At 73.2% G+C, this 57,671-nt stretch carries 46 protein-coding genes, 1 other RNA gene and 1 pseudogene (1 of these 48 running past the window's edge); 26 read left to right on the top strand and 22 right to left on the bottom strand.

Annotated features, from left to right (window positions below):
- From uxaC to LCD33_RS03930, 4 genes and pseudogenes are all read left to right on the top strand, one after another.
- A protein-coding gene (gene uxaC, locus LCD33_RS03945) for a glucuronate isomerase (protein WP_224977519.1) crosses the window boundary here: on the top strand, positions 1-348 show its final stretch. 1,080 nt of this gene lie to the left of the window's left edge; 348 of the gene's 1,428 nt are visible here — the last part of the coding sequence; its start codon lies beyond the left edge, outside the window; it ends in the stop codon at positions 346-348.
- Positions 345-956 (top strand): annotated as a pseudogene (locus LCD33_RS03940) (mannitol dehydrogenase family protein); the annotation flags it as partial. The gene uxaC and the pseudogene LCD33_RS03940, both read left to right, overlap by 4 nt.
- Before the next feature lie 280 nt (positions 957-1,236).
- A complete protein-coding gene (locus LCD33_RS03935) occupies positions 1,237-1,752 on the top strand; it encodes a hypothetical protein (RefSeq protein WP_374228411.1) in 516 nt (171 codons plus the stop codon).
- Between the two features lie 179 nt (positions 1,753-1,931).
- A complete protein-coding gene (locus LCD33_RS03930) occupies positions 1,932-3,419 on the top strand; it encodes a sodium:solute symporter family protein (protein WP_224965963.1) in 1,488 nt (495 codons plus the stop codon).
- Positions 3,420-3,601: 182 nt separating this feature from the next.
- Here the strand turns inward: LCD33_RS03930 and LCD33_RS03925 are convergent, their stop codons facing one another.
- Positions 3,602-4,816, bottom strand: a complete 1,215-nt coding sequence (locus LCD33_RS03925; protein WP_224956147.1) for an alpha/beta hydrolase — start codon at positions 4,814-4,816, stop codon at positions 3,602-3,604.
- 446 nt (positions 4,817-5,262) lie between these two features.
- Entirely contained in the window at positions 5,263-6,783 is a 1,521-nt protein-coding gene (locus LCD33_RS03920; protein WP_224956187.1) for a peptide deformylase, read from the bottom strand.
- A gap of 241 nt (positions 6,784-7,024) precedes the next feature.
- On the opposite strand from LCD33_RS03920, the gene LCD33_RS03915 reads away from it, so the two are divergent.
- A complete protein-coding gene (locus tag LCD33_RS03915; protein WP_224977517.1) occupies positions 7,025-8,281 on the top strand; it encodes an aminotransferase class I/II-fold pyridoxal phosphate-dependent enzyme in 1,257 nt (418 codons plus the stop codon).
- 122 nt (positions 8,282-8,403) lie between these two features.
- Here LCD33_RS03915 and LCD33_RS03910 read toward each other — a convergent pair whose 3' ends face one another.
- The 4 genes from LCD33_RS03910 to LCD33_RS03895 are packed head-to-tail and all read right to left on the bottom strand — an operon-like array spanning position 8,404 to position 16,739.
- A complete protein-coding gene (locus tag LCD33_RS03910; RefSeq protein WP_224956149.1) occupies positions 8,404-9,681 on the bottom strand; it encodes a DUF2399 domain-containing protein in 1,278 nt (425 codons plus the stop codon).
- Positions 9,674-13,855, bottom strand: a complete 4,182-nt coding sequence (locus tag LCD33_RS03905; RefSeq protein ID WP_224977516.1) for a TIGR02680 family protein — start codon at positions 13,853-13,855, stop codon at positions 9,674-9,676. Before LCD33_RS03905 ends, LCD33_RS03910 begins: the two co-directional genes overlap by 8 nt.
- Complete coding sequence (locus LCD33_RS03900) at positions 13,852-15,108, bottom strand: TIGR02678 family protein (RefSeq protein ID WP_224977515.1); 1,257 nt, start codon at positions 15,106-15,108, stop codon at positions 13,852-13,854. The genes LCD33_RS03905 and LCD33_RS03900 overlap by 4 nt, the downstream gene beginning before the upstream one ends.
- Positions 15,105-16,739, bottom strand: a complete 1,635-nt coding sequence (locus LCD33_RS03895; RefSeq protein WP_224977514.1) for a TIGR02677 family protein — start codon at positions 16,737-16,739, stop codon at positions 15,105-15,107. Before LCD33_RS03895 ends, LCD33_RS03900 begins: the two co-directional genes overlap by 4 nt.
- Positions 16,740-16,889: 150 nt before the next feature.
- Here LCD33_RS03895 and LCD33_RS03890 point away from each other — a divergent pair, with 150 nt between their 5' ends.
- Entirely contained in the window at positions 16,890-17,840 is a 951-nt protein-coding gene (locus LCD33_RS03890) for a cobalamin biosynthesis protein (RefSeq protein ID WP_224956153.1), read from the top strand.
- On the opposite strand, the gene LCD33_RS03885 is transcribed toward LCD33_RS03890, so the two are convergent.
- The 3 genes from LCD33_RS03885 to LCD33_RS03875 all read right to left on the bottom strand — a co-directional run bounded on the left by LCD33_RS03885 (position 17,841) and on the right by LCD33_RS03875 (position 20,205).
- Entirely contained in the window at positions 17,841-18,671 is an 831-nt protein-coding gene (locus tag LCD33_RS03885) for an SURF1 family protein (RefSeq protein ID WP_224956154.1), read from the bottom strand.
- Positions 18,672-18,769: 98 nt separating this feature from the next.
- A complete protein-coding gene (locus LCD33_RS03880) occupies positions 18,770-19,636 on the bottom strand; it encodes a fructosamine kinase family protein (RefSeq protein WP_224966698.1) in 867 nt (288 codons plus the stop codon).
- A 113-nt stretch (positions 19,637-19,749) separates the two neighbouring features.
- Positions 19,750-20,205: a low molecular weight protein-tyrosine-phosphatase gene (locus LCD33_RS03875; RefSeq protein WP_224966697.1), complete on the bottom strand. Its 456-nt coding sequence runs from the start codon at positions 20,203-20,205 to the stop codon at positions 19,750-19,752.
- 118 nt (positions 20,206-20,323) lie between these two features.
- Here LCD33_RS03875 and cobC point away from each other — a divergent pair, with 118 nt between their 5' ends.
- Genes cobC through LCD33_RS03855 form a run of 4 tightly spaced genes read left to right on the top strand, consistent with a single transcriptional unit; the run spans position 20,324 to position 24,105 of the window.
- Positions 20,324-21,358 (top strand): Rv2231c family pyridoxal phosphate-dependent protein CobC, encoded by a 1,035-nt coding sequence (cobC, locus tag LCD33_RS03870; RefSeq protein ID WP_224966696.1) that lies wholly within the window; start codon positions 20,324-20,326, stop codon positions 21,356-21,358.
- A 31-nt stretch (positions 21,359-21,389) separates the two neighbouring features.
- Positions 21,390-22,250, top strand: a complete 861-nt coding sequence (locus LCD33_RS03865) for a Nif3-like dinuclear metal center hexameric protein (protein ID WP_224966695.1) — start codon at positions 21,390-21,392, stop codon at positions 22,248-22,250.
- Positions 22,247-22,975: a zinc ribbon domain-containing protein gene (locus tag LCD33_RS03860; RefSeq protein WP_224956159.1), complete on the top strand. Its 729-nt coding sequence runs from the start codon at positions 22,247-22,249 to the stop codon at positions 22,973-22,975. The genes LCD33_RS03865 and LCD33_RS03860 overlap by 4 nt, the downstream gene beginning before the upstream one ends.
- Positions 22,975-24,105: a bifunctional RNase H/acid phosphatase gene (locus LCD33_RS03855; RefSeq protein WP_224956160.1), complete on the top strand. Its 1,131-nt coding sequence runs from the start codon at positions 22,975-22,977 to the stop codon at positions 24,103-24,105. The genes LCD33_RS03860 and LCD33_RS03855 overlap by 1 nt, the downstream gene beginning before the upstream one ends.
- A 31-nt stretch (positions 24,106-24,136) precedes the next feature.
- On the opposite strand, the gene LCD33_RS03850 is transcribed toward LCD33_RS03855, so the two are convergent.
- Together LCD33_RS03850 and rnpB are read right to left on the bottom strand one after the other, a co-directional pair.
- Entirely contained in the window at positions 24,137-24,673 is a 537-nt protein-coding gene (locus tag LCD33_RS03850; RefSeq protein ID WP_224966694.1) for an NAD(P)H-dependent oxidoreductase, read from the bottom strand.
- Positions 24,674-24,872: 199 nt separating this feature from the next.
- An RNA gene (rnpB, locus tag LCD33_RS03845) (RNase P RNA component class A) lies at positions 24,873-25,265 on the bottom strand.
- 548 nt (positions 25,266-25,813) lie between these two features.
- Here rnpB and LCD33_RS03840 point away from each other — a divergent pair.
- The 11 genes from LCD33_RS03840 (at position 25,814) to LCD33_RS03790 (ending at position 37,197) form a co-directional block, all read left to right on the top strand.
- Complete coding sequence (locus tag LCD33_RS03840) at positions 25,814-26,122, top strand: hypothetical protein (protein WP_224956162.1); 309 nt, start codon at positions 25,814-25,816, stop codon at positions 26,120-26,122.
- Between the two features lie 6 nt (positions 26,123-26,128).
- Entirely contained in the window at positions 26,129-26,719 is a 591-nt protein-coding gene (locus tag LCD33_RS03835; RefSeq protein ID WP_224956163.1) for a hypothetical protein, read from the top strand.
- Positions 26,694-29,597, top strand: a complete 2,904-nt coding sequence (locus LCD33_RS03830; protein WP_224956164.1) for an ATP-binding protein — start codon at positions 26,694-26,696, stop codon at positions 29,595-29,597. The genes LCD33_RS03835 and LCD33_RS03830 overlap by 26 nt, the downstream gene beginning before the upstream one ends.
- Entirely contained in the window at positions 29,594-31,573 is a 1,980-nt protein-coding gene (locus tag LCD33_RS03825) for a hypothetical protein (RefSeq protein ID WP_224977513.1), read from the top strand. The genes LCD33_RS03830 and LCD33_RS03825 overlap by 4 nt, the downstream gene beginning before the upstream one ends.
- Before the next feature lie 80 nt (positions 31,574-31,653).
- Positions 31,654-32,235 (top strand): hypothetical protein, encoded by a 582-nt coding sequence (locus tag LCD33_RS03820; RefSeq protein ID WP_224966693.1) that lies wholly within the window; start codon positions 31,654-31,656, stop codon positions 32,233-32,235.
- A gap of 1 nt (position 32,236) precedes the next feature.
- Positions 32,237-33,322 carry a C40 family peptidase gene (locus tag LCD33_RS03815; protein WP_224966692.1) on the top strand — a complete coding sequence of 362 codons (1,086 nt, stop codon included), beginning with the start codon at positions 32,237-32,239 and terminating at the stop codon, positions 33,320-33,322.
- A 237-nt stretch (positions 33,323-33,559) separates the two neighbouring features.
- A complete protein-coding gene (locus LCD33_RS03810; protein ID WP_224956168.1) occupies positions 33,560-34,033 on the top strand; it encodes a hypothetical protein in 474 nt (157 codons plus the stop codon).
- A 143-nt stretch (positions 34,034-34,176) separates the two neighbouring features.
- Positions 34,177-34,362 carry a hypothetical protein gene (locus LCD33_RS03805; RefSeq protein ID WP_224956169.1) on the top strand — a complete coding sequence of 62 codons (186 nt, stop codon included), beginning with the start codon at positions 34,177-34,179 and terminating at the stop codon, positions 34,360-34,362.
- A gap of 6 nt (positions 34,363-34,368) precedes the next feature.
- Complete coding sequence (locus tag LCD33_RS03800; protein ID WP_224966691.1) at positions 34,369-35,850, top strand: RNB domain-containing ribonuclease; 1,482 nt, start codon at positions 34,369-34,371, stop codon at positions 35,848-35,850.
- 232 nt (positions 35,851-36,082) lie between these two features.
- Positions 36,083-36,748 carry an NADPH-dependent F420 reductase gene (gene npdG, locus LCD33_RS03795; protein ID WP_224966690.1) on the top strand — a complete coding sequence of 222 codons (666 nt, stop codon included), beginning with the start codon at positions 36,083-36,085 and terminating at the stop codon, positions 36,746-36,748.
- A 44-nt stretch (positions 36,749-36,792) separates the two neighbouring features.
- Positions 36,793-37,197 carry a DUF4326 domain-containing protein gene (locus tag LCD33_RS03790; RefSeq protein WP_224977512.1) on the top strand — a complete coding sequence of 135 codons (405 nt, stop codon included), beginning with the start codon at positions 36,793-36,795 and terminating at the stop codon, positions 37,195-37,197.
- Between the two features lie 60 nt (positions 37,198-37,257).
- On the opposite strand, the gene panB is transcribed toward LCD33_RS03790, so the two are convergent.
- A complete protein-coding gene (gene panB / locus LCD33_RS03785) occupies positions 37,258-38,118 on the bottom strand; it encodes a 3-methyl-2-oxobutanoate hydroxymethyltransferase (protein WP_224956173.1) in 861 nt (286 codons plus the stop codon).
- Positions 38,119-38,533: 415 nt separating this feature from the next.
- Here panB and LCD33_RS03780 point away from each other — a divergent pair, with 415 nt between their 5' ends.
- The gene (locus tag LCD33_RS03780) at positions 38,534-39,748 is read left to right on the top strand and encodes a cytochrome P450 (RefSeq protein ID WP_224956174.1); all 1,215 of its coding nucleotides are present in this window, start codon (positions 38,534-38,536) and stop codon (positions 39,746-39,748) included.
- Positions 39,749-40,051: 303 nt separating this feature from the next.
- Here LCD33_RS03780 and LCD33_RS03775 read toward each other — a convergent pair whose 3' ends face one another.
- From LCD33_RS03775 to LCD33_RS03735, 9 genes are all read right to left on the bottom strand, one after another.
- Positions 40,052-41,314: a cytochrome P450 gene (locus tag LCD33_RS03775; RefSeq protein WP_374201640.1), complete on the bottom strand. Its 1,263-nt coding sequence runs from the start codon at positions 41,312-41,314 to the stop codon at positions 40,052-40,054.
- A gap of 217 nt (positions 41,315-41,531) precedes the next feature.
- Positions 41,532-42,788, bottom strand: coding sequence for a cytochrome P450 (locus LCD33_RS03770; RefSeq protein WP_224956175.1), 1,257 nt, complete (start codon positions 42,786-42,788; stop codon positions 41,532-41,534).
- On the bottom strand, positions 42,785-43,393 hold the full coding sequence (locus LCD33_RS03765; RefSeq protein WP_224956176.1) for an ATP/GTP-binding protein: 609 nt from the start codon (positions 43,391-43,393) through the stop codon (positions 42,785-42,787). The genes LCD33_RS03770 and LCD33_RS03765 overlap by 4 nt, the downstream gene beginning before the upstream one ends.
- Complete coding sequence (locus tag LCD33_RS03760; protein WP_224967311.1) at positions 43,374-43,742, bottom strand: DUF742 domain-containing protein; 369 nt, start codon at positions 43,740-43,742, stop codon at positions 43,374-43,376. The genes LCD33_RS03765 and LCD33_RS03760 overlap by 20 nt, the downstream gene beginning before the upstream one ends.
- Positions 43,739-44,197, bottom strand: a complete 459-nt coding sequence (locus LCD33_RS03755; protein WP_373689972.1) for a roadblock/LC7 domain-containing protein — start codon at positions 44,195-44,197, stop codon at positions 43,739-43,741. Before LCD33_RS03755 ends, LCD33_RS03760 begins: the two co-directional genes overlap by 4 nt.
- 23 nt (positions 44,198-44,220) lie before the next feature.
- Positions 44,221-45,675: a sensor histidine kinase KdpD gene (locus tag LCD33_RS03750; protein ID WP_224967310.1), complete on the bottom strand. Its 1,455-nt coding sequence runs from the start codon at positions 45,673-45,675 to the stop codon at positions 44,221-44,223.
- A gap of 305 nt (positions 45,676-45,980) precedes the next feature.
- Entirely contained in the window at positions 45,981-46,805 is an 825-nt protein-coding gene (locus LCD33_RS03745) for a transporter substrate-binding domain-containing protein (RefSeq protein ID WP_224956179.1), read from the bottom strand.
- 143 nt (positions 46,806-46,948) lie between these two features.
- Positions 46,949-47,134: a DUF397 domain-containing protein gene (locus LCD33_RS03740; protein WP_224956180.1), complete on the bottom strand. Its 186-nt coding sequence runs from the start codon at positions 47,132-47,134 to the stop codon at positions 46,949-46,951.
- Positions 47,124-47,999, bottom strand: a complete 876-nt coding sequence (locus LCD33_RS03735; RefSeq protein ID WP_224956181.1) for a helix-turn-helix transcriptional regulator — start codon at positions 47,997-47,999, stop codon at positions 47,124-47,126. The genes LCD33_RS03740 and LCD33_RS03735 overlap by 11 nt, the downstream gene beginning before the upstream one ends.
- Positions 48,000-48,134: 135 nt before the next feature.
- On the opposite strand from LCD33_RS03735, the gene LCD33_RS03730 reads away from it, so the two are divergent.
- The gene (locus LCD33_RS03730; RefSeq protein ID WP_224956182.1) at positions 48,135-48,545 is read left to right on the top strand and encodes a hypothetical protein; all 411 of its coding nucleotides are present in this window, start codon (positions 48,135-48,137) and stop codon (positions 48,543-48,545) included.
- Here LCD33_RS03730 and LCD33_RS03725 read toward each other — a convergent pair.
- Entirely contained in the window at positions 48,514-50,259 is a 1,746-nt protein-coding gene (locus LCD33_RS03725; RefSeq protein WP_224967309.1) for an NAD+ synthase, read from the bottom strand. The two genes, LCD33_RS03730 and LCD33_RS03725, sit on opposite strands and share 32 nt — an antisense overlap.
- Positions 50,260-50,342: 83 nt before the next feature.
- Here LCD33_RS03725 and LCD33_RS03720 point away from each other — a divergent pair, with 83 nt between their 5' ends.
- From LCD33_RS03720 to LCD33_RS03710, 3 genes are all read left to right on the top strand, one after another.
- Positions 50,343-51,917 carry an alpha/beta hydrolase gene (locus LCD33_RS03720; protein WP_224967308.1) on the top strand — a complete coding sequence of 525 codons (1,575 nt, stop codon included), beginning with the start codon at positions 50,343-50,345 and terminating at the stop codon, positions 51,915-51,917.
- Positions 51,918-52,010: 93 nt separating this feature from the next.
- Positions 52,011-53,354, top strand: a complete 1,344-nt coding sequence (gene glnA / locus LCD33_RS03715; RefSeq protein WP_224956185.1) for a type I glutamate--ammonia ligase — start codon at positions 52,011-52,013, stop codon at positions 53,352-53,354.
- A gap of 90 nt (positions 53,355-53,444) precedes the next feature.
- The gene (locus LCD33_RS03710; RefSeq protein WP_224977511.1) at positions 53,445-57,158 is read left to right on the top strand and encodes an FkbM family methyltransferase; all 3,714 of its coding nucleotides are present in this window, start codon (positions 53,445-53,447) and stop codon (positions 57,156-57,158) included.
- The last annotated feature ends 513 nt before the right edge of the window (positions 57,159-57,671 follow it).

Genomic DNA, 57,671 nt, shown 5'->3' with positions numbered 1-57,671 from the left:
GTGCTGTGCACGCTCGACGAGACGGTGTTCTCCCGCGAGCTCGCGCCGATCGCCGGGTTCTACCCGTCGGTGTACCTGGGCGCGCCGTGGTGGTTCCTGGACGCGCCGCGCGCGATGCGGCGGTTCCGGGACGCCGTCACCGAGACGGCCGGTTTCCACCGCACCGCCGGATTCATCGACGACACCCGGGGTTTCTGCTCCATCCCCGCCCGGCACGACACCGCGCGCCGGGTGGACGCCGGGCACCTGGCCTCGCTCGTCGCGGAGCACGTGCTCGGCGAGGACGACGCCGCGCAGGTCCTGCGCGACCTCAACGACCGCCAGCCCCGAACCGCCTTCCGGTTGTGATCGTGCGACTGAGCCGGGATGCCGAGCCGGCCCCCGTCCGCGCCGTGCACCTGGGGCTCGGCGGGTTCCACCGCGCGCACCAGGCCTGGTACACCGCCGCCGATCCGGAGTGGGGCATCGCGGCGTACACGTTCCGCAGCACCGAGCTGCCCGCGGCGCTCACGGCGCAGGGCGGGATGTACTCGCTGCTGGTGCGCGGCGCGGACGATCCGGTGCGCACCGTCGGCTCGCTCAGCCGCGCGCACGCGGGTGCGGAGGCGGACCAGTGGCTCGCCGACCTCGCCGCGCCCGAGGTGGCGGTGGTGACGCTCACCGCGACGGAGGCGGCCTACCGGGTGCCGCCGCCGGGGCGGGACTCCGCGATCTCCCGGCTGGTGGCGGGATTGCGGGCGCGGTTCCGCGCGTCCGCCGCACCGATCACCCTGGTGCCCTGCGACAACGTGCCGGACAACGGCGCGGTGCTGCGTTCGGTGCTGCGCGAGGCGGCGGCGGATGGCGACGCGGCGTTCGCGGCATGGCTGGAAGCCGGGGTGTCGGTCGTGAGCACCGTGGTGGACCGGATCACGCCCGCCACCACACCCGCCGACGTGCGGGCCGTGCACGAGCTGGGCGGGATCCGCGACGCGGTGCCGGTGGTGACCGAGCCGTACGCGGAATGGCTGCTGGCGGGCGACTTCCCCGGCGGGGGGGGGCCCGGGGGGGGGGCGGGGGGGCGGCCCGGGGGGGGCCCCCCCCCCCCCCCCCCCCCCCCGGGGGGGGGGGGGGGTGGGGCCCGGCGGTCTCCGGGGGTTGGTGGGTGGGGGGGTTCGGGGGGGGGGGGGGGGGCGGGGGGGGGCGGGGGGGGGGGGGGGGCCCCTCGACTCCGTCGACGACTACCAGCGGCGGAAGTTGTGGCTGCTCAACGGCGCGCACAGCCTGCTCGCCTACGCCGCGCCGGGCCGCGGCCGGGCCACGGTGCGGGAGGCGATGGACGATCCCGTGCTCGCGGGGCTGATCGAGTCGTGGTGGGACACCGCCGCGCGGCACCTGCCGCTGCCCGCCGCGGAACTCGACGAGTACCGGGCCGCGCTGCGGCGGCGCTTCGCGGCACCGGGCGTCGAGCACCGGTTGCGGCAGATCGCGGTGGACGGTTCGCAGAAGATCCCGGCGCGCGTCCTGCCGGTGCTGCACCGCGAACGCGGCGCCGGTCGGCTGCCGGAGGCCGCGGTGGTGGTGCTCGCCGCGTGGATCGCCCACCTCCGCGGCGGTGCCGTCCGCGATCCGAGGTCCGCGGACCTCGTACCGGCGGCGCGTTCCGGCGCCCGCGCGGTGCTCGCGGCCCTCGACGCGGACCTGGCCTCGGACGACGAGCTGATCGCGGCGATCGACGCCGAGGTCCCGGGCACCGCCGGCGACGAGCCCTAGCGGCGTGCGCGCCGGCGGACCGTTGCCCGCGACCCCGTGGCAAGTAGTGGCAACCGATTGCCGCGGATGTCCCGCCTCCCTAGCTTGAACGCACTCCGCACCGCCCGAGAGCCGCGCCGGCGGCGAACCCCCACAACGACGTGAGAGCGGGATTCCTCCGGCCAGGGAAGGGACACCACATGCACCCGTTGGACTGGGTGATCATCGCAGGGTATCTGCTGATCATGCTGGCGATCGGTGTCTGGGCGCATCGCCAGGTCGCCGACACCGCGGACTTCTTCACGGCGGGCGGCCGGATGCCGTGGTGGCTGGCCGGGATCTCGCACCACATGTCCGGCTACAGCGCCGTCGTGTTCGTCGCCTACGCCGGGGTCGCCTACGACCAGGGCATCGTGTCCTACGTCGTGTTCATGTTCCCGCTGGCCGTCGCGACCGGCATCGGGGCTTTCCTGTTCGCCCCCAAGTGGAACCGGCTGCGCACGCACTACCGCATCGCCTCCCCGCTGGAGTACCTCGCCCGGCGGTTCAACGTGCCCACCCAGCAGGTGCTGGCGTGGAGCGGTTCGCTGCTGAAGGTGTTCGACGTGGCGGCCAAGTGGTCGGCGATCGCGTTGCTGCTCAACAAGTTCGTCGGCATCCCGCTCGGCTGGGGCATCGTGATCACCGCGGCGGTGACGCTGGTGTACTGCACCGCGGGCGGGTTGTGGGCCGACGCGCTCACCGAGCTGGGGCAGTTCGTGATCCAGGGGGTCGCGGCGTTCGCGATGATCGGTGCGGTCGGCATCGCCTTGGCGGACCGGGGGTTCAGCTACGCGAACTTCTGGTCCGCGTTACCGGCGGGCCACACCTCGCCGACCACGAGCAGCTATCCGGCGTACTTCCTGCTGGTGTACGTGCTGGTGAAGACGTTCGAGTACAACGGCGGCATGTGGAACCTGGCGCAGCGCTACATCGCCACCCCCACCTCGGCGGCGGCGCGGCGCACGGCGCTGCTGTCCAGCGCGCTCTACCTGGTGTGGCCCGTCGTGCTGATGCTGCCGATGTTCGCGGCGCCGTTGCTGGTGCGGGTGGAGAACTCCGAGGACGTCTACGCCGAGATGGCCTTGCAGTTCCTGCCCGCCGGGCTGCTGGGGCTGGTGCTGGTCGGCGTCTTCTCGCACACGATGGCGATGGCCGCGTCCGACGCCACCGCGATCTCGGCGGTGATGACCCGCGACGTGCTGCCGCGGGTGTGGCGCCGTGCCGGGGAGTTCACCGACGAGCAGTTCCTGCGGGCGGGCCGGGTGCTCACGGTGGTGTTCGTGTTCCTCAGCGTGGTGCTCGCGTTGAACGCGGAGAACCTCGGCGGCGTGCTGGGCATCATCGTCGCCTGGGTGGGCGCGCTGATCGGGCCGATCTCGATCCCGATGATGCTGGGGATGCTGCGGCCGTTCCGGCACGTCGGGCCCACCGCCGCGCTGAGCTCCTGGGCGGGCGGACTGCTCACCTTCGCGCTCGCGAAGTACACGCTGGGGCTGTCCGAGGCGATCACGGTGGTCTCGCCGGTGCTCGTGTCGTTGCTGCTGTTCGTGGCGGTCGGCGCCTGGTACCGGGATGCTCCGCCCGCGGCGGAGGAGATCGCCGAGGCGCTCACCCGCGATCCGGAGCCGGAGCCCGCCGCGACGTGAGCCCGCGGCGGCCGCGCGGGGTTCGGCGTTCGCGGCCGCTCGAACGCGGGTCACGGTTGCGATCGGGGCCGGGAGCGCGCGCCCCGGCCCGACACCGGTGCGAGCGCACCGATCGACAGCGACGCACCCACCCGGAGGAGCACCGGGCGACGGAGCCGTCCATCCGCGAGGCGGCCGGTGGCTCAGGCGGCGCCGGGGCCGGTCGCGCGGTGCGGGCGGCGGGTGCGGGCGCTGATCGTCTCGACGTGCCCGTCGGTGCCGGTGACGTGCGCGGGGCCGGTGACGGCGTCGCCGAGCGAGGTGCGCAGCGCCCGCGCGGCGAGCTGCCTGCGCACCGAGCGCGGCGAGAGCTCCGCCAGCAACCAGGCGATGGCGGGCGGCAGCACCCGCGGCAGCCGTTCCCGCGCGCAGTGCCCGGTGCCGGGCACCAGCCAGACCTCCGCCTCCGGCCGGTCGGCGAGCGCGATGGTGTCCCGCAGCGGCACGTACGGGTCGCCGGTGCCGTTGATCGCCAGCAGCGGGGCCGCGGACCGGGTGCTGAGCAGGCCCTGCCTGCGCAGCGAGAACTCCAGGGAGAACCGGTCGGCTTCGGCCCGCCCGGGCAGCTCGGCCAGGTGCAGCGCGTTGCCGACGGACCCGGCCATGCCGTGCGGCAGCCCGAGCACGTCGACGGCGGAGCCGCACGCCCCGATCGGCCCGCCGAGGTCGATGGCGGCGTCGACCCTGCCGGTGAGCGCGAGCTTCGCCGCCCAGTGCCCGCCGAAGCTCAGGCCGAGCACCGCGGTCTTCGCGCACCGGGTGCGGTCGGCGAGCTGCCGGGTGGTGCCCGCGAGCAGCAGGTCGGCGTCGGCGGCCAGCGGCACCCGGGATTCGCCGGTGCCGGGCATGTCGACGGCGGCGACGGTGAGCCCGCTGACCAGCGAGATGCGCAGCGCCATCCGGTGCAGTTCGACCTTCCAGGTGTCGACGCCGCCGCAGAGCAGCAGCAGCTGGTCGCTCACGCCGCGGCGCCGCCGGTAGACGTGCGCGGTGACGCGGGTGGACCGCTGCCGGTAGGGGACGTCGAGCTGGTAGCGCCGGAACGCGACGGGCAGGTTCGCGGTGGCGTGCCGGAAGCAGTCGAGCTGGCGGGCGTAGGCCTCCCGCCGGTCCGCGGTGGCGAGGCAGGGGAACCGGGCGGCGCCCCAGCAGGCGGCGGCGCGCGCCCAGTCCTGCTCGATCTCGGCGCGCCGGGCCTCCTCCGCCCAGACCGGGACCCAGCCGGTGCGGCCGCGCCCCCACACGTCGTCGACGCGGTGCCGGACGCGGGCGATCACCGCCGTCGGCACGCCCCAGCTCCGGAAGTTCCGAGCACGCTCGGTGAACAGGTCCGCTGGTTCCACGGGAAAGGTGAACATGGCCGCCTCCGTCGGCTCCGGGTGGGCTTGTCCGGTCCAGGAGGGTGGGTGGACCGGTGCCGCGAGCCTTGCTCCGATGGTCCCGCGCCAGGTGGGACCGTCCAAGCGCCGCGGCCGCACACTACCCGAAAGAACGTGCGCGAACGTGCGTCGATCTTGAAAACCCGCGCGTCCTCCCCCGTTCGAGAGCCCTTCCCGTCGCCAAGAATCGATTACGCAACGTTATGTAAGCACCGCAAAGCCGATCACCACCCCCATCTCTTTCCTGTCAGCGGCGAAGCCGCTGAGCCGCCGACCACCAGATCAACCGGACCACCCGCGGGTTCTCAGCGGCCTCCTCGCGAGGACGGCTTCTTCTCCTGTGGCGGAGCCACCGGTGAAAAAGATCCCGCAGCGAGGAGGCCGCTGAGGTTCCGTCACCCGCTCAGCAAGCAGCAGAAGGCGGATCAGCCTTCCGGGTAATGCCAGTTCGAGCCGGTGCCGCGGTACTGCTCCACCGGGATCGGCGCCACGTCCGGCGGCAGGTGGTCGCTGCACAGCACCCCGTAGAGGTGGTCCACCTCGTGCGCCACCAGCCGCGCCACGCCCCGCTCGAAGATCGTGATCCGGCGTTCCCCGGTGATGTCCTGGTGCTCCACGTGCACCACCGCCGGGCGCGGCACGAGGCAGCGCACGTCGAAGAAACTCAAGCACCCCTCGTACTGCTCGTCGCCCTGCTCGCCGGATTCGATGACGCGCGGGTTCAGCAACGTGATCAGGTCGTCGCTGCCGGGCGGGCGGACGATGGCCGCGGCCCGCTCGATGCCGATCTGCGGCGCCGCGATGCCCATGCCCTTGCCGAAGGTGTGCGCCTTCGAGATGCGCTGCGTCGCCGAGTGCAGCTCGTTGATCACGCGGCGGGCGTCCTCTGCCTCGGCAGGCAGCGTGAACGGCCGTGCCGAGCGGCGCAGCATCGGATCGCCCTCCTGCACGATGCCGAGCGCGGTCATGGTCTCGCTGGGTTTCGGCGGCCCGGACGGCGTGGTGGGGGAGTCGTTGCGGAAGTGCCACTCCAGCCGGTACCGCGCGTGCAGCGGCGGATCTTCGGTGGACCACGCGTAGATCGTGCGGCCCTGCTCGTGGCGGGTTTCGATCGCGGTGTGGAACGGCATGGATTCCGCGGTCATCGAGGTGTGCAGGCCCCACACCGCGGGGTCCAGCTCGGTGGGGAAGTTCAACGTCACCGATAACCGCGTCGTGGGCAGCCGCACGGCCCGCCGGAACCAGTGGCCCCACTTGTCGTCGCTGACGGTGTAGGTGTACTCGATCCACGCGCTTTCCCCGGGATACAGGGGAAATCGGCCCGAGTCGTTCGCGAAGAGCAGCCACACCTCCTTGAACGCGTCCCGGTCGTGCTGCACGCTCCAGCGCATCGGTTCCTGGCGCTTCTCCCCGTGCCAGGCCTGGAGGTCGATCTCCTCCCACGTCAGCGGATTGTCCCGGTACAGCCGGTTGGAGCGTTCGGGGTCGCCGGGGAACCGGTCCACCGAGACGCGGATCAGGTAGCGGGTGATCGGCTCGGTGCCGTTGTTGACCAGATGTCGCCGCATGGTGGCGCGGTAGGAACCGTTGACGTAGAACAGTTCCGCGTGATCGTGCTCGACCACCAGCCCGCCCGCGGGTTCGATGGCCGGGGCGGCGTGCTGGGGCGGGCTGGGCTTGCGCGGAGCGGGAACCGCGTTCTGCTCCCGCCAGGCGCGCCGCAGCGAGCCGCCTGCGTTCAACGCGCCGTCGGCGGCCTGCGCGAACTCGCGGGAGGCGTGCTCCCCGCCGCTCTCGACCTTCGACACGTACGACCGGCTGTAGCCCATCTCCCGGGCCAGCGCGGATCTGGAGAGGCCGCGAACGTCGCGCCAGCGCCGGAATTCGGCGACGAACGCGTCTTGTTCGGCTGCGGCGTCCAGGTCCGCTTTCGCCTGGCCGGTCATGGTCACCATCCCCATCGTGTCCGGCGTGCGTGTGCGTGAGCTCACCGTGAGCGAGCGCTCAGCCTACGCACACTCCCGGGGCGTGCGATCCCCTTGAGTCGAGGTTCTCCGACGGCGACGGCACGTTTCACACAGATGGCGGGTAGCTGAGCGAAAAATGTCCCCAGAAGTCTTCGCACGCACAACTATTTCGCGCCTTCCGGCCCCGTTCCCGCGGCGCGGACCCGAAGGATCTGATCATGTGAGCAGCCCCTTGGCGATCCACGGCGGTCCCCCCGTGGTGCGGACCGCAGGCCCGCAGATCTCCTGGCCGCCGGTGGACATCAACACCGCGGTCGCGGTCACCGCGCAGCTCTACAGCGCGGTGTCGCTGCCCGGCCGCACCGGGATCATCGCCGAACTGGAGGGGAAGCTGGCCGAGTTCTTCGGCGTGCGGCACGCGGTCGCCACCTCGTCCGGGACGGCCGCGCTGCACGCCGCGTACTCGGCGCTGGGGCTGGCCGAGGGCGACGAGGTGATCGTGCCCGCCTACACCGCGCACCCCACCGCGACGCCGCTGTTCCACCTGCGGGTCAAACCGGTCCTGGTCGACTGCGACGAGCTGGGCAACATCGATCCGCTGCAGGTGGAAGCGGCGATCACGCCGTTCACCAAGGCGATCGTGGCCACCCACCTGTGGGGCGTGCCCGCCCGGATCGAGGCGCTCGCGGAGATCGCCGAGCGGCGCGGGCTGCGGCTGGTGGAGGACGGCTCGCACGCGCACGGTGCCGCGGTCGGCGGGCGGCGCGTCGGCACCTTCGGGGACGTGGCGGCGTTCAGCATGGGCGGGTCGAAGCCGCTGTCGGCGGGGGAGGGCGGGTTCGTGCTCACCGACGTCGACGACCTGCACCACCGGGTGCTGCTGCACGGCCAGGACGGCGCCAGGTGCCGCGGCGAGATCCCCATCGACCACCCGCTGCGCCGCTACGTCGTCACCGGGACCGGGCTGGCGCAGCGGATCCACCCGCTGGCGGCGGCGCTCGCGCTGGGCCAGCTCGACGAGCTGGACCGCAGGCTCGGCGGGCGGCGGCAGCTGGCCGCGCACATGATCGCGGAGCTGCGCGGGTTGCCCGGCATCGGTGTGCCGGAGGTGCCGGCGCGGGTGGCGCCCGCCTGGTACGCGCTGGCGCTGGTCCACCGGCCGGAGGAACTGGGCGGGCTGCCGGTGGACGCGCTCGTCGCCGCGCTGCGCGCCGAGGGCTGCCTGGAGGTGGACCACCCGCGGGCGCCGCGGCCGCTGAACGAGCACCCGCTGTTCGACGCGCCGAACCGGATGTTCCCGAACCTGCCGGAGGGGTGGCCGCGCTACCGCGCCGGGCAGTACCCGCGGGCCGAGCGCAGGCACCGCAACACCCTCACCGTCACCGTCCCGCACGACGACCCGGCCTTGGCGGAGGGCTACGTCCGCGCGTTCCGGAAGGTCGTCACCCACCACCGCACGCTGATCGAACCCACCTGATCGCCGGCGTCCGCTCCCGTGGCTCGGGCGCGGGCATTGCCCCGCCCCCACTTCCGCCGCGCCGCACCGGGTGGCGGAACCTCAGCGGCTCGCCCGCCCCGCGGTGGGACGGGACAGGCCGATCAGGGGAGCGTCCCGGTGCGGAGGTCGTCCAGGAGGGTGGACAGGAACGTCTCCTCCTCCACCGCGCGGGACGCGGTGGACATGAGCTCCGCCAGCTCCGGGTCCCACGGCGTCTCGACCGGGGTGCCGACGAGGTTCGGCAGGTCCAGCCGCTCCCGCGCGGCCCGGTCCACCGCGGCCCGGTAGTCGGCCGCCGACATGCGCCACAACCCCACCTGGCGCTCCGACCACAGCGAGCGGGCGACCGCGATGCCTGGCCAGTCGAAGTCCCCGTGGTGGCGCAGCAGCGCGCCGTCCGCCCGCAGCCGGTCCAGCAGCGCCAGCGCCACCGTCGACGGGGTGCCCGACACGCACACCAGCGGATGCCGGATCCCCGCCCGCACCGACGCCTCCACGAGCCGCGGTCGCTCGCACACCGCCACCACCGCGCCGGGTTCGACGAGCCGTTCCGGGGCGGCCGCCAGGTCGCGGTGGGTGAGGTGCGTGGGCAGGCCCAGCTCGGTGCGGCCGGTGATCGACCGGGACCAGGCGTCCGCGCCGCGCAGCGGCAGCGCCCAGCTCAGCACCGTGCCCGCCACGTCGTCCACGGTCACCCCGCAGCGCTCCCACAACGACCGGCGCTCCCGTTCGCCGGCGGGCGGGTCCACGTGGTGGGCGAGCGCGGCGGCGCGCAGCACGATGCGGCTCAGCGCGCCGCCGTCGTCGAGCTCGGTCGGCTCGTCCGGCGTGGCGAGGTCGGCGCGGGACACCCACACCGCCGGGGCCGCGCCCGGGTCCAGGGCGAGCGCGGCCAGCACCGACCCGGCCCGGTCGGTGAGCCGCGGCAGCTCGGCCTCGGCGACGCGGCCGTACTGGTGCAGCCAGCGCGCCCACGCCTCCGCCCACGGCGAGCGGTCCAGGCCGTGCGCGGCGAGGGCCGCGCGCGCCTGCGCGATCGCGGCGGATTCCGGTGCCGGCGCACCGGAACCGGCGGTGGCGACGGGCTCGCCGTGCAGCACCTCCAGCACCTGCGCCAGCCCGAGCCCGAACCGGCCGTCGGCGCGCAGCACCTGGTCCAGCTTCGCCACCATGATCCGGGAGTGCCCGAGGTACAGCTCCCGGCCGTAGATCTCGCTGACCGCGGCGCGGGTCGTCTCGTCGGGCAGCGCGACGGAGAACCGGTCCGGCCGCTTCGCCGATTCCAGCGCTTCCCGGGCCTGCGCCCAGAACTCGCGCAGCACCGCACCGCCCCACGCGGCGCGGACCTGCTCGCGGACCCGCGCGGACACCTCAGCCATCAGTGCGCTCCATGTCCCGACCGTCCCACGTCGTGTGGGTGCAGGCGATGCCGTGCCCGCTGCGCGGCCGCAGCACGTCGTAGATGTGCATCTTCGGGATCTTCGGCGACACGCCCCACCCGCTGGGCCAGGTGATCAGCCAGTCCATGTCCAGGTCCACCAGCAGCCCCAGCATCCGCGCGATCGTCGGATCGTCCAGCCGCTCGAACGCCTCGTCCAGCAGCACCAGCCGCAGCGGCCCGCGCCCGCCGGAGGACACGCTCACCGCGTCGTAGAACGCGGCGGCCGCGGCGAACAGCGTCACGTAGGAGATCAGCCGCGTCTCGCCGGAGGACAGCTGCCGCAACCGGCGCACCCGCGGCTTGCCCTCGGGGCCGGTGTCGCGGACGCGCACGGTGAACGCGAACCAGGAGCGGTAGTCCAGCGCCCGGGACAGGATCTCCGCGTAGCCGCCGGAGGCGCTGTCCCGCTCGGCCTCGATGAGGTCGGTGAACACCTTGCGCAGCAACGAGTCCTGGTCGTCGCTGCGGTCGGCGAACGGGGTGCGCACCAGGTCGACGGCCTGCTTGATGTCGTCGCCCAGCGACGGCGCCGGTTCCCACTCCAGCTGGACGTGCACGCCCTGGCTGGAGCGGGCGCCGTCGAGGACCTCGTTCATCCGCTTGCACAGGTCCTCGGCCACCGTCACCTGGCCGCGCAGGCGTTCGGCGAGGTCGCGGATCAGGTAGTCGGCGAAGATCGACCGGTAGCGCTCGTTGAGGAACCCGCGCTGCTCGGCGAGGCGTTCGGCGACGCGGCGGGCGGCGTCCGCGACCGGCTGCGGCCCCTCCTCGCCGGTGACGGTGACGGTGAGCAGGCCCTGCTGGTCGCCCGCGGTGATGTCGTAGCCGCCGCTGAGCGACTGCTGCAACGCCTGGAACCGGTTGAGCACGGCCGTTTCGCCCGCGGTCTTGCGGTCGCCGGCCGCGGCGAGCAGCTCGGCGGCCTCCGCCGGGTCGGCGGGCGGTTCCGCGTTCCGGTCCGCGTCGTCCTCGGCGGGCACCACCTCGGCCGCGGCCCACGCGCCCGGCACCCGCAGCGCGGCGGTGAACGCGGTGGACGCGGCCTCGGCGTCGGCTTCGCGGCCGGCGAGCTGGGCGTGCTTGGTCTCCTGCTGGGTCTCCAGCCGCACCACCTGCTCGCGGGCGGTGCTGATCCGCTCCCGCGCGGCGGGCAGGTCCTCGCGCAGCCGGGCGCGTTCCCGCTCCAGCTCGCCGACCTTCCCGGAGATCTCCTGCGCCTGCCCGCCGACGGCGTCGTTGAGCTCGGTGAGCCCGGCGGCCTGCTCGGTGTGCTCGGCGCAGCGCTGCTCGGCCTGCGATTCGGCTTCCATCCGGTCGGCGACCGCGGCGTCGTGGTGCAGCGCGATGTCGCGCAGGTCCGCCAGCGTCGCCAGGCAGCGCGATTCGAGCACCTCGTGCAGCGCGTCGATGGCAGTGCGGGCCTCGGTCGCGGCCCGGTTGGCCTGCTCCAGCGCCTGCGTCTCCGGCGGCAGGTCCGCTTCGCCCGCGGCGCGCACCAGTTCGGCGCGGGTCGCCTGCCAGCGCTGGTCGGTCTCGTCGAGTTCGCCGCGGGCCTGCTTGGCGTGCCGGTCGGCGTCCTCGGCGGCGTCGGTGGCGGTGGCGACCTGGGCGTGCGCGGTCACCAGGTCGGCGTCGTCGGGGAAGGATTCGAGGTGGCGTTCGAGCGCGTCGCCGTGCTCGGTGGCCTCGCGGTGCCGCTTCTCCACGTCACCGATCTGCTCGCGCAGCGCGGCCAGCTGCTCCTCCAGTTCGGCGATGCGCCGGGCCCGGGACCGCTCGCGGGCCCCCGCGCCGACGTACTCGGCGGATTCCTTGTGCCACGCACCCGAGAGCACCCCGGCGCGCCAGCGGCCCGAGGTGTCCACCGACAGCCCCGCCGCGTCCACTGTGGACACGGAGGCGAGCAGTGCGGCGACCTGCTCCGCGGGCACCGGGCAACCCGGCTCCGGCGCGGGCACCAGCAGCTCCGCCAGCGTCCCGGCCGAACCCGGCTCACCCGGCACCGCCAGCACGTCCTCGAAACCGGCGACGGTGCCCCGCGCGGACACCCACGCGTTGAGCAGGCCGGACGCCTGCAGCGCGGCCTCCAGCCCGGCGCGCTGCGCGTCGTCGAGGGACGGCTGGAAGTCCACCAGCCGGTAGAACGCGCGCCCGTCCTGCTCGGCGCGCTCCGCGGCCGCCCAGTCCGGGCGGGCCGGGGTGCGCTCGACCCCGGAGCGCAGTTCGGCGAGCTCCTGCTCCCCGGTGCGGACCTGGGCGCGCACCTCGCCGAGTTCCCGCTCCACCGCGGAGATCCGCTGCCGCGCCTCCTGCAGCCGCGGCCGCGCCCACTGCCGCGCGCGTTCCTGCGCGGCGCGCGCCGCGGACCGGTCCGCCAGCAGCCGTTCCTGCGCGGGCGGCTCCGGCACCGGATCGTCCACGATGGACTCCGGATGCTCGGATCCCCAGCGCTGCGCCCGGTTCCGCCAGTCCGCCGCCGCCTCCTGCAGCCGCTGCTGCGCCTGGTTGCGCCTGCCGACGGACTCGGTGGCGATCAGCTGCGCCTGCCGAGCCTGCTGCTGCAGCTTGCCGACCTGCTCGCGTTGCCGGTCCAGCTCCACCGCCTGCTGGTGCAAGGTCAACGTCCACGCCCCGCGGCGCTGCGCCTCCGCGCTCGCCTTCGCGGACCGGTCGGCGACGGTGCGGAACCGGCGCGCCAGGTCGTCGGTGTCCACCTCGGGTGCGCTGCGCCGGTCCACTTCCAGCGGCTCCGCGTCCGGTTCCGGCGCGGCCCGCACCCGTTCCGGCACGCTGATCGGTTCCGCCTTCGGCACCTCCGGCGGGCGCGGCACCAGGTTCCCGTCCAGACCGGCCGCGGCCAGCTGCCGGTTCGCGCGCTGCGCCGCCTGCTCCGCGGATTCCGCGTCGCCCACCAGCCTGCGCAGCGTGCCCAGCACCGACTCCGCCGACCGCTCCTCCTGCGCGCGGTGCCGGGCCGCGGTCTCCAGCGCCGCGACCGCCGCCGACCGCGCGCCCTCCACGACGCGTTCGCGGTCCCGCAGGTTCTGCAGCTCCGCGTACGCCGGGTGCGAGCGCAGCGCCTCGATGCTCGACTCCAGCGTGCCCTCGCGCTGCTCCAGCTCGGCGACGGTGCGCTGCGCGGTGTCCCGCTCCTCGCGGTGCGCGGTGACCTGGCGGTCCAGCTTCGCGAGCTCCTTGCGCAGCACCGCCAGCCGGTCCTGCGCCGAGCGCATCGACTCGGCCCGCTCCCGCAGCGCCCCCAGCGCATAACCCGAGTAGGTGGACAGGAACGCGCCGAGCGCCTTGTCAGCGCCGGTGAGCCGGACGATGTTCTCCCGGATCGACTCCAGGTCGTCGAACGAGCTCGCCAGCCGCTCGATCAGCGCCGGTTCCAGCGGCGGCAGCGCGTCGGAGAGGATCTGCTCCAGCTGCCCTTCCAGCACCTTCAGCCCCACGTCCGGGTTCCGCAGCGTGCGCTGCAGGTGCAGCAGGTCGCCGTAGCGCGCCGCGGGCACCCCGTAGACCTGCGCGGCGACCTTCGCGCGGAAGCCTTGGTCGTCGAGCACGCAGTCCGCGCCCAGCAGGTCCCGCAACTGCGCGGGACCCAGCGGCACCCGCTCCGGGCCCACCAGGTGCAGGTTGATCCCCACCCGCCGCGAGGTGACGAACCGCCACGAGTCGCTGACCGCCTGCGAGGTCTTCGAGGCCTTCACCCCGACGCCGCAGGTCAGGAACTCCTCGCCGCCGTCGGGGGATTCGCGGCGCAGCTCCACCCACGCGTAGCCGATCCGGTTCGGCCCGCCCGGGTACTCGTCCAGCATGAGGCGCCGGATGCTGACCGTGTCGAAGCCCTTCGAACCCAGCTGCCGCAGGTCCCCGTCCAGGCACAGCGGCAGCAGCAGCTCCAGCGTCCGGGACTTCCCGGAACCGTTGGTGCCCTGGAAGATCGCGCGCCCGCCGGAGAGGTCGAAGGTGTGCTCGGCGTACTGCCAGATGTTCACGATGCCGCCGCGGTGCAGCCGCCAGCGGTGCACCGGACCCGCGGAGAGCGTCGCGTCGCCCGGGCGGGGGGCGGTGGCGTCCACCGCTGCGGTCGCGTCGTCGGGGCTCACCGTGCACCGTCCTCTTCCAGGTCGTCGAACAGGGACAGGCCCGGCGGTTCCGGGGCCGGCGGGGGTTCCGGTTCCCGGCCGGGCGCGGGCGTCGCGTCGGGCTCCGGCAGCCACCGGTGCGCGGCCGGGCTCAGCCACCAGGTGAGCTCGCCATGATCCTCCCCGGTGGTGGCGGTGCCGTCGGCGGCCTCGCCGCGCAGCACGCCGAGGCGGCGCAGCAGGTCGGCGACCGAGCGGACCAGCTCCGCCGGTTCTTCGGTGGCCTGGCGGGACCACGCGGCCGGGTAGGACTCGACCAGGTCCGCGCACACCTCGGCGAGCTGGTCCCGGGTCACCGGGTGCCTGCCGTCGGACTCGCGGGGTTCGCCGAGCTCCAGCAGCCGCGGCAGCGCCAGCAGCGCCACCCGGGCGACCGTGCCGGTGCCGGGGAACGGGGTGTCGGTCAGGTAGTCCTCGGGGTCGCTGACCACGACGCCCTCGGAGCGGACCTCGGTGACCAGGCCGAAGAACCGCTCCAGCAGCCGGGATTCCACGCCGAAGTTCTTCAGCAGCCAGTCGCGCTGCTCGGCGGGCAGGTCGGCGTAGAGCACCACCGGGTCCTCCACCAGCCGCCGCCGCACCACGTGCTCGACGCTGCGCGGCCCGGCCTGCGCCGCGGCCGCCACCAGCTCGGCCGGGCCGTCCGCGGCCCCGATCGGGCCCGCGGGCAGCTGGCCCAGCAGGTCGGTGTCGATGGTGATCAGCGCTTCGGCCGTGGAGTCGGTCGCGGTCACGGTGCCCTCGGTCTCGCTGATCACGCCGAGCGCCACCAGGTGCCGCAGCGCCGCGGTCAGCGCCCGCCGGTCCGCCGGGTCGTCCACGACCGGCACGCCCGCCTCCACCGCGGCGGCCCGCACGTCGGTGACCAGCCGGGACAGCAGCACCTGCCGCCCGATGCCGGTGAGCGTGGCCAGCGTCAGCGCCAGGTAGGCGTAGCCGCGCGGCGTCAGCGAGGGTTCGCCGCGGGTGGCGTCCGCGCCCGGCCCGGACTTGTAGAGCCGCGCGAACCGGCGCTCCACCACCAGCCGGTAGCCCAGCAGCGCCGAGAACACCTCGTGCAGCGCCGCCCGCTGCCGGTAGATCATCGGCAGCAGGTCGCCGTCCGGGGTGCCCTCCCGCAGCAGCGGGCGGCGCAGCAGCGCCCGGGCGCAGCGCACCACGTTCGAGGCGTCAATGGACGACAGCTCGTCGAAGGTCCTCGTCGCCGCCGTCATCGGGTCGCCTCCGCCGGGATCGCGCCGTCGCCGCGCACGTCGAGCACGGCGTCGTTGAGGGTCAGCGCGCCCGCGCTGCTGCGGATGCGGGTGTGCGTGCCCGGTTCGGGCCGCACCGTGACCCGCAGCCGGTGCACCGGGTCGAGGGCGGTGCCCGGGTCGTCGGCGCTGTCGCGCTGCGCCATCGCCAGCGTCAGCAGCTCGCACAGCACGTCCAGCGCCTCCCCGGACAGCCGCGTCTCGGCGAGCGACCCGCCTGCCGCGGCGAGTTCGGCGACGGCCCGGCCGCGCCGCGCGTCCTCCTCGCGGGCCTCCGCGAGCAGCGTCTCCTCGGTCATCGGGTCGTCCAGCACCCGCGAGGTGCGGCCGCGCGCCCCGCGATCACCGCGGCTGCGCACGCTCACCACCACGTCCTGCACCGGGCCGTCCCGCCACGGCACGTCGTGGTTGTCGCTGTCGTAGTCCGGGGCGGGCAGCAGGTGCCGCGCCGAGTGCAGCCCGAACGCCGCCGCGTACAGCCGGTGCGCCTCGTGCGGTTCGGCCTCGTCGAACCAGCGGGCCAGCTTCAGCAGCTCCCCGCGGCGGCCCGGCAGCAGCCCGCCACCGGAGGTCGCGCGTTTCACGCTCGCCAGCAGCGAACCGATGGCGCGCGCCGTCGCCTCGCGCAGCGCCGCGACCTGGCTGGGGCGGCCGGGCGCGTCCACGAACCAGTCGGTGAGCTCCTGCCAGTCCGCCGAGGTCCGGCCGCGCGCCCGCTCCACGTCGGTGCCCAGCTGGTCGGCCGGGCCCAGCAGCCGCAGCAGCTCGCCGCGAGCCCCGGCCAGCCCGGCCAGCGAGCCCGCGATCGTCTCGGTGTGCCGCAGCACGTCCTCCACGACCATCTGGATGTACTCGACCAGCAGGTTCCGGAACCCGGAGATCTCGTCCGGCGCCAGGTGGTGGCGGGTGACGATCTCGCCGAGGTAGGCGTAGAAGTCGCGGACGGTGGCGGCGAGCTCGGCGTGCTGCAGGAACACGGTGGTGACGTGCTCGGCGAGCCGTTCCCTGGTCTGCCGGGCGCGCTTCGAGCCCGGTTCGCGGTGCTCGGCGGTGAGCGCGGCGGACAGCGCCGACCCGATCTCGCCGAGGCCGCGCTCGATGGCGGGCAGCAGTTCCCGGGACACCTCGCGGGCGCCCTCGGGGACCCGCAGCAGGGCGTCGATGTCCCGCTGTACCCGGACGGCGAGCTTGCTGACCTGGTAGCGGACGCTGCCGTGCTGGAACTCGGCGATGCTGGCCGCGATCGTCTCCCGGCGGCCCAGCACCAGGTTCCCCCAGCTGCGCAGCTGCTTGAGCCGCTCCACCACGGTGTCCACATCGGACTCGCCGGGGTCGATGCGGCCTTCGCGCTCGGCGGCGGCCAGCGCGGCGGTCACCTCGCCGATCGACAGGTCGGCGAGCAGCGTCGAGGTGAACAACCGCATGATCGCCAGGTAGGTGCGGTGCTCGCGCGCGCTCAGGTAGGCGAACAGCCGCAACCGCTGCTGGTCCGCCCGAACGTCGTCCGGTGCCTGCGCGGGGGCGGCGGAGTCGGCTTCGGTGCCCGCCACCCCCGCGCGCAGCACGTCAGCTTCGTGATCCGGGGCCGTCACGGTCGGCCACGATAACCCGTGGTGCCGGTGCTCCCGGTCGACAGCCCGGCCGAACGCTCACCCTGCGTGCGTGCCGCCCGCCGCGGTGGTCCGGGACAGCGGTAGCGTTCTGTGCTGCCCGGACGGGCGAACGAAGGGGGAGACTCGGCGGTGAGAGCGGGACGAGCGGTCGGATTGCTACTCGGAGTCGCGGCGGACGCTGCACTCGGTGACCCACGGCGGGGGCATCCCGTCGCCGGCTTCGGTCGCCTCGCCCAGACCGCGGAGCGGGTGCTGCACCGCGACGAACGCGCCGCGGGGGTGCTCTACAGCGGGCTGCTCGTCGGCGGGACCGCCGCGCTGGGCGTGCTCGCCGACCGCGCCGCGCGCCGCGGTGGCCCGGCCGCGGAGGCCGCGGTGACGGCGTTGGCGACCTGGGCGGTGCTCGGCGGTGCCTCGCTGGCCGACGAGGGCACCGCGATGGGCAGGCTGCTCGACGCGGGCGACCTGGACGGCGCGCGCGGGCGCCTCGCGCACCTGTGCGGGCGGGAAGCGGCGCACCTCGACGAGCAGGGGCTCGCCCGGGCCACCGTCGAATCGCTCGCGGAGAACACCTCCGATGCCGTGGTCGCCCCGCTGGTGTGGGGCGCGGTCTTCGGCGTCCCCGGCCTGCTCGGCTACCGGGCGGCGAACACCCTGGACGCGATGGTCGGGCACCGCAGCCCGCACTACCTGCGGTTCGGCTGGGCCTCGGCCCGCCTGGACGACGCGCTGAACCTGGGGCCCGCGCGGCTGGCCGCCGTGCTGACCGCGCTGTGCGCGCCCGTGGTCGGCGGTTCCGCGGGCGGTGCCTGGCGCACCTGGCGGCGGGACGCCTCCGCGCACCCGAGCCCGAACGCCGGGCAGATCGAGGCCGCGTTCGCAGGCGCGTTGCAGATCCGCCTCGGCGGGCGCACCGTCTACGGCCACACCACCGAGCAGCGGCCGATCATGGGGGAGGGCCGCACCGCCGACGCGGGCGACGTGCGGCGCAGCGTGGAGCTGTCCCGGGTGATCGGCTCGGTCACCGGCGCGCTGGCCGCGGTCGCGGTGGTCGCGCTCGGCGTGCGGCGCCGCGGCTGATCACTCGCCGGAGCCGGCCTGCTCGCGTTCGCGGCGCTCGTCCTCGGCGACCGCCTCGGCGACGGACATCTTCCGCGGCTTCCGCGCCCCGCCCGTGGCGGCGTCCTCCGGCGGCCGCAGCTCCGCGTAGATCAGGTACCCGATGGCCGCCAGCGCCATCACGCCGAACGAGATCCACTGCAGCGCGTACGAGAAGTACGGCCCGGAGGACAGCTGCGGCAGCGGCAGCGCGCCGAGCGTGCCCGGCTGGTCCTCCACCAGCGCGAAGTAGCCGGGCCGCAGCGCGATCCCGGTGCCGGCCCCGACGACGTGCGAGTCCACCGAGTAGGTCCAGCGGTGCCCCTGGCGGTCGAAGACCGGCCGGTGCTCCTGGTCCCGCTCGTCCATCCGGACCCGCGCGGTGATCGTGACCTGCCCGGCGGGCGCCGGGTCGTAGTCGGGCGCGTCGGTGCCGACCGGGCGCAGGAAGCCGCGGTCGACCAGGAGCGTCTCGCCGGTGGTGGTGCGGAACGGGGTGAGCACCTCGATCGCGGGCTCGCCCTGCACGGACCGCAACCAGGCCAGCGTCTCGCCCTCCGGCAGGTACGAACCGGTGGCGGTGATCTTGGTCCACTCGGTGTCCGGTCCGGGGGCGGCGCCGCCGGGCAGCACCTCGGCCAGCGGTTGCGGGTCCGCCGTGAACGAGTGGGTGATGGCCGCGTTGCGCGCCTGGGTCTCGTCGTCGCGGCCGAACTGCCAGGGCGCGAGGAGCGTGAAGCACAACGTCGCGAACAGCACGACCAGCAGGATCAGTCCGATCCAGCCGGGCCGGAGCAGGAACTTCAGGCGCACCCCACCACGGTAGGCGGCGCGGACCGGGAGGTCCCCTCCACCCCCGGCGCAGTGCGGTGCAGCACACGATCCCGGCCCAGGTGAGCGGGCCGGCGGCCTCAGCCCAGGGCTTCGCGGGCGGCGGCGACGGCCTGCCGCGCGTAGCCGCCGCCGAAGAGCACCGCGTGCACCAGCAGCGGGAACAGCTGGTGGACGCCCACCCGAGCTCGCCAGCCCTCGGCCAGCGGCCGCACCTCCTCGTAGGCGGCCAGCACCCGGTCCAGGTGGGGGCAGCCGAACAGCGCCAGCATCGCCAGGTCGGTCTCCCGGTGCCCGCCGTGCCCCGCCGGGTCGATCAGCCAGGCGTCGCGCCCGTCCCAGTGCACGTTGCCCGCCCACAGGTCGCCGTGCAGCCGCGACGGCGGCTCGTCGGCGCCCTCCAGCTCGGGCAGCCGTTCGCAGACCCGGTCGACGAGCGCGGCGGCCTCCCCGCCGAGCAGTCCGGCGTCGACGGCGCGGCGCAGGTACGGGCGGACCCGCTGGTCGGCGTAGAACTCGGGCCAGTCCGGGCACGGCTCGTTGCGCATCGGCGCGAGCCCGATCCACGCGTCGGTGGGACCGCCGGGCGGCGGTGCGCCGTGCGCGGAGGCGCCGGTGGCGTGCAGCCGGGCCAGGCCGCGGCCGAGCTCCTCGGCGGCGGCGGCCGACGGCGGTCCGGAGCCGAGGTGCTCGGTGACCAGGTGCCGCTCGGTGCTGCCGAGCACCGCGGGCACCGGCACCACCTCGGGTTCGGCGAGCCACGCCAGCGAGGCGGCTTCGGCGGCGACCGCCCCGGGCATCCCGTCCGGGTTGGTCTTCACGAACACCTCGCGGCCGTCGGCGAGCCGCACCGACCGGGAGTCCCCGGCGTCCCCGCCGCCGAGCGCCCGCACCGACACGGCCGCGGATCCGGTGCAGCGCAGCACCACGTCCTCGATCTCACCCATGGGACCTGCCTCGTCCTCGAACTCGTGCCGGGCGGCACTCGGGTCGCGTGCCCGGTCGGCGGTCCCGCCGCCGGCGGCAGCGGCGACGACCGCGGGTCCGACGACCCGGCGGCTCACATGTTCTCGCGGGTCCAGTCGAGCAGCTCGGGCATCGCCGCTTCGATCATGGCGAGGACGTCCTCGAAGCCGCGGTCGCCGCCGAAGTACGGGTCGGGGACTTCGGCGCCGTCGTCGGCGGCCGGGTCGAAGGAGCGCAGCAGCCGGGCCCGCTCCGGGTCGTCCAGCGCGTCCCGCAGCACCCGCAGGTGCCCGGCGTCCATCGCCAGCAGCAGGTCGGCGTCCCAGTGCTCGTCGCCGAGCTGCGCGGCGACGTGCTCGGTGGGGTAGCCGTGGTCGGCGAGGACCTTCAGCGTCCGCGGGTCGGCGCCCTCGCCGACGTGCCACGGCCCGGTTCCGGCGCTGCTGACCTCGACCTCCGCCAGGCCCGCGCGGCGGGCGTGTTCGCGGAAGACCACCGCCGCCATCGGCGATCGGCAGATGTTCCCGGTGCAGATGAACGAGATGTGCACGTGCGGCTCCTTGCGCGGCTACCGGGCTCGACATGTCCGGCCAACGACCGTACGGGGCGCCGCTGCCGGTCCGGGAATCGGCGCCGGTGATCATCCGCCGGTCGTTAGACTGCCTCCGATGACGAGCGGGGACGAGCGGGCGCTGCTGCGCCACCACGGTGATGTCGACGCCGAACCGGGATTGCTCGACTTCGCGGTGAACGTCCGGCTGGAACGGCCGCCGCGCTGGCTGCGCGAGCACTTGGCGTCCGCGCTGGACGACCTGGGCCGCTACCCGTCGGCCGCCGACGACCTCGCGGCCCGCGCCGCCGTCGCCGAGCGGCACCGCCGGGACCCGGCCGAGGTGCTGCTGCTGTCCGGGGCGGCGGAGCTCTTCGCGCTGCTGCCCGGGCTGCGCCCGTCGCTGGCCGCGGTGGTGCACCCGTCGTTCACCGAGCCGGAGTTCGCGCTGCGCGCCGCGGACGTGCCGGTGCGGCGGGTGCTGCTGGACGAGCACCGGCTGGACCCGGCGCTGGTGCCGGACGAGGCGGACCTGGTGGTGCTGGGCAATCCCACGAACCCCACGTCGGTGCTGCACCCGGCCGCGACGATCCGGCGGCTGGCCCGCCCGGGGCGGCTGGTCGTGGTCGACGAGGCGTTCTCCGACGCGGTGCCGGGCGAGCCGGAATCCCTCGCGGCGCAGCGGATCCCGGGCGTGCTGGTGGTGCGCAGCCTCACCAAGACCTGGGCGCTGCCCGGCCTGCGCGCAGGGTACGCGCTGGGCGAACCGGAGCTGCTGGCGCGGCTGGCCGCGCCGCGCCCGCACTGGCCGCTGGGCACCCTCGCGCTGGCGGCGATCACCGCCTGCTGCGCCCCGCAGGCCGTCGCGGAGGCCGAGCGGGCGGCGGTGGAGATCGCCGAGGTCCGGGACCGGTTCGCCGCCGACCTGGCCGCGGTGCCGGGCGTCGCGGTCGCCGGACCGGCCCGCGGACCGTTCCTGCTGCTGGAAGTCCACAATGGCGAGAAGGTGCGCGCCGCGCTGCGCGAGCGCGGCATCGCGGTCCGCCGCGGCGACACCTTCCCCGGGCTGGGACCGGACCACCTGCGGGTGGCGGTGCGCGATGCGGCGCGGAACGCGGTGCTGGTCCGGGCGCTGCGCGAACTTCTCGGATAGTGCGAAGACCGAACCAAGGGGTGCGATTCGGATGACCGTGCGGATTCAGGACGTCGTGGAGTCGCTGGAGGCCGCGTACCCGCCGGAGCTCGCCGAGAGCTGGGACGCGGTCGGGCTGGTGTGCGGGGACCCGCAGTCGGTGGTGCAGCGGGTGCTGTTCTGCGTCGACCCGGTCGAGTCCACTGTGGACGAAGCGGTGGACTTCGGGGCGCAGCTGCTCGTCTCGCACCACCCGCTGCTGCTGCGCGGCGTGCACGGCGTCCCCGCCGACGACCCGAAGGGGCGGCTGGTGCACCGGCTGATCCGGGCCGGCATCGGGCTGTACTGCGCGCACACCAACGCCGACACCGCCACCGTCGGCGTCTCCGACGCGCTGGCCGAGGCGATCGGCCTCACCGTCACCGGGCCCCTCGCGCCGCACGCCGAGGGCTCCGCCACCGGGCTCGGCCGCATAGGGACGCTGCCCGAGCCGGAACCGTTCGGCCGCTTCGTGCAGCGCGTCGCCGAGAACCTGCCCACCACCGCCTGGGGCGTGCGCGGCGCGGGCGACCCCGACCGGGAGATCCGCACCGTCGCCGTGTGCGGTGGCGCCGGGGACTCCCAGCTGGGCACCGCGCAGGCCGCGGGCGTCGACGCCTACGTCACCGCCGACCTGCGGCATCACCCCGCCGGGGAGCACATCGCGCGCGGCGACCTCCCGGGAGCTCAGGTGCCCGCCCTGGTGGACGTGGCGCACTGGGCGAGCGAGTGGCCGTGGTGCCAGCAGGCTGCCGACGTCGTCGGCGCGGCGCTACCGGATACTGTCGAGGTTCTCGTCTCCACACGCCGGACCGACCCGTGGACCGCTCACGCCGCCGGTACGGCCCCCGACTCTGGGAGGACTCCCGCGTGAAAGCCGACCCCGCCGTGCAGCGCAGGTTGCTCGACTTGGCGGAGGTGGACGCCGAGCTCAACCGCGTCAACCACCGCCGCCGCACGCTGCCCGAACTCGAGGAGATCGGCCAGCGCGAACGCGAGCTGCAAGCCCAGCGGGACTCGCTGGTGGCCGCGCAGACCTCGTTCGGCGACATCGACCGCGACGCGAAGCGGCTCGAAGGCGAAGTCGACCAGGTGCGCAAGCGCGAAGAGCGCGACCGCAAGCTGATGGAGTCCGGCGGCAGCGCCAAGCAGCTCGAAGACCTCCAGCACGAGCTCCAGACCCTCGCCCGCCGCCAGGGCAACCTGGAGGACGAGCTCCTCGACGTCATGGAGCAGCGCGAAGCGCTCGAATCCGACGTGGCCCGCGCCCGCGCCGGGGTCGAGGAGGCCGAGCAGCGCCTCGCCGACGTGCAGCACCGCCGCGACGAGGCCATGACCGACCTGGACACCGCCGAGGCCAAGCGCACCGTCGAACGCCAGTCGGTGGCCGGGACGCTGCCGGAACCGCTGCTGGCCCTCTACGACCGGATCCGCGAGTCCAAGGGCGTCGGCGTCGGCCCGCTTCAGGGCAACCGCTGCGGGGCCTGCCGCATCGAGCTCGACCGCTCCAAGCTCGCCGAGCTGCGCGACACCGCCGCCGACGACGTGGTCCGCTGCGAGGAGTGCGGCGCCATCCTGGTGCGCACCAAGGATTCCTGATGCGCGTCGTCGTCGAAGCCGACGGCGGTTCCCGGGGCAATCCGGGGCCCGCCGGGTGCGGAGCGGTGGTGCGCGACGCCGCCGGAGCGGTGCTCGCCGAGCGGTCGAAGTGGCTCGGCGTCGCCACCAACAACGTCGCCGAGTACCAGGGGCTGCTCGCCGGGCTCCGCGCCGCCGCCGAGCTCGGTGCCGACGACGTCGCCGTGCGGATGGACTCGAAGCTGGTCGTGGAGCAGCTCTCCGGCCGGTGGAAGATCAAGCACGAGGCGCTGCGGGCCCTCGCCGAGGAGGCGCGGGAGCTCGTCGCCGGGTTCACCTCCGTCACCTTCGACTGGATCCCGCGGGCGGAGAACGCGCACGCGGACCGGCTCGCCAACGCGGCGATGGACGACCGCGCGGACGGGGGCTCCGACGCCGCGCCCACCGGTACCGCCGCGCCCGCCGGCACCGCTCCGGAGTCCGGTACCGCCGCGCAGGACCGCACCCGGCCGTCCGGCTGGAACGGGGCCGTCGGCTCGCCCACCAAGATCCTGCTGGTGCGGCACGGGCAGACCGCGATGTCGGTGGACCGCCGCTACTCCGGCCGCGGCGACGTGCCGCTGACCGAACTGGGGGAGCGGCAGGCCCGGGCCGCCGCCGCCCGGCTCGCCGAGATGGACGGCGTCCCCGGCGCCCCGGTGCTCGCGTCCCCGCTGGGCCGCACCCGGCAGACCGCCGAGGCGATCGCCGCCGCCACCGGCTCCGAGCTCACCTTCCACGACGGCCTGCTCGAAACGGACTTCGGCGGGTGGGAGGGCCTCACCTTCACCGAGGCCGCCGCGGAGTTCCCCCGGCTGCACCGCAGCTGGCTCGGCGACTCCACGGTGGAACCGCCGGACGGGGAGAGCCTCGAAGCGGTCTTCGAGCGGGTCACCGCGGTCCGCGACGAGATCGTCGACCGCTACGCCGGGCGCACCGTCGTCGTGGTCAGCCACGTCACCCCGATCAAGGCGATGCTGCGGCTCGGCCTCGACGTGGGACCGTCGCTGTACTACCGGCTGCACCTGGACCTGGCCTCGTTGTCGATCGTCGAGTTCTACCCCGACGACAACGCCTCGGTGCGCCTGGTCAACGACATCTCGCACCTCTGAGCCCCGCCCGCGGGCGCCCCCCCCCCCCGGCTCAGGCCGCGGCGGGAGCGCCCGCGAGGTCGTCGGCGAAGGCGGTGAGGGCGCCGGTGAGGCGAGCCGTGGCGCGCTGGTCCCACTCCCAGCCGTCGTCGACCGCGGTGAGCCACCTGTCGAACAGGAAGCACGCCGGGGTCACCCGCCGCGCCCCGCGGTCGGTGAGCAGCCGCCGCACCGCGTAGTCCGCCGCGCCCGACTGGGCCTGCGTGGACCCGAGGCACACCGGCTGCACCGGCCGCTCGCCCGCGGGCGGCACCACGTCCAGCCAGGCCCGCAGCAGCGGACTCCCGGACACCTCGTAGGTCGGGGTGATCAGCGCGATCCCGTCCGCGCGCTCCAGCAGCCGCCGCGACCAGCGCAGCGCCGGGGCGTCCGCGCGCCCGGCCAGCAGCGCCGATTCCGGCAGCAGTTCCAGCGGCAGCCGCCGCACCCGCAACCCGGCGCCGCGCAGCGCGTCGGCGGCGGCGCGGTCCAGTTCAGCCGCGCGCGAACGGGGGTGGGGGCTGGCGACGACGGTGACGACGGTGCGCATCGGGAGTTCTTCCTGCGTGCGGCCGGGATCCGGCCGGAACGGGCGTGGCGGCGATCGTTCAGCAGGCGGAACAGCGCGCGGTGCCGACGCGGGCGAAGTCCACGAAGCGGCAGCGGGTCAGCCGGGCACCGGTCATCCGGGAAGTAGAGCAACGCCCGCGAATCCGGTCAATCCGGTTCCACCGGACGGGAAGAGGGGGTGGAGGAGTCGGCCTGTAAGCCGGATCCTGTTCCCGGCGATCTCGCGATCGTCCGGTCGGCGACCATCCATCTCGGCCTGCCGTCGCCGGCAGGCTCCAGCGGCCTACCCGCAGGCTCGGGCGGGCAACCCTCGAACACCTGCGCAGACGCCGTGGCGTCCTCTTGGCCTTGCTCCGGGTGGGGTTTACCTAGCCGCCCCGGTCACCCGGGGCGCTGGTGGTCTCTTACACCACCGTTTCACCCTTGCCCGTCCGGCGAACCGGTCGGGCGGTCTGTTCTCTGTGGCACTGTCCCGCGGGTCTCCCCGGGTTGCCGTTAGCAACCACCCTGCCCTGTGGAGTCCGGACTTTCCTCGACGCGGTCTCCCGCGACGCGGCCGCCCGGCCGACTCATCCACCGGCTCCAGTCTAGCGATCGCGGGTGCGCGCCCGACGCGGCCCGGCCTGCGCGGATCCGGTCATTTCCGACGGCGCCGAACCGGGTCGCTGGTCACTGCCCGTGCAGCGACCTGATCGCGGCCGTGACCGGTGCGGCCGCTACGCTGGATGCAGTCAAGATCACGTCCGGGTGGCGGGCGACGGTCTCGTCGCGCGATGTCCGGTGATCGGGTTCCGGTGCGCCGCGGCGAGGTGTGCCGAATTCCACTGACCGGCCGATTCGTGCACGGTCCGTGAGGAAGGGGCTCGCAACAGGGTGAACGATTCGTGGTTCCCGATCCGGCGCGTGCCCGCCTTCCGCTCCGCCGCGCGCACTGCTCCATCCGAGTCAAGCCCGATCGGCCCATTCGGTGACTGAGCCGGTGTGCCGACGTCATCTGTGGTGCTCGATCGACCACTACTGCTGGTGACCATGACATGTTCTACTCGTACCGTCGCGCCGGGGAGATCCGGTCGGCCGACGTACCCGCCCGACGACCCTTCACGCATCCAGGGGTAACAAGATGACCGCCATGTCGCTGGAAACGTTGGCGCACGTGCACGTGCTGGCCGCGCTCGACCCGTTGGCGCAGCAGACTGGTCTCGGGACCGAAGGCATCCGCGGCTGGATCCTCAACAACCTGCTGCCACTGCTGCTGCTGGCGGTCGCGCTGCTGCTGCTGTGGCTCGGTGGTGGCAAGGGCGACAACGCCGGCGTCATGCGCCGCGTGATGGGCGTGTTCGTGGCGCTGGCGCTGATCGGGTTCGCGGTCACCGGTGCGGGCGTGGACATCGGCACGTTCATCGCCGGCCTGTTCAGCACCAACGGGTGATCAGCCGTGCGGATCCGCACCGATGACGAGGTGTACCGCGTCGACGCCGTGTGGCTCGGCCCGCCGAAGGCGACCTTCCCGTGGCGGGCGCGCTACGTGGCCTGGGGCGTGGGGACCGTCGTGTTCCTGCTGGTGCTGGCCATCGAACGGCGGATGAACATCGGCTTCGGCTTCTTCTCCACCGGTTGGGCGGTCGTCCTCACGATCCTGGTTACGCGGATCGTGTGTTCCCGGATCACCCACGAACGGCCGCTGGGAGCCGTGATGGTGATGTGGTTGCGTGAGCTCACCGCGCCGCGGGAGCGCACCACCGGCAGCGGTGGTGCGGCGGGCGCCGCCCGGCTCAAGGTGCGCGCCGAGCGGCCGCGGCCCAAGCAGAAGCAGTCCGGACGAGCCAAGAAGTCCGCCCGGCGAGGCCGCCCCACCCCCGCCCGGCAGACCCGGCGGACGAACCGGGTCCAGCAGGGGACCCAGCCCACCGGCGGCGCGACCCGGCAGGTCCGCCGCCCCAGGAAGTCCGCGGAACGGACCCGGTCCGCAGGCGGGCGTGCGCGTAGCAAGGAGGTTCGCGGTGTTCGGTCGCCGTCGAGGCGGTGAGCGCCAGGCCCCAGGGCCGGGCGCACCCCAGCGCGCCCCGCAGGGCAGGGGCGGGGCGCGGGGCAAGGCGAAGCGGCAGGACCGCAGGCTCCCCGACGAGCAGTCGTTGCCGAGCTACACGCCGTCCATCGCCGCCCGGTCCATCGACGGGCACCTGCTGCGCACCGGCCAGGACGTGTTCGCCTGGTACCGGCTGTCCCCGCAGCGCTGGTCGTTCCGCTCCGATTCGCAGCGCCAGGACCTGATCGCCGCCATCGCGGGCCAGTACGCCGAGCTGCAGGGCCGGTGGATGCACCTGCGCGTCACCAGCCGGCCCTACCCGATCCGGATGTGGGCGGAGGCGCACGTGCACAACGCGCGCGGCGCCCTGCCGGACGTGCCCGGCGCGCTGAGCTTCGACGACTACATGGTCGGCGAGCAGCAGCAGCTGATGGGCCGCTCGATGGCGGAGAAGGAGGTCTACCTCGGCGTCCAGGTGCAGACCCGGAACGTGGTGGACCGCGCCGTGGAGCGCGCCGCCCCGCTGCTGCGCCGGGTGTTCCCGGAAGCGGTGGACGCCGAGCTGGTCGCGCTGGACAGCGAGATCGAGCACCTGGACCAGGTGATCGGTTCCGCCGGTCTGGACGGCCGGCCGGTGACCGCGGAGGAGATCTCCTGGCTGATGCACCGGTCCTGCTCGCTGGGCCTGCCCGCGCCGCGGAACCTGCCCGCGGTGCCGGGCGCCGAGTGGGAGCCGGAGGACCTGGCGTCGTTCACCGACGCCGCCGACATGTACCAGGAGCCGTACTCGCCGACCGCCACCGTGCGCGGCCGCACCGGTTCCAACGCGGGCATCACCCGGCACGTCGCGGTGCTGACGGTGGGGCAGACGCACGGCCTGCAGATCCCGGAGATCGACGACCCGTGGATCCAGCACTCCGACCGGCTGCCCGCACCGGTCGAGTGGTCCGCGCGGATCTACGTCCGCCGCCCGGAGGACGTGGGCGGCGAGCTGCAGCGCCAGATGAACAAGGTGCGCTCGCAGGTCCGGCACTACACCGAGGAGCACGGCCTGGAGCCGCCGACCTCGCTGGCCCGCCAGGCGGGCCGGGTGCTGGAGATCGACGACGAGATGAGCACCGGGTTCACCGCGCTCGCCACCCGGGTCCGCTCGTGGTGGCGGCTGGCGGTGTCCGGGCCGACGGAGCGGGACGCGCTGCGGCTCGCCCAGCAGATCCTGGACCTGTACAAGCCGAAGGTCGCCATCGAGCACCCCGAGGCGCAGTACGCGATGGCCCGCGAGTTCATCCCCGGTGAGCAGCTGGCCTCCGGCGCCTACATGCGGCGCGGCTCGGTGGTGTGGGCGGCCTCCTCGGTGCCGCAGGCGACCGCGGAGGTCGGCGACCGCCGCGGCATCCTGCTCGGCGAGACCTGCACGGCGACGCGGCGCCCGGTGGCCTGGGACCCGTGGATGGCGCAGGAGGTGCGGGACGCCTCGGGCCTGACCGCGATGGTCGCCGGACTCGGTGGCGGCAAGTCGTTCCTCGGCGGCGGCACCGTCTACAAGACGCTGCGGGCCGGGGCGCACTGGACGCTGCTGGACCCGTCGGGTCCGCTGGCGGAGCTGTGCAAGCTGCCGGAGCTGCGGCCCTACGCGCGGCCGATCAACCTGCTCAACGCCCAGCCCGGCATCCTCAACCCGTACCGGGTGGTGGCGGAGCCGCAGCTGGAGCACTTCGTCGACGAGGACGACCCGGAGCGCAGCTGGCGGCGCGAACGCGCCCTGTCGGCGGCGACCCGGCGACGGCTGGTGCTGGACGTGCTCACCGGCCTGCTGCCCTACGAGGTGGCGCGGCTGCCGCAGACCCGGATCGTGCTGCTGCGCGCGGTGCGCGCCGTCGGCGGACGTCCCGACGCGCACCCGGGGATGGTGTTCGAGGCGCTGCGCCGCGACGCCTCCGAGCACCACGAGCACGCGGTGGTCGTCGCCGACTTCCTCGACGAGATCCGGGAGCGCATGTCGCTGCTGATCCCCGAGGCCGACGCCGACCCGTACTCGGAGACCCGCGAGGACCGGCTGACGGTGCTCACCATGGCCGGGTTGACGCTGCCGAAGGACGGTGTCGGTCGCGAGCACTGGACCGACGCCGAAGCCCTCGGCGTGGAGATGCTGAACCTGGCCGCGTGGCTGACCCAGCGCTCCGTCTACGAGCGGCCGAAGAACGAGCGCAAGGGCGTCTGGATCGACGAGGCGTTCTTCCTGTCCGAGGTACCGACGGGCCGGGTGCTGATGAACCGGTTCGCCCGCGACTCCCGGAAGTGGAACGTCCGGGTGCTGCTGTCCAGCCAGATCCCGGCGGACTTCCTGCGCATCCAGGGCTTCGTGTCGCTGCTGGACTCGGTGTTCGTCGGCAGGCTCGACGACGACCAGGCCCAGTCGGACGCGCTGCGGCTGCTGAAGGTCCCGGTGGGCGCCGGCTACGAGCAGGTCGTGTCCGCCCTCGGGCGCAAGCCCGGCCCGGCGCGCGGCAGCACCGAGCGGGACCGGGCGCCGCGGCAGTTCATCTTCGGCGACGGTGCGGGCGGCGTGGAGCGCATCCGGATCGACTTCGGCGGACCGCACCTGGAGCACCTGCGCGAGGCGCTGGACACCACCCCGGCGAGCTCGGAGTCCGAGCAGGACCTGCGGGCGCTGCCGGGGGCGGAGGGCGCGGCGAACTCCGACACCCCGCCGCTGCCCTCGCCACCGCACGTGCCCGAGGACGACTACGCCGACGACATCGAGGGCTTCGACGAGTTCGAGCTCGAATCCGTCGGCATCGGACCGGGCGAGGAGCGCACCGTCGGCACCGAGCGCGCGCAGCAGCGGCCCGGTCGAGGCGGAGACGAAGTGCGGTGAGCGCGCTGGTCGCGCCCACGATCATGGCGGCGGTGATCGTGGCGGTGGTGCGGGCCGCGAAACGAGTGCTGCCCCGGCGCGCCCGTCGGCTCCCGGCTCAGCGCGCCCGCGGCCGCCGCTCAGCGGTGCTGCTGGTGGGCGCGCTCGTCGCCATCCAGGCGCTGATCGGGGCCCCGGCCTCGGCGCAGAGCCTGGACTGCTCGGAGCCGCCGAGCCCGGAGCGCCCCGGTTCCGGCATGGTCGGCGCGATCGACCCGGCGCCGCTGGGTTCCGGTCAGCCGGGCACCGCCTACGACGAGGTGGGCTACGCCGGGCTGGTGTGGCACACCTACGGGCTCGGCTGCGGGCCGCAGGGCGTGATGAACCCGAACGCGCTGGTCGACACCTGGCTGGGCAACGAGCTGTTCAACGTCTCGAAGAACCTGGTGGGCGCGACCAACGGGCTGCACTACGCGCTGCTCAACGGCGAGCTGATGGGCCCGCTGGACGACCTGATCGCCACCGGCACGGTCGCGCTCTACGACAGCGTGTTCACCCCGTGGTTCGGGGTGGCGGCGCTGGTGCTGGCCGTGCTGCTGTTCCGCTACATCTGGCAGGGCGACCTGGCCTCGATCGGCAAGCGCACCATGTGGGCGCTGGCCGGGCTGTGGTTCGCCTCCGCCACCTACCTGACCCCGATGATCTACACGCACGCGCTGGACGAGGTGGTGATCACCGGGACATCGGCGGTCCAGGCCGGATTCCTCCAGCAGGTCGGGGTGGACGAGGCGAACACGCTGCCGACCGTGCTGCACCACCAGGTGGTCTACCGGAACTGGCTGCGCGGCGAGTTCGGTTCGCCGGACACCCCGCAGGCCGAGCAGTACGGCCGCGAGCTGCTGCGCGCCCAGGCGTGGACGAAGCAGGAGGTGGCGGCCGGGGCCGACGCGGGGCCGTCGACGCCGAAGGAGACGGCGTTCACCAACGTCGCCGGGCAGCTCAGCACGACCAGCGCCTACGGCTACTTCCAGGGCAAGGACGGCAGCCGCGTCGGCGCGGGGATGCTGTCGCTGGTGCAGAGCCTCGCGTTCGCCTCGTTCCAGCTGATGGCGAAGGCGGCGATCCTGCTGGCGCAGGTGCTGCTGCGGGTGCTGATCCTGGCCGGGCCGCTGATCGGCCTGGTGGCGCTGCTCAACCACCAGATCCTGCGGGCGGTGGGCCGCGTGGGCGGGGCGGCGATGCTCAACGTGCTGGTGATCGCGGCGATGGCCGGGCTGCACACCTGGGTGCTGGCGTGGATCTTCAACCCGCTGCGCGGTTTCCCGGTGCTGACGCAGATCCTGCTGGCCGGGCTGGTGACGATCGTGTTCATCATGGTCGGGAAACCGGTCCGCCGGATGGGGCAGATGGTGCAGCTCTCGATCGGTGGTTCCGGCGGGGTGGCGCAGGCCCGCGGCGTGCTCGGCCGGTTCCGCGGCCGCAGGTCCGCCGACGATCCGAGCGGCGACTTCTGGGAGCAGGTGCGCGAATCCGACCCGGACGCGGCGCCGCCGGACCCGGCCGGGCAGCGCGGCAGGCGCCACACCCGCCCGGAGGCCGACCACCAGACGATGTCGGTGACGGCGCAGCGCCTGGACCGGCAGGGCGGCCCGTGGGCGGCGCTGCCCGGCAGCGGTTCGCCGACCGGCGGCGGGGCGGGTTCGCCCGCGCTGCCCGCCTCCGGTCCCGCCGAGTCCCGGCGACCCGGTGGCCCGGCGGCGGCGCTGCCGGAGGGCAGGCCGAGCCGCGTCGTGGACACCGCGCCCGTCGCGGACGCCTCGTGGGACCGGCGGGAGGAGGAGCCGGTGCTGGTGCCGTCCCGCGCGGACAGCTCCCCGATCCCCTCCCCGGCGGAGCCGACCGCGCCGCGCCGCGCGGACATGGAAGTGGTCGCGGGCAAGCCGGTGTACGTGGTGTACCGGCCGTCCCGGGGCTTGGAGGTGGCCGATGGGGACTGATCGGCCGCGACCGGTGATTCGACAGCTGCAGCGGGCCGGGCGGGCGCGAACCCGACCGGCCGGGTGAAGGGGAACGGGCCATGCCGATCCGGACGCATCGGGGACGCGCCGCGGTCTACCGGAGGTTGTGGGGCTGGCCGCTGCGCTCGCCGAAGCACCTGGTGACCGCGGTGATCGTGCTGGCGGCCGCGGCCACCACCATCGGGATCATGCTGCCGGAGCCACCGCCCTCGCGGAACTACCGCGACCCGTCGGGCGGCACCGAGCAGCACCAGGCGGTTCCGGCGCCGGCGAGCCCGACTCCCGCGCCACCGACGATCTCGGTGCCGAACACGCCGCCCGCGCCGGCACCGGCCGACCCGGCCGGGTTGCACGTGGTGGAGGCGTGGGGCGCCAAGTGGGCCACCCACCCGCCGGGCACCCCCGCCGGGAAGTGGGTGGAGTCGCTGCGGCCCTACACGACCGACGAGTTCATCACGGTGATGACCTCGGTGGACCCGGCGAACGTGCCGTCCACCCGGATCACCGGGCCTGCGGTCCCGCTGAGCTCCACCGCCAATGCGATCGCGGCCCGGCTGCCCACCGACGCCGGGGACATCGAGGTCGACGTGATGAGAACCGAGCAGGGATGGCGCGTCTCCGGCTACAACAAGGTGAGCTGACATGCGGAAACTCTTGGTCGCGGTCGTGGTGTTGTCCGGCTTCGCCGGACTGGTCGGGCTGGGCGCGTTCGTGGTCGTGCTCTCCGGCATGCAGGGCGGGCAGAGCTGGTCGGAGTGCAGCTCGGGCCTCGGCCCGTCCGGGGACGGCGCGGGCCGCGGGGAGCGGGACGCGGGCAGCCTCGACCAGGAGTCGGTGCTGATCGCCAAGGAGATCATCAAGATCGGTCAGCAGCGGAAGTTGCCGCCGCGGGCGTGGCAGATCGCCATCCAGGCGGGCAAGACCGAGTCGAACCTGTCGAACCTGACCTACGGCGACCGGGACTCGCTGGGCATCTTCCAGATGCGGCCGTCGATGGGCTGGGGCAGCGTCGCGCAGGTCACCAACGTCGAGTACCAGATCAACAAGTTCTACGACGTGCTGCTGGACATCCCCGGCTGGGAGCAGCTGCAGCCGGGCACCGCCGCGCAGCGCGTGGAGCGCTCCGCCTATCCGCTGCGCTACCACGAGTGGGAGCCGCTGGCGGCGCACCTGGTCAGCGTCGAGGGCAACGTGTCCGGGTTCAGCGGCTGCGAGAACCTGCCCGCGGCCGGGGTGCTGGCCACGAAGGCCATCAGCTTCGCCGACCAGCAGATCGGCAAGCCGTACGTGTGGGGCGCGGCGGGGCCGGACTCGTTCGACTGCTCCGGGTTGACGCAGATGGCCTGGAAGGAGTCCGGGGTGACCATCCCGAAGTACTCCCGGTCGCAGTACGCCGAGGGCGGCGCGCACGTCCCGCTGAACCAGGCCCAGCCCGGCGACCTCGTGTTCTGGGGTGCGGGCCGGGAGCCGGGGGCGATCCACCACGTGGCGCTGTACCTCGGCGACAACGAGGTGCTGCACGCGCCGCAGCCCGGCGAGTCGGTGGAGCGCACCGAGCTGTGGGACGGCGGCGAGCTGCTGCCGATGGTGGTGCGCCCCGCCGCGGACGAGCCCGCCCCGGCCGCGCAGCCCACCGTGCAGCCCGCGCCGGGCGGCGAGCAGCCGGGCGTCCCGGAGATCGGACCCGGCGGACGCCCGGGGGAGACCCCGGTGCGGCAGCCGGTGTAGCCGGTCCGGGAGCATCCGGGCCGGCACGCGCGGTGACGGGAGGATCGCGCTGCGACACGATCTCCGGTGGGCCGTCGGACCGCTGATCGCGGCGGTCCGCTGTGGCAATCTTGGTCTCGGGCCGTTCGCCGGCCCGGCCTGGCGGCGCGCGGGTCCGCGGCCCGCCCCGCCGCGTGCGCGGGACGACCACCGCCGAGCGGTGCGAGTCCCGCGGTGTGTCCTACTCCGGGAGGAAGCATGTTCACCCCAGACCCCATTCCGAGGCGTTCGGCACCTCCGGCGTCGAGCACGCCGCTGGGCGACTACCTCTCCCGCGCCGGGCACGGGGTCGACGCCGGGTACGCGGTGCTGCCGCGCTCGCTGGCGGAATCGATGCCGCTGCCCTGGCAGCAGCACATGCGCCACCTGCTCGCCGAGTTCCACCAGGCCTTCGGGCACCTGCAGTGGCCGGTGTACCGGGTGGTGCCGTCCCGGTACGAGCGGCTGGTGGACCTCGACGACGACCAGCTCGCCGAGGTCGGCTGCACCGTGGAGGTCGGCGACAGCGGCGAGCTGGAGTACCGGATGCGCGACGGCCGCCGCATCGAGAACCCGGAGAGCCAGCAGGTGCTGGTGTCCTGCCTGGACCCGATACCGCAGCGCACGAATCCGGCCGGGCACCACCCGGGTCCCCCGCCCGCACCGGGCGCCCCGCCGCCTCCTGCGTGGTGACCGGGTCCGCCCGCCCCTGGTGGTGATCGGGCCGGGCGCGGCACCGCCGCCCGCGTGGTGACCGGGCCGGGTGCGTGGTGACCGGATCGGGTGCGCCGTCCGGAGGCGTGACACGGAGCGGTTCCGCGTGCGAGGCTCGACGCATGGCCCGGGATGGTTGGTACTTCTGCCTGAAGCATCAGCAGGTCGAGCCCGCCGCGGGATGCCGCGCCGCCGACCGGCTGGGGCCCTACGCGGATCGCGCCGCGGCCGAGCACGCGCTGGAGCTGGCGAAGGAGCGCACCGAGGCCGCCGACGAAGCCGATCGCCGCTGGTCCGAGGGGGACTGAGCTCCGATGGCTACGGCGGCGCGGGCACCACGGGGTGGTACCGATGCCGTCGCAGCCCCCGATCTCGGGGCCGGCCGCACGCCGCGGCCGCGCCGCTCCGCCGACGGGTGCGATTTCGCCGCCGTCCGCGCCGACTTCGGGCTCCCCGCCGAGTTCCCCACCGCCGCGCTGGGCGAGGTGGAGCAGAACGTCGCGCAACCCGTGTTCGAGGCCGACCGGGTCGACGCCACCGAGCTCCCGCTGGTCACGGTGGATCCGGTGGGCGCGAAGGACCTGGACCAGGCGGTGCTGCTGGCCCGCCGCGGCACCGGGTTCCGCGTGCAGTACGCGATCGCCGACGTGGCCGCCTTCGTCCGTCCCGGCGGGGCGCTGGACGCGGAGGTGCGCCGCCGCGGCCAGACGCTGTACCTGCCGGACGGGAACGTGCCGCTGCACCCGACGCTGTTGTCGGAGGGCGCGGCGAGCCTGCTGCCGGACCAGGTGCGCCCGGCGGTGCTGTGGACGATCGACCTGGATTCCGACGGGGTGGCGACCTCGGTCCTGGTGCGGCGGGCGTGGGTGCGTTCCGCCGCGCAGCTGGACTACGAGGCGGTGCAGCGCTCGCTGCGGGCCGGGGTCGCGCACCCGGCGATCGAACTCCTGCCGGTGGTGGGCCGGTTGCGCCGCGAGCAGGCGGTGCGCCGCGGTGCCATCGAACTGGGCCTGCCGGAGCAGCAGGTGGAGTCGGACGGCGCGGGCGGCTGGCGGGTCGCGCTGCGGCCGCGGCTGGTGGTGGAGGAGTGGAACGCGGAGATCTCCCTGCTCACCGGCATGTGCGCGGCGGAGATGATGCTGGACGCCGGGGTCGGGATCCTGCGCACGGTGCCGGACCCGGAGCCGCCGACGGTGTCGGCGCTGCGCCGGTCCGCGGCCCGGCTGGGCGTGGAGTGGCCGGAGGACCTACCGCCCGCGGAGGCGCTGGCCGGGCTGGACCCGGTGCGGCCGGAGGCGCTGGCGGTGCACGTGGCGGCGACGCGGCTGCTGCGCGGCGCCGGCTACACGTCGTTCGATTCGGGTCCGCCGCCGAAGCCGCGGCACGCGGGGATCGGCGCGGCCTACGCGCACGTGACGGCGCCGCTGCGGCGCCTGGTGGACCGCTACGGCGCCGAGGTGTGCCTGGCGGTGAGCTCGGGTTCGCCGGTACCGGAGTGGGTGCGGGAGGCGCTGCCCGCGCTGCCGTCCGCGATGGGCTCGTCGGACCGGGTGGCGACGCAGGTGGAGCGGGCGTGCCTCGCGCAGGCGCAGGCGTGGTCGCTGGCCGGCGAGGTGGGCTCGGTGTTCCCGGCGACGGTGCTGCGGACCGGTTCCGGCGACGGTGAGGTGTTCATCGCCGAGCCGCCGGTGATCGCGCGTTGCGCGGGGGACGACCTCACCGAGGGCCAGCGCATCCGGGTCCGCCTCACCCGGGCCGATCCGCACCGCCGCGAGGTCACCTTCACCACCGCCTGATCGGGGCCGCGCTCCGCCCGCCGAGTGCGGACCGCACCGCGCGGGTAGCCGCCGGGGGAGCGCGACCTGGACCTAGATCCACTTCCCGGGGGTAGTGCGAACGGGTGAGATCGGGTTCGAGAGGGTGGGCGCGTTCAGTGGGCATGAGCACAGCGGGCCCGTCTAGCGCCGGGTCCGCCGGATGCGGATCGTGGAAGGGCAGCGTCGCAAGGTGACAACGAGGAGGCCCGTCGTGGCTGAGGTGCGCGAGATGACCGTCGGTGTGCTCGGAGGCACCGGCGCGCAGGGCAGGGGGCTGGCGATCCGGTGGGCCGCGGCGGGCCTGCGCGTGGTGATCGGCTCGCGCAAGGCCGAGCGAGCCCAGGACGCGGCCCGCGAGATCGCCGAGATCTCCGGCGGGCAGGTCAGCGGCGAGGACAACGCGGCCTGCGCGGCCGCGGCCGACATCGTGCTGGCCGCGCTGCCGTGGGACGCGCACGCCGACACGTTGGCGGCGCTGCGCGAACCGCTCGCCGGCAAGATCGTCGTGGACTGCGTGAACCCGCTCGGCTTCGACAAGCAGGGGCCGTTCGCGCTGGACGTGCCGGAGGGCAGCGCCGCCCAGCAGGCCGCCGCGCTGCTGCCGGAGTCGCGGGTGACCGCCGCGTTCCACCACGTCTCGGCGGTGACGCTGGCGGACCTGTCGGTGGACCACGTCGACCTCGACGTGCTGGTGCTCGGCGACGACCGCGAGGCCACCGACGTGGTGCGCGGTCTCGCCGACGTGATCCCCGGGGTGCGCGGTCTCTTCGGCGGCCGGTTGCGCAACGCCCACCAGGTGGAGGCGCTGACCGCGAACCTCATCGCGATCAACCGGCGCTACAAGGCGCACGCCGGGATCCGCATCACCGACGTGTGAGCAGCCGGCCGTGCGGAAACCCGAGCGCCAGGGGGTGAGCGGCGATGTCGGAACTGCCTGCCCAGCTGCCCCAGGAGGCGGCGAAGTGGACCGATGACGAGCGGGAGCGCGCGAGCCAGCTGCTCGACGGCCGCGCCACCGTGGTCAACGTCCGCAAGAACGGGCCGCACCGGCACCTGCTGCCGTGGCTGGAACGGGAGGGCCTGCTGACCTACGTGGGTCATTCCGGGCCGCGCCACTCGTGGCCCGCCTCGGACTTCGCGAGCCCGTTCGTCAAGGAGGCGAAGCAGGACCGGGCGGCGATGGTGCAGCACTACGAGCAGTGGCTCGACGAGCAGCCGGAACTGCTGCGGCGGTTGCGGCAGGGCGAGTTCAACGGGCGCGCGCTGGGGTGCTGGTGCGCACCGGAGCAGTGCCACGCGGACGTCCTGGCCCACCGCGCGCATTGAGTGAACGGACCGTCCGTCCGATAGAGCTGGACGAACGGTCCGTTCACTCCCACCGCGGGGTCAGTTGAAGGAGTGCTCCGCCGCCGGGAACGACCCGCCGCGGACCTCGTCGGCGAAGCGGCTCGCCGCGTCGGCGAGGGTGCCGCCGAGGTCGGCGTACCGCTTGACGAAGCGCGCGGTGCGCCCGGTGTTCATCCCGGCCATGTCGGTCCACACCAGCACTTGCGCATCGGTGTCCGGCCCGGCGCCGATGCCGATGGTGGGGATGTCGAGTTCGGCGGTGACCTGCTTGGCGGCGTCGGCGGACACCATTTCGAGGACGACGGCGAACGCGCCGGCCTCCTGCAGCGCGCGGGCATCGGCGAGCAGTTCGGCGGCTTGGTCGCCGCGTCCCTGCACCCGGTAGCCGCCGAGGCCGTGCTCGCTCTGCGGCGTGAAGCCGATGTGCCCCATGACGGGGATGCCCGCGGAGACGAGCGCCTCGACCTGGGCCGCGTAGCGCTTGCCGCCTTCGAGCTTGATGGCGTGGGCGCGGCCTTCCTTCATGAAGCGGGCCGCGGTGCCGAGCGCCTGCTCGGGCGAGGCCTGGTAGGAGCCGAACGGCAGGTCGGCGACGACGAGGGCGTGTTCGGCGGCGCCGGTGACGGCGCGGACCAGCGGCAGCAGTTCGTCGACGGTCACCGGTAGCGAGGACTCGTAGCCGTAGACGTTGTTGGCCGCCGAGTCGCCGACCAGGAGCACGGGGATCCCGGCCTGGTCGAAGATCCGCGCGGTGTACATGTCGTAGGAGGTGAGCATCGGCCAGTTCTCGCCGCGCTCCTTGAGCTGTTGCAGGTGGTGGATGCGGACGCGGCGCCGGGCCGGGGTGCTCCCGTACGGGGCGGCTGTCTCGCCTTGGGCAGGCTGCGGTGCAGCAGTCATCTTCGACCGTCCTTCTTCCTCAAGGCCCGTGCTGCGGGTCCCTGGGCGTTCTGCGACGTCTTGCGTTCGCCAGGGTCGCACGCGCGGGGGTGCGGGGAGGAGGGCCGGACGATGCACGTCACAGCCGCGGCCGGCGGCGATGAGCATCGTTGCAGCCGTTGGTTGCAACAGATCGCTCGTCTGGCGCGGAACCAGCGGTGCGGCCGGGATGGCGAACGGTTGTGTGCATCGATGCACTCGCGTTGCGCTCGGCGGATCAGGTGGTGGCAACCGAACGCAGCAGGCAGCGGGATCGACGCCCACCTTCGGCCCAGTGCGTTGCGCTCTCCGGGTCAAGTCAAGATCATCTACTGGACCTGTTCCGGTTCTGCTGCCTAGCCTGATCGGGTTTGCAATGCATCACAGAGGGAGCAGCATGACCGCGGCAGAAAAAGCTCCAGACATCCTGTCCCCGGATTTCGCCCGGGACCCCAACCCGTCGTACCAGGTGCTGCGAGATGACTTCCCGCTGCTGTGGCACGAACCGACCCAGAGCTACATCATCTCCCGCTACGCGGACGTGAAGCGGGCCTTCCGCGAGCCGGTGTTCACCACTCAGAACTACGACTGGCAGCTGGAACCGGTGCACGGGCGCACCATCCTGCAGCTGGACGGCCGGGAGCACGCGGTGCGCCGCGCACTGGTAGCGCCGGCGTTCCGGGGCAGCGAGCTGCAGGAGAAGTTCCTGCCGGTGATCCAGCGCAACTCGCGCGCGCTGATCGACGAGTTCCGCGGCACCGGCCGGGTCGACCTGGTCGCGGACTACGCGACGAAGTTCCCGATCAACGTGATCGCCGACATGCTGGGCCTGGCCGAGCAGGACCGGGGCCGCTTCCAGGGCTGGTACACGTCGATCATCGCGTTCCTGGGGAACCTGAGCCAGGACCCGGACGTGATCGAGTCGGGCATGCGGACCCGCGAGGAGTTCGCCGAGTACATGATCCCGGTGATCCAGGAACGCCGGGAGAACCTGGGCGACGACCTGCTCTCCACGCTGTGCACCGCCGAGATCGACGGCACGAAGATGAGCGACGAGGACATCAAGGCGTTCTGCAGCCTGCTGCTCGCCGCGGGCGGCGAGACCACGGACAAGGCGATCGCCGCGATGTTCCTGAACCTGCTGCGGCACCCGGAGCAGCTGGCGGCCGTGCGGGAGAACCGCGAGCTGGTCCCGCAGGCGTTCGCCGAGACGCTGCGCTACTCCCCGCCGGTGCACATGATCATGCGGCAGCCCGCGGAGGACGTGGAGCTCAGCGGCGGGGTGGTGCCGAAGGGCAGCACGCTCACCTGCTTGATCGGCGCGGCGAACCGGGACGAGGAGCACTACGCGAACCCGGAGCGCTTCGACGTGTTCCGCGAGGACCTGCCCGCCCGCACCGCGTTCACCGCCGCCGCCGACCACCTGTCCTTCGCCCTGGGCAGGCACTTCTGCGTGGGGGCGCTGCTGGCGAAGTCGGAGATCGAGATCGGCATCAACGACCTGCTGGACGCGATGCCGGACGCGCGGCTGGCCCCGGGTTTCGACCCGCCGGAGCAGGGCGTGTTCACCCGCGGCCCCGAGTCGGTCCCCGTCGTCTTCACGCCCGCCTGAGCCCGGCCCGCGGATCAGCCGAACGGCCCACCCACCCGAACCGCTCGGGCCGATGGGCCGTTCACCTGCCGGACGGGCACATCGAACCGGACACCGTCGTGCCTGTTCCTAGTCCTCATCAGCGGCGAAGCCGCTGAACCGCCGACCACCAGAGCAACAGGACCACCCGCGGGTTCTCAGCGGGATTCTCGCGAGGACAGTTTCTTCCCTCGTGGCGGAGCCACTTGGGAAAAGGATTCCGCAGTGAGAATCCCGCTGAGGTTCCGCCACCTGCTTCACTCCGCAGAACGAGCGGAAGAGGTCTCAGGCGCTGACCGTGTCGCTGGGGCTGAACTGGACTGGCAGGGCCTGGAGCCCCCGCATCCACACCGACGGCAGCCACACCAGCGCGTCCGGGTTGGCGGCCAGCACCACGTCCGGCAGCCGGTCCAGCAGCACCTCGATGGCGATCCGCGAGATCACCGCGCCGATCTCCGGCCCCGGGTGCGGGCAGCCGTGCTCGCCGTGTCCGAAGGACATGTGCGCGTTGTTGCCGATGGAGTCGGAGTAGGCGTCCGGCCGCACCTGCGGGTCGGTGTTGGCGGCGGCGAAGCCGAGCACCAGCATGTCCCCGGTGTGGATGCGCTGGCCGCCGAGCTCGGTCTCCCGGGAGGCGAAGCGGCCGATGAAGTTCTGGGTGGGCGTGTCCTCCCAGAGCACTTCGTTGAGCGCCTGCCCGACCGACCGCCTGCCCCCGGAGAGGGTGACCGCGAACCGCTCGTCGGTGAGCATCAGCCGGATGGCGTTGCCGATCCAGTACGCGACGGGCTGCTGCGCGGCGGTGAGCACCACCAGCAGGTCCTGCAGGATCTCTTCCTCGGTCATGCCCGCCGGGTGCACCAGCAGCCGGGACGGCAGGTCGGCGCCGGGATTCTCCTGCTTGCGCTTGACGAGCCGCTGCATCCGGTCCTGGATGCGCTGGTAGGCGCCGACGCCGTCGTCGCTGGCGACGGTGTCGGTGAGGTCCTGCATGAGCGCCCCGGCCTCGTCGTCGCCGAGGCCGAAGAGGCGGGCCATCACGCGCAGCGGCATCGGGTGCGCGAACTGCGCCATCAGGTCCGCTTCGCCACCGCCGGCGAAGCCGTCGATGAGCTCGTCGGCGATCTGCTCGCAGATGTTGCGCAGCTCGAACTGGTCGACGGCTTCGAGGCATTCGCCGATGGCGCCGGTGCGGCGGCGGTGCTCGTCGCCTTCGGTGAACATCAGCGAGGGCTGGTAGCCGACGAACGCCATCAGCCCCCAGTTCTCCGGCACCTTGTCCCAGGCGTTCCAGCGGCGGGTGTCGCGGGCGAACAGCTCGGGGTTGTTCTCCACCTGGTGGATCTCGCGGTAGCCGAGCACGAGCCAGGCGGGCACGTCCCCTTCGAGGCGCACCGGCGCGACGGGCCCGTAGTCGTTGCGCATCTGCCGGTACAGCTGCGACGGGTTCTGCTGGAACCGGGGTCCGTGCAGGGCGATGGGCTCCCGGCCGACCGGGCAGCCGCTCGGGCTCGGGTCGGTCGTGGGCCAGATGTCTGGGTCGGTCATGGGGATGAAGCTCCCGGGTTTCCGTTCGGACAGGGAGTGGCCTGATCTCCGGTGCACGACCGGGCCTGGTCCGGCCCGGTCGAGGTCGGATCACCGGATGTCGTCAGGTGACGTCGGCCCGGCTCGCGCGGCGAGCGGCCGTTGCCGACGACGGGTGACGGCATCCTCGGTCTTGCCGCGACCGGTGGACGTCGGCCGATCCACCGGGCGCGCCGGTTCAGGCGCCGACGACGTAGCTCGGGCTGAACCGCACGGGCAGCGCGGTGAGTCCCCGCATCCACACCGAGGGGATCCACCGGAGCTCACCGGGCGGCACCGCGAGCCGGATGTCGGGCAGCCGGTCCAGCAGCACTTCGATGCCGGCGCGGGCGATCGTCTCGGCGACCTCCGGTGCCGGGTGGGGGCAGCCGCGGTCCCCGATGCCGAAGGACAGGAACGCGTTGTTGCCGACGGAGTCGGCGTAGGAGCCGGGCCGGATCCGCGGGTCGGTGTTGCCCGCGGCCAGCCCCAGCACCAGCATGTCCCCGGCCCGGATGAGCCTGCCGCCGAGCTGGACGTCCTGGGTGGCGTAGCGCCCGATGTAGTTCTGGGTGGGGGTCTCCTCCCAGAGCACTTCGTTGAGCGCCTGCCCGACCGACCGCCTGCCCCCGGCGAGGCCGATCGCGAACCGCTCGTCGGTGAGCATCAACCGCATCGTGTTGCCGATCCAGTGCGCCACCGTCAGGTGCCCGGCGGTCATCGTGATCAGCATGTCGTAGGCGATCTGCTCGTCGGTGACGCGGTCCTGGTGCCGCAGCATCCGGCTGGTGAGGTCGGGCCCGGGGTTCTCCCGCTTGGCCGCGACCATCGAGTGCATCCGCCGCACGATGCGGTCCAGCGCGGCGGTGCTGTCCCCGCCGCCGATGGAGCCGGTCATGTCGTGGACCAGGCCCTCGGTCTGCTCCGGCGCCACCCCGCACACCTGGGCCAGCACGTAGAGCGGCAGCGCGTCGGCGTACTGCGCGATCAGCTCGGCTTCGCCGCCGGTGGCGAAGGCGTCGATGAGCCGGTCGGCGTGCTGCTCGCAGTGCGCCTGCAGCTCGAACTGGTCGTACCCGCCCAGCACGTCGGCGAAGATCTCGACCCTGGTGCGGTACTCGTCGCCTTCGGTGAAGCCCATGGAGGGCTGGGCGGCGACGTACGGCAGCAGCGACCAGCCCTCCGGGACCCGGTCCCAGTGCCGCCAGCGGTGCGGCGCGCGGGCGAACACCCGCGGATCGCCGCACACCTCGTTGATCTCGCGGTAGTCGCCGACGAACCAGGCGGGCACCCCGCCTTCCAGTTCGATGGGCACGACCGGGCCGTGCTCGGCGCGCATGCGCCGGTACAGCCCGGCCGGGTCCTCGGTGAACTGCGGCCCGTGCAGCGCGACGGTGCCGTCGTGCCGCACGGGGCAGCCCGGCCGGTCGGCGGTACCGGGGTCGGCCGGTCTCATGGTCTCGCCCCTGCGGGCGCGGTGGCCAGCGCGTAGAGGTGGTTGACGAGTTCGATGAGCACGTTCTTGCTGGACGTCCGGTCCCGCGCGTCGCAGTCGATCAGCGGGATGTGCGCGGGCAGCGACAGCGCGTCGCGCACCGCTTCGAGGTCGTGGTCCTGCTCCCCGAAGTTGTTGCGCGCCACGATGAACGGCATGCCGTGGTGCTCCAGCCGGTCGATCGCGTACCAGGAGTCCTCCAGGCGCCGGGTGTCGACGAGCACGACCGCGCCGAGCGTCCCGGAGAACAACCGGTCCCAGAGGAACCAGAACCGCTGCTGCCCGGGGGCTCCGAACAGGTACAGCACCCGCTCGGCGTCCAGGCTGATGCGGCCGAAGTCGAACGCGACCGTGGTGGTGGTCTTGTCCCGCACCGCGGTCGAGTCGTCGATGCCCAGGCTCGCCTGGGTCATGGTCTCCTCGGTGCTCAGCGGACGGATCTCGCTGACCGAGCGGACCATGGTCGTCTTGCCGACCCCGAAGCCGCCGACGATGACGATCTTGAGCCCGTCGCTGGCGGTGCTGCGCAGCGGCCGGCTCGTGGGGTCAGAGCTTGTGGAGTCCAACGAGAACCTGCTTCAAGATGTCGGGGTCGGGGAGTTGCGCCTGCTTGCGGCCGGACGGCGCGGAGGTGGGGTGGCGGGCCGTGATCCGGTTCGTGTCGAGCAGGTCGCACAGCAGGATCTTCACCACCCCGACCGGCATGCCCAGGTGGGAGGAGATCTCCACGACCGCCATCGGCTGCTTGCACATGTGCAGGATCCGGATGTGCTCGGACTGCATGCCGGGGGCCGGGTCGCACTCGCTGACGATGAGCGTGACCAGGTCCAGGGACTCTTCGTTCGCGCTGCTGCGTCCCCCGGTCACGGTGTAGAGCCGGTCCGGATCTTCGTTGTGGAGGGGCCGCCAGGTCATGACAACCCGCTCGGCTGGGCCTGGCGCGGGGGAGCGCTGAGGTAGTCGCCGATCTGCTCGACGAGCTCGTTCATGTTGTGCCCGATGACGCCCACGTCGGCTTCCTCGTCGGCGAGCACGGCGAGGTGCGCGCCTTCACCGGCTTCGACGATGAACAGCAGGCCGCCGTGGAACTCGGTCATGGACTGCCGGACGCCGCCGCTGCCGTCGCCGAACTCGACGGAGGCGCCGTAGGACAGGCTCTGGATGCCGGAGGCGATCGCGGAGAGCTGGTCGGCCTGGTCGTTGCTGAGCCCGGGGGAGTGGCAGACCTTCAGGCCGTCCTTGGACAGCACGAGGGCGTGCTTGGCGCCTGGAGTGCGTCCCAGCAGGTTCTCCAGCAACCAGTCGAGGTTGTGGTCGTTGTTCATCGAGATGTCGGGGTTCCCGGCGTGGCCGGTCGCCCCTGCCTCCATTCCTTCTTTCGTCGGCAGGTCGATCAGCGCGCGTCGTCGGACTGCGAGCCGTCGCTGGGCCGGCTCGCCTGCCGGAACGCGCCGAAGCGGGCGCCCGCGTTCGGCCGCGGCCGGGACGGGGCGGGTTTCTTGGTGGTCTCGTCCTCGGGTCCGGCCGCCAGGGACGGTGCCGCGGCCGCGAGCGTTTCGCCGCGGCGGCGCTTGGGCAGGTTCTGCACGGTCGGCTCCCGTCGGTCGGCGGTGTCGGCGGTGCGGGTGTCGGTGGCGACGTCCTGCCGCGGCAGCGTTCCGGTGGCGGTGGTGGTGCCCCCGCTGGGGACGGAGCTCAGCTGCGCGGGCCGCGGGGTGACGCCGACGCTGCGGCTCGGCAGCGTGATCTCCTCCTGCTTGCGCGGCTGGGTGATCAGCTTGCGCGGGATCATCACGACGACGCCGGTGCCACCGCGCGAGGACGGGCGGAACGAGACGGTGAGCCCGTGCTTGCGGGCGAGGCAGCCGACGACGGCGAGGCCGAGCCGGGTGCCGTTGAGCTTGGTGAGGTCCAGCGGTTCGGAGCCGACGGCGTGCACGGCGCGCTTCATCGCCGCCTCGCTCATCACCAGGCCGCCGTCCTCGATGGTGACGACGACACCGGAGTGGACCTCTTCGACGTAGACGTGCGCGAGCTCGGACGGCGGGGAGAAGCTGGTGGCGTTGTCCATCAGCTCCGCCAGCGCGTGCATCACGCCTTCGGCGGCGTAGCCGACGATGGCGATGGTGCTGGTGGAGTGCAGCCGGACCCGCTTGTAGGCGGCGATGCGGCCGACCGAGCCGCGCAGGATGCTCTCCATCTTGATCGGCTTGGTCCAGCGGCGGCCGGAGCGGGCACCGGTGAGGACCGCGATGCTGTCCGCGAGGCGGCCGGCCTGCGCGGTGGTGTGGTCGAGTTCGAGCAGGTCGCCGAGCACGGATTCGTCGTGCCGCTCCTCCATCTCGCGGAGGCTGGCGAGCATGTTCGTCGACAGCGCCTGCATCCGGCCCGCGGCGTTCGCGCACGCCAGCATGGCGGCGGCGCGGGAGCGTTCCCCGTTGCCGATCTCCTGGCCGAGGGTGCGCAGGATGCGCTGGTGGGTCGGGTTGCGCGGGTGGTCGATCTCGCTGAGCGCGGTGTCCACCGAGGACCCGGACCGCAGCCGGGTGACCAGCGCGGGGAGCGTTTCGTCGGCGAGCTTCGCGGTGGCGCCGTCGGCCTTCTCCGCGCGCGTGCGGTAGAAGTTCGCGTTCTGCATCCCCCAGCTGGCCAGGGCTAACGCGATGCTGATCAGCGCGGCCGCGATGCCGGTGCTCCAGGCGATCACCAGCCGCGCGGGTTCGGGGCTCGCCAGCGCGGCCCAGGTGCTCAGCCCAGCGGTGACGACCCCGGAGATCAGCAGTACCAGCAGGGATCGGGCCAGGTGGCGGCGCTTGGCCGCGGATTGGGTGTAGGTGGGTGCTGACATCAATCAGGTCCTCGTCGCGGTCGGTGGCTCTGGCCTGCGCACCGCGGGCCCTCGGCGGTGCGGTGGGGGAGCGCAGCGCGGGTGGCGGGCCGGGTGCGCCCCCGGCAGCCCCTGGTCCGGCTTGCTCGGTGAAATCCCGCGGATCTCCCCTGGGCTCGCGATGCTACTCACTCTCCGGGGCGTGGAAACACCGGTAGGTGATCTCCGCTGGTGGAGTGCGTGTCCGCGCCGCGGTGCGCCTGGTCGGGGCGGGTTCGGGCCGCCACGATTCCTGCTGCGGGCCTTTTCGGTTCCGCTTCCGGGGTTCAGCCGATCCACGGTTCTGCTATCCGGTCGTACGTTCCGTCGTGCGTCCGCAGGTGCAGCCACTGGTTCACGAACTCCTGGAAGTCCACGTCGCCGCGGGGCAGCGCATAGGCCTTCTCGGCGAAGGTGAACGGCTGGTCGGGGTGCACGGCGCACAGTTCGGGGTGTTGCCTTGCCTGCCATTTGGTCTCGGAACCATCAGTGATCATGAGATCGGCTCGGCCGTTGCGGAGCTGGTCGAAAATCGTGTTGTTGTCGGGGTGCGGAACGATCTCCGCGCGGTGCAACTTCTCGCGGGCGAACTTGTCGTTGGTCCCGCCCGGGTTCACCACCACGCGTACTCCGGGCCGGTCGATCTGCTCCAGCGTCCGGAATCGCGCCGCGTTCTCGCAGCGGGTGATCGGAGTTTTGCCGTCGACCGCGTAGGGCTCGGTGAAGAACACCTCGCGGGCTCGCTCCAGGGTGATCGAGACGCCGCCGACCGCGATGTCGCACCGCTGCCGGAAGTCCTCGTTCAGCGTCGACCAGGTGGTGCCGACGAAGGTGGCGCGCACGTGCAGCGACGCGGCCAGGTCGCGCGCCATGTCGACGTCGATGCCGCTCCAGGCCCCGGCCTCGTCGCGGTAGGTGAAGGGCCGGTAGTCCCCGGTGCTGCACACCCGCAGCTCGCCGCGTTCGGCGACCTCGTCCAACCTGGACCGGTCCGCAGTGGACTGATCGGTTCCCGCGCTTTCCGGTTCGCCGCCGGGAGAAGCGCAGCCGCCGCCGAGCACTCCCGTCAACGCGGCGAGCGCGGCGGCGGACGCCGTTGTTCTCCACCCCATGCAAGCCCTCTCGGCAGCTCAGCTGTGCGGCTCGGTGACGGGGAGACTATCGGAACGAGTGCGCCATTCGTCCACCATGATCGGTCCAGTGATCCGTTCACCGGTTGCTCCACTCCGCGCAACCGGTGCGTCCGGCCGCGTTCCTACCGCGGTAGCCGGGTCACGAAGTCCCGCCACACCCGGAAGTTGAAATGGAGACGACCACCGCCGGGATCCTTCGAATCCCGGATGTCGATGCCGTGCGCGGTGAACCGTGCTTCGACGCAGCTGTTGTTCTGCGGGCCGCTGCGACTGCTCTTGAACCACGAGTTCGGTCGTTCATCTGTCATCTTCGAGTTCCTTCGCATGTTCTGCGATGAAGGCGCGTGTGTCATCGGGCCCCAGCGCGACCGCGCGCAGGCGGTCGAACAGGCGCGTGCACTCGCGGACATCGCGATCTTCCGTCAGGTAGACGCCGCCGCCGATGAAGGTTGGCTGGTGAACGATGTCCGCGGCAAGACCGCCGAACTTGAGGATCTCGAGATTGGAGCCGAGCAGCGGATGATCGGCGGCTGCCAATGGAGCAACCTGGACCGTCACTCGGCTGTTCTGCTCGATCACCTCGACGAGGTGGAGAAGTTGTTGGCGCTGCACATCTTTTCCGCCGACGGGGCGTCGGATCGCAGCCTCACCGATCACGAACCAGATCCAGGGGTGGTCGGGCTTCCGCAGCAGTTGCTGACGTTGCAAGCGGAACTCGACGCGGGCATCCACGTCGTCCTCGCTGTTCTTGAACACGTCGGGACGGTTGAGCCGCATCATCGCCCGGATGTAGTCCTCCGTCTGGAGCAGTCCGGGGATGAGCTCGCTGTCGGAGTAGCAGATCTCGGCGGCGTCCTGCTCGTGATCGCTGAGCCGCCGGAACGCGCCGGGCAGGTTGTCGGAGTAGGTGCGGCGCGGCAAGCGCTGCCGGGCGGCCTTGGCGAGCTCGGCGATCTGCGCTCGCCGGTCGGCCGGGGCGCCGTAGTGCCGCAGCAGCGCGTCGAGCTCCATCATCTTGATCGAGCGCTGCCCGCGTTCGAGCCTGCTGATCAGGCTGGTGTCGCTTTCGATCACCTCGGCGGCGTCCTTCTGGCTGAGCCCGGCGGCGATCCGCAGATCGCGGAGTTCCGCGCCGAGCTGCCTGCGCCCGATCGTCGCGCGCGTCGATCCCATCGGTCCGTCCTTCCCGGCGAAAGCGAAAGATCACCCGTCAGAGACCTGGGTAAGTCACCTATGACACTTTACGATCGGTGATCTGATCGACACGGAGGGTGTCGATCGTTCGCAGCCTAGACCTCCCAGAAGGACGTGATCCCAGTGCGTGCCTGCTACTCGCTCATGCAGCTCACCAGCCCGGAAGAGGGACTGGACCTGCTCGTCGAGCACGACGTCGACCCGGCGTCCGGCGACGAGATCTCGCTGCTGGAAGGGCTCCAGGTGTGGGCGGTGCGCGAGCTGACCGCGCAGCGCTGCCGGTTCGGCCTCTACGTCGCCGAGTTCGGCACCTACGACGCCGACGGCGCGCAGCGCGCGTTCCTCCGCGAGCTCTTCCTGGTCTGGGGCGGCACCGAACTCCTCGCCGTGCACCTCAACCACGGCCCGACCCCGGAGCTGTCCCTCGCCGCCCTCAAGGGGAACGGCCCGCCCGCCCGGCGGGAGCGGTGGGCGAGCCGTCCGCCCGGAAGGATCAGGGCCGGCTCTCCCGCCAGCGGTTGGTGATCGGCAGGCGCCGGTCCCGGCCGAAGGCCTTCAGCGTGATCTTGGTGCCCGGCGGGTACTGGCGGCGCTTGTACTCCGCCCGGTCCACCATCCGGATCACCCGCTCCACCAGGTCCGCGTCGAACCCGTCCGACACCAGGTCCGAGTAGTCCCGGTCGCCCGCCACGTAGCCGTCCAGCACCGCGTCCAGCACGTCGTACGGCGGCAGCGAGTCCTGGTCGGTCTGGTCCGGGCGCAGCTCCGCCGACGGCTCCTTGGTGATCGAGCTCTCCGGGATCGGCGGCACCTCGCCGCGCTTCTCCGCCTCCGCGTTGCGCCACTTCGCCAGCTCCCACACCAGCGTCTTCGGCACGTCCTTGATCGGCGCGAAACCGCCCACCGCGTCGCCGTAGATCGTGGAGTAGCCGACCGCCAGCTCCGTCTTGTTCCCCGGCGCCAGCACCAGGTGCCCGTGCTGGTTCGACAGCGCCATCAACGTGACGCCCCGGCAACGGGCCTGCACGTTCTCCTCCGCCAGCCCGGTCAACCCCAGCGGGCCCACGAACGCCGAGACCATGTCCGCGACCGCGATCTCCTGGAAGTGGCAGCCCAACCGGCGCGCCAGCTCCGCCGCGTCCGACCGCGAGTGCTCCGAGGAGTACTCCGACGGCATCGCCACGCCGTGCAGCGCGTCCGGGCCCACCGCGTCCGCCGCCAGCGCCGCGCACAGCGCCGAGTCGATGCCGCCGGAGAAGCCGAACGCCACCGAACCGAACCCGTTCTTGTGCACGTAGTCCCGCAACCCGGTGACCAGCGCCGACCAGATCTCCGCCAGTTCCGGCAGCGGCTCGGCCGGGGGCGGCGCGGGCAGCGGCTCGTACGGCGCCAGCGGCTCCGGCTGCAGCACCGTGCGCGTCACGTCGAACGCCGGCAGCCGCAACCGGCCCTCCGGCTCCGGCACCGTCGTCGACGTGTGCCCGCCCGCGGGCAGGTCCACGTCCACCACCAGCAGGTGCTCGGTGAACTGCGGCGCGCGCGCCAGCACCTCGCCGCCGGTGCCCACCACCATCGAATCGCCGTCGAAGACCAGGTCGTCCTGCGCGCCCACCATGTTCACGTAGGCGATCGGCGCCCCCGCCTCCGCGGCCCGGCGGGCCACCAGCGGCATCCGCACGTCGTCCTTCGACCGCTCGTACGGCGAGGAGTTCACGCACACCACCAGGTCCACGCCCACCGCGCCCAGCGCCGCCACCGGGCCGCCGTTCTGCCAGATGTCCTCGCAGATCACCACGCCCACGTCCAGGCCGTGCAGCCTCACGATCGGCAGGTCGAAACCCGGGGCGAAGTAGCGCGCCTCGTCGAACACGCCGTAGTTCGGCAGGTGGTACTTGTCGTAGGTCGCCACCACCTCACCGCCGTGCAGCAGCGATGCCGAGTTCCGCAGGCCCTCGTCATCGCGGTCCAGGTGGCCCACCACGACCAGCGCGTCCCCGCACCCGGCCTCGCGCAGGTTCACCGCCAGCGCGTCCACCGCCGCCCGGTTCGCCGCCGCGAACGACTTGCGCAGCGCCAGGTCCTCCACCGGGTAACCGGCGAGCACCGTCTCCGGGAAGGCCACCACGTGGGCGCCCTCCTGGACCGCCTTGCGCGTCCAGTCCAGGACCATCGCCTTGTTCCCGGCGATGTCCCCGACCGTCGCGTTGACCTGGGCTAGAGCGAGACGCAACTGCGGCATGAACGTCATCTTCGCGCACCCGCCGGAAGAAGACCCACCGCCCGTGACCAACCCGACTCCGAACGCGTGACACCATCGCCTGAATGAGTCGCCTGCTGACCGCCGCCTGCGCGCTGTTGCTGCTCAGCGGTGCCGCCGCCTGCTCCACCACGCCGAGCGCGCCGCTGCTGGAACCGCACTCCGAGCGCAGCGGTCCCGCCGGGCCCGTGCCCGCCGGGCTGGAGCGGTACTACGGCCAGCAGCTCGACTGGGGACCGTGCGCCGACTACGCCACCAGCAGCGCCGACCGCACCGCCTTCCAGGACCGCGCCCTCGAATGCGCCCGGCTGCAGGTGCCGCTCGACCACGCCCACCCGGAGGGCAGGCAGATCAGCATCGGAGTGCTGCGCAAACCGGCCACCGACCCCGATCAGCGGATCGGCTCGCTGCTGATGAACCCCGGCGGGCCCGGCGCCTCCGGGATGAGCGCCGCCGCGAGCCTCGGCCCCGCGCTGCAGAACACCCCGCTCGGCACCCGCTTCGACCAGGTCGGCTTCGACCCGCGCGGCATCGGCGCCAGCGAACCCGCCGTCCGCTGCCTCACCGACCAGGAGTGGGACGCCGACCGGCTCGACTCCGACGCCGACCCCTCGCCCGAGGGCACCGCCGAGACCGAGCGGGAAGTGCGCGAGTACTCCGGCAAGTGCGCGCAGCGCACCGGTACCGACGTGCTCGCCCACGTCGGCACCCGGGACGTCGTGCAGGACATGGACGTGCTGCGCTCCGCGCTCGGCGACCCGAAGCTCACCTACCTCGGCTACTCCTACGGCACCCGCATCGGCTCCGCGTACGCCGAGCGGTACCCGGGCAACGTGCGCGCCATGATCCTCGACGGCGCCATCGACCCGAGCCAGGACGCCATCGACGAGCAGGTGCTGCAGGGCGCCGGGTTCCAGCGCGCCTTCGACTCCTTCGCCCGCTGGTGCACCGAACGCCGCGATTGCGCCCTCGGCCCCGACCCCGCCCGGGCCACCGCCGCGTTCCAGCGGCTCGCGCGGCCACTGCTGGCGGAACCGGTGCCCGCCGGGGACCGGAAGCTGTCCTACACCGACGCCACCACCGCCGTCATCCAGGCGCTCTACGCGCAGAACATGTGGCCCGCGCTCAACACCGGCCTCGAAGAGCTCGCCCGGGGGCGCGGGACCGTGCTGCTCACCCTCGCCGACTCCTACTACGGGCGCGACGCCGACGGCACCTACAGCAACATCACCGACGCGTTCAACGCCGTGCGCTGCGTCGACGACCCGCGCGTGACCGACCGGAACGTGCTGCGCGAAGCCGACCGCCGCTACCGCGAAGCAGCCCCGTTCCTCGACGACGGGCTGCCCGCCAACAGCGCCATGGACATGTGCTCGTTCTGGCCGGTGCCCGTCACCGGGGAAGCCGAGCAGCCCTCGGTCAGCGGGCTCCCGCCGCTGCTGGTCATCTCCACCACCGGCGACCCCGCCACGCCCTACGACGCGGGAGTGCACCTCGCCGAAGCGCTGCGCGCCCGGCTGCTCACCTTCGAGGGCACCCAGCACACCGCGTTCCTGCAGGGGGACAGCTGCGTCGACCAGGCCGGCATCGACTACCTCACCGAGCTCGAACTGCCCGCCGAAGGCACCCGCTGCACGTGATCACCACCACCGGCGTCCCGCGAACCGGACGGTAACCAGGACGCAACGGGCGCGGTCCCGCAACCCGCGCAGCGCAGGAATTAGGCTGCGGGCATGAACCGCCAGCAGGAGTTCGTGCTCCGCACCCTGGAGGAACGTGACATCCGCTTCGTGCGGCTGTGGTTCACCGACGTCCTCGGCATCCTCAAATCGGTGGCGATCTCGCCCGCCGAGCTCGAAGGTGCCTTCAGCGAGGGCATCGGGTTCGACGGCTCCGCCATCGAAGGGTTCTCGCGCATCTACGAGTCGGACATGATCGCCAAGCCCGACCCGGCGACCTTCCAGGTCCTGCCCTGGGAGACCCCGGACGGCGAGCACTACTCGGCCCGCATGTTCTGCGACATCGCCATGCCGGACGGTTCCCCGTGCTGGGCCGACCCGCGGCACGTGCTGCGCCGCACCCTGTCCAAGGCCACCGAGGCCGGGTTCACCTGCTACGTGCACCCCGAGATCGAGTTCTTCCTGCTGAAGAACCTGCCCACCACCGGCGTCGAACCCGAACCGGCCGACTCCGGCGGCTACTTCGACCAGGCCAGCCACGACGCCGCCCCGCACTTCCGGCGCAACGCCATCGAGACGCTCGAAGCGATGGGCATCTCCGTCGAGTTCAGCCACCACGAGGGCGCCCCCGGCCAGCAGGAGATCGACCTGCGCTACGCCGACGCGCTCACCATGGCCGACAACGTGATGACGTTCCGGTACACGGTCAAGGAGGTCGCGCTCATGCAGGGCGTGCACGCCTCCTTCATGCCGAAGCCGTTCACCGCGCAGCCCGGCTCCGGCATGCACACCCACTTCAGCCTGTTCGAGGGCGACCAGAACGCCTTCTACCACCCGGAGAACCCCTACGAGCTCTCCGACACCGGGCGCGCGTTCGTCGCGGGCATCCTCACCCACGCGCGCGAGATCAGCGCCGTCACCAACCAGTGGGTGAACTCGTACAAGCGGCTCATCGTCGGCGGCGAAGCGCCCACCGCGGTGTGCTGGGGGCACGCCAACCGCTCCGCGCTGGTGCGGGTGCCGATGTACTCGCCCGGCAAGTCCTCCTCGCGGCGCGTCGAGGTCCGCAGCCTCGACTCCGCCTGCAACCCGTACCTGGCCTACGCGGTGATCCTCGCCGCCGGCCTGCGCGGGGTCGAGAAGGGCTACGAGCTGCCGCCCGCCACCGAGGACGACGTGTGGTCGCTGACCGAGGGCGAGCGCAAGGCCGCCGGGTACGCGAGCCTCCCGCAGAACCTCAACGACGCGCTCACCGAGATGGAGACCTCCGAGCTGGTGGCGGAAACCCTCGGCGAGCACGTCTTCGACTTCTTCCTCCGCAACAAGCGCAACGAGTGGGACGGGTACCGCAGCCGCGTCACGCCCTACGAGCTGCAGAGCCTGATGCCGATGCTGTGACCGGCACCCGACCCCCTGTGACCGGGCTCAAGCCGATCTCCTGGGGTCAGGCCGTGGGCAGCCGGAGGGCGGGGCGATAGGTTCGCCCCCGTGACTGATTCGCAGGCGCAGCCCGAGCCCTCCGGCGCCCCCGACGCCGAAGCCACCGCCGACCTGTTGGAGCACCGGGCCGACGAACCGGAATGGCCCGCCGAGCACCACGACGGCCGGGACGACGAAGCCGCCGGAGCCGCCGGTGACGCGGACTTCGACGCCGAGCAGGCCACCCTGATCGGCTGCACCGTCGCCGGGCCCGGCCAGCTGCCCGCGGCCCGCGTGCTGCGCGAATCGTTCCTGCGCCACCACCCCGGAGCCCGCTTCGTCGTGCTGCCGGTCGGCGGCGCGGCCCCCGGCGGCGACGTGGTCACGCCAGGGCGGATCGGCGTCGACGACGACGAGTTCGCCCGCCTCGCCGTCGCCTGCACCGCCGACCAGCTCCGCGCCGTGCTGCGGCCCCGGCTGCTGCAGCACCTGCTGGCGACCGGGGCGACCGCGCTCTACCTCGAACCGTCGGTGCAGATCTTCAGCGAGTTCGACGACCTGCTGCGCGAACTCACCCCCGATCGGCCCGTGGCGCTGGTGCCGCGCGTGCTGCGCACCCTCTACGCCGACGGGTTCCGGCCCAGCGCCACCGACCTCGTCGAGTCCGGGCCGTTCGACCCGAGCGTGCTCGGCGTCCGGCCCGGCGCGGAGGACTTCCTCGCCGCCTGGGCCGAGCAGGTCCGCGCCGACCCCAGCGTCGGGATGCTCCTCGACGGCGCGCCCGCGCTCGTCGACCACCACGTGCTGCGCGATCCGGGCGTCGGGCTGTCGGTGTGGAACGCGGCGCAGCGCGAACTCATCCCCACCGGCGACGGCGGGCACGCGGTGGACGGCGCGCTGCTGCGCAGCATCCACTTCGACGGGTTCCAGCCGCAGCGGCCGTGGCTGCTGTCCACCCACTACGCCGACCGGCCGCGGGTGCTGCTGTCCGAGCACCCGGTGCTCGCCGGGTTGTGCGCCGCCTACCGCAACGCGCTCGTCGAAGCCGGCTACACCCGCGAACAGCCGCACCCGTACGACGCGCTGCCCGACGGCACCCCGCTGCCCGCCGCGCTGCGCCGCGACTACCTCGACGCGTGGCAGCGCGGGACGGCCCCGGCCAGCCCGTTCGCGCCCGGCGGCAGTCCCGCCGACTTCGTCGGCTGGGCCTGCGAACCCGCCGACGACAAGCAGCGCGCCGCGGGCGGATCCCGGTGGACCGCCGCGGTGTGGGCGGACGACCAGGTGCTGCGCGGCAGCTACCCGGAGCCGTTCGGCGCGGACGCCGCCGGGTTCCGCGAGTGGTGCGCGGGCGTCGGCGTCGCCAGCGGCCGGGTCCCCGCCGCCGCCATCGGCGACCGCGGCGACACCGAGCGCTCGACGCTGGTCGACCAGCTCGGCGTGGCCGTCCTCGGCACCGGGCGCACCGCGGAACTGGTCCGCGCCGCCGTGCGCGCCTCCGGGCTGCCGTCCGCGGACACCCCGTACTACCCGGTGGTGTTGCGCTGCGAACCCGGGCTCGCGGTGCCCGCCGGGCGGCACCTGGTCGACGTGCAGCCCGACGGCACCGATCCGGACGGGGCCGTGGAGGCCTGGGTGCTCTCCGAAGCCGCCCGCCAGGCCACCCGCCGCGCGGGCGGACCCACCACCCGCGTCGTCGCGCTCCCGCTGCTCGACCCCGGTCCGGTGGACCTGCCCACCCGCAAGGCCGCCCGCGCCCGCCACGGGTTGTCGGAGGAGTTCGTCATCGGCGCCTTCGCCGACCACTCCGACGAACGCCGGGACAACGTGCTGGGCCTGGTCACCGCCTTCTTCGCCGCGTTCCCGGAACGGGAGGACGCGCACCTGCTGATCGCCGTCACCGGTGCCGCCGCGCACCCGGAAGCCGCCGAGCGGCTCCGGCTCGCGACCGCCTCCGACCCGCGCGTGCACCTGGTCGAGGACGAGATCGACACGGACGCGCTGCTCGCGACCGCCGACTGCGTCGCCTCGCTGCACCGCCCCGCCGGCGGCGACCGGTACGCGCTGCGGCTGCTGGAGGTCGCCGCGCACGGGGTGCCGGTGCTGGCCGCCGACCACGGCGCCGTCACCGAACTCCTCGGTTCCGCGGGTGCCACCCTGGTGCCCTGCCAGGGCCAGGGCGAACCGGACGTGGAGGCCGCCGCCGCCGCGCTCCGCGCCGCCGCCGACGATCCGGAGGCCATCGCGGCCGCCGGGCAGCGCGCCCGCGACCACCTGCTCGCCCAGCACAGCGTCAACCACGCCGCGGAGCGCCTGCGCGGGCACGTCGAGCACGCCTACCGGAACTGGCGCACCAAGTGGGCCAAGGACCGGCACGGCGACCTGGACGACCCGCTGCACCCGTTGCTGGTCGCGCGGCACGCGCTGCACCGGGCGCCCGACGTCGGCGCGGGCGGCCGGAACTCCGTCGCCCCCGCGCTGCGCAAGGCGGTGCTGCGGGTACTCAGCCACTACGACGACCACATCCGCGACGTGCTGCGCTCGATGGTGGACGGCGTCGAGCAGACCGCGGCGGAGCTGCTGCGCCGCCAGTACGACGCCGACGGGGGCGGGGAGGAGATCGACCAGCTCCGCGCCGAGCTCGGCCGCGTCGACCAGCGCCACGACCAGCTCGACGAACGGCTCACCAGCATCGACGACGGCATGGTGCGCGCCCGGGCGGACCTCGCCGACCAGCACCGCAGGCTCCGCGCGCTGGAGGGCGGCTCCGCCGCGGAGCCCGGTGCGCAGGACGACCTGCTGGCGCAGCGCCTCGACAGCCTCACCACCGCGGTGGAACGGACCCTGGACCGGATCGACGCGCTGGAGCAGGAGCGCGAAGCGGCCCGGGAGCAGGAGCTGGAGACGACGCTGCGCTCCGCCACCAGCGACGCGGCCTACGCACTGCACCGGACCGACGTGCTGCAGCGCATCCTGCTGCGCGAGCACGAGCGCAACACCGGCGCGGGCGACGGCACCAGCACCCCGGTGCTCTGCGACGCCGGGCTGCTGCGGCTGCCCGCCGACGACGGCCTGATGCTGCCGTGGCTGTCCTCGCACGCCACCTGGGACGCGGAGACCTCGGCGCTGATCGATTCGCTGCTCGAACCGGACGGGGTGTTCCTCGACGTCGGCGCCTACGTGGGCTACCAGGCGGTCCGGGTGTTGAGCAGGCTCGGCAACAGCGGTGCCGTGATCGCGGTCGAGCCCAGCGCGGACGGCCGGGCCCTGCTGCAGCGCAACGTGGAGGTGAACGTGCCCGCGGCCTGGGGCCAGCGGCTCACCACCATCGAGGCCGCCGCGTGGGACGCCCCCGCCGACCTGGTCGCGGAGCGCTCGTTGGCCGGTGGGGTCTCGGTGCGTCCCGCCGAGGAGTCCGATCCGGCCGAGGGCCGGGTGCCCGGCGTCCGGTTGGACAAGGAGCTGGAGGGCACCGCGACGCTGCACGACATGACCCTGTCGGTGGTGCACGTCGACGTCGGTGCCCGCGTCCACCGGGTGCTCGGCGGCCTCGTCCGGCTGCTGCGGCGGGACCGTCCGTCGATCATCTGCTCGTTCACCCCGGCCGGCATCGCCGAACTCGGCGACGACCCGGCGACCGCGTTGCGCGAGTTCGGGACCTGGGGCTACGAGCTGGTCCCGGTCGGGCGCACGACGGCGGTTCCCGCGTCCGAGCTGTTGGAGGCCGTGGAAGCGGCGGGCACGAGCACGGTGAAGCTCTGGCTCCGGCCGAAGGGGAAGTGATCCTCCGCCGACGGTGGATGTCAAGGGTCTGACCAGGCGATTTGACATTCACGGAGAGTGTGCGTAACTTTCTCTTCGTCGCACGGCAAGCCGGACGGAACAGGACGCAAGAGCCTGGCGGGGACGGCGAAGGTGGCGGCGCCCGGGTTTCACCCGGAAGCGCGCACCGGACGGGACGAGCGGGTTTGACACCGCGAAGCGGACCGGGTAACGTACGGCAGTCGCTGAAAACGAGAGGCGCTCCTTCGCGGAGCGGGTCACGACTCAGCAGTGGACAACTCCAGAACAGGTCGACGATCGGGCCGGCCAGGGACGCGGGAAACCGCGGAAACGCGAAAGCGACCCCCCCTGAAACGGCCGGAAATCGGGCCTGCTAGAGTTTGGAACATCGCAAGAACGAAAGACGGAATGAACTGACTCCCCGGAGTTCGCGGCCCTGAATGCAGGGGTTGTGGGTGATGGTGTGGGTGTGTTCTTTGAGAACTCAACAGCGTGCCGATGATGGTGAGTGGT

Origin of the sequence: Saccharopolyspora sp. 7B, from assembly GCF_020177435.1 — a bacterium.
GTDB lineage: Bacteria > Actinomycetota > Actinomycetes > Mycobacteriales > Pseudonocardiaceae > Saccharopolyspora_C > Saccharopolyspora_C gregorii.
Note: the sequence above shows the minus strand (reverse complement) of the source record. Positions and strands in the feature narration are given on the sequence as shown.

Bases quoted from the DNA above. Each gene is read 5' to 3' on its own strand.
- LCD33_RS03880 (WP_224966698.1), bottom strand. From the start codon at position 19,636: ATGGGTGAGATCGAGGACGTGGTGCTGCGCTGCACCGGATCCGCGGCC.
- glnA (WP_224956185.1), top strand. From the start codon at position 52,011: ATGAACCGCCAGCAGGAGTTCGTGCTCCGCACCCTGGAGGAACGTGAC.
- LCD33_RS03820 (WP_224966693.1), top strand. From the start codon at position 31,654: ATGCCGATCCGGACGCATCGGGGACGCGCCGCGGTCTACCGGAGGTTG.
- LCD33_RS03755 (WP_373689972.1), bottom strand. From the start codon at position 44,197: ATGGAGGCAGGGGCGACCGGCCACGCCGGGAACCCCGACATCTCGATG.
- LCD33_RS03855 (WP_224956160.1), top strand. From the start codon at position 22,975: ATGCGCGTCGTCGTCGAAGCCGACGGCGGTTCCCGGGGCAATCCGGGG.
- cobC (WP_224966696.1), top strand. From the start codon at position 20,324: ATGACGAGCGGGGACGAGCGGGCGCTGCTGCGCCACCACGGTGATGTC.
- LCD33_RS03900 (WP_224977515.1), bottom strand. From the start codon at position 15,108: ATGACGGCGGCGACGAGGACCTTCGACGAGCTGTCGTCCATTGACGCC.
- LCD33_RS03740 (WP_224956180.1), bottom strand. From the start codon at position 47,134: ATGACAGATGAACGACCGAACTCGTGGTTCAAGAGCAGTCGCAGCGGC.
- LCD33_RS03735 (WP_224956181.1), bottom strand. From the start codon at position 47,999: ATGGGATCGACGCGCGCGACGATCGGGCGCAGGCAGCTCGGCGCGGAA.
- LCD33_RS03810 (WP_224956168.1), top strand. From the start codon at position 33,560: ATGTTCACCCCAGACCCCATTCCGAGGCGTTCGGCACCTCCGGCGTCG.
- panB (WP_224956173.1), bottom strand. From the start codon at position 38,118: ATGACTGCTGCACCGCAGCCTGCCCAAGGCGAGACAGCCGCCCCGTAC.
- LCD33_RS03865 (WP_224966695.1), top strand. From the start codon at position 21,390: ATGACCGTGCGGATTCAGGACGTCGTGGAGTCGCTGGAGGCCGCGTAC.
- LCD33_RS03925 (WP_224956147.1), bottom strand. From the start codon at position 4,816: ATGTTCACCTTTCCCGTGGAACCAGCGGACCTGTTCACCGAGCGTGCT.
- LCD33_RS03760 (WP_224967311.1), bottom strand. From the start codon at position 43,742: ATGACCTGGCGGCCCCTCCACAACGAAGATCCGGACCGGCTCTACACC.
- LCD33_RS03910 (WP_224956149.1), bottom strand. From the start codon at position 9,681: ATGGCTGAGGTGTCCGCGCGGGTCCGCGAGCAGGTCCGCGCCGCGTGG.
- LCD33_RS03815 (WP_224966692.1), top strand. From the start codon at position 32,237: ATGCGGAAACTCTTGGTCGCGGTCGTGGTGTTGTCCGGCTTCGCCGGA.
- LCD33_RS03750 (WP_224967310.1), bottom strand. From the start codon at position 45,675: ATGTCAGCACCCACCTACACCCAATCCGCGGCCAAGCGCCGCCACCTG.
- LCD33_RS03745 (WP_224956179.1), bottom strand. From the start codon at position 46,805: ATGGGGTGGAGAACAACGGCGTCCGCCGCCGCGCTCGCCGCGTTGACG.
- LCD33_RS03920 (WP_224956187.1), bottom strand. From the start codon at position 6,783: ATGACCGGCCAGGCGAAAGCGGACCTGGACGCCGCAGCCGAACAAGAC.
- LCD33_RS03840 (WP_224956162.1), top strand. From the start codon at position 25,814: ATGACCGCCATGTCGCTGGAAACGTTGGCGCACGTGCACGTGCTGGCC.
- LCD33_RS03770 (WP_224956175.1), bottom strand. From the start codon at position 42,788: ATGAGACCGGCCGACCCCGGTACCGCCGACCGGCCGGGCTGCCCCGTG.
- LCD33_RS03850 (WP_224966694.1), bottom strand. From the start codon at position 24,673: ATGCGCACCGTCGTCACCGTCGTCGCCAGCCCCCACCCCCGTTCGCGC.
- LCD33_RS03800 (WP_224966691.1), top strand. From the start codon at position 34,369: ATGGCTACGGCGGCGCGGGCACCACGGGGTGGTACCGATGCCGTCGCA.
- LCD33_RS03780 (WP_224956174.1), top strand. From the start codon at position 38,534: ATGACCGCGGCAGAAAAAGCTCCAGACATCCTGTCCCCGGATTTCGCC.
- LCD33_RS03775 (WP_374201640.1), bottom strand. From the start codon at position 41,314: ATGACCGACCCAGACATCTGGCCCACGACCGACCCGAGCCCGAGCGGC.
- LCD33_RS03720 (WP_224967308.1), top strand. From the start codon at position 50,343: ATGAGTCGCCTGCTGACCGCCGCCTGCGCGCTGTTGCTGCTCAGCGGT.
- LCD33_RS03805 (WP_224956169.1), top strand. From the start codon at position 34,177: ATGGCCCGGGATGGTTGGTACTTCTGCCTGAAGCATCAGCAGGTCGAG.
- LCD33_RS03725 (WP_224967309.1), bottom strand. From the start codon at position 50,259: ATGCCGCAGTTGCGTCTCGCTCTAGCCCAGGTCAACGCGACGGTCGGG.
- LCD33_RS03930 (WP_224965963.1), top strand. From the start codon at position 1,932: ATGCACCCGTTGGACTGGGTGATCATCGCAGGGTATCTGCTGATCATG.
- LCD33_RS03790 (WP_224977512.1), top strand. From the start codon at position 36,793: ATGTCGGAACTGCCTGCCCAGCTGCCCCAGGAGGCGGCGAAGTGGACC.